General features: G+C 60.8%; 36 protein-coding genes and 1 pseudogene. 25 read left to right on the top strand and 12 right to left on the bottom strand.

Features of this window, described 5'->3' with window-relative positions; translation table 11 throughout:
• Window positions 1-164: 164 nt before the first annotated feature.
• Both M9827_RS02125 and aptA read right to left on the bottom strand, forming a co-directional pair.
• Window positions 165-1,658, bottom strand: coding sequence for a CoA-acylating methylmalonate-semialdehyde dehydrogenase (locus M9827_RS02125; RefSeq protein WP_250603082.1), 1,494 nt, complete (start codon window positions 1,656-1,658; stop codon window positions 165-167).
• A gap of 76 nt (window positions 1,659-1,734) precedes the next feature.
• Window positions 1,735-3,084, bottom strand: coding sequence for an omega-aminotransferase AptA (gene aptA, locus M9827_RS02120; protein WP_250603080.1), 1,350 nt, complete (start codon window positions 3,082-3,084; stop codon window positions 1,735-1,737).
• 138 nt (window positions 3,085-3,222) lie between these two features.
• On the opposite strand from aptA, the gene M9827_RS02115 reads away from it, so the two are divergent.
• The 7 genes from M9827_RS02115 (at window position 3,223) to M9827_RS02085 (ending at window position 11,182) form a co-directional block, all read left to right on the top strand.
• Complete coding sequence (locus M9827_RS02115; protein WP_250603078.1) at window positions 3,223-4,143, top strand: LysR family transcriptional regulator; 921 nt, start codon at window positions 3,223-3,225, stop codon at window positions 4,141-4,143.
• Window positions 4,144-4,263: 120 nt separating this feature from the next.
• Window positions 4,264-5,652 carry a uracil-xanthine permease family protein gene (locus M9827_RS02110; RefSeq protein WP_250603076.1) on the top strand — a complete coding sequence of 463 codons (1,389 nt, stop codon included), beginning with the start codon at window positions 4,264-4,266 and terminating at the stop codon, window positions 5,650-5,652.
• An 87-nt stretch (window positions 5,653-5,739) separates the two neighbouring features.
• A complete protein-coding gene (locus M9827_RS02105; RefSeq protein ID WP_038360732.1) occupies window positions 5,740-6,390 on the top strand; it encodes a TetR/AcrR family transcriptional regulator in 651 nt (216 codons plus the stop codon).
• Between the two features lie 7 nt (window positions 6,391-6,397).
• Window positions 6,398-6,979 carry an IMPACT family protein gene (locus tag M9827_RS02100; protein ID WP_250603074.1) on the top strand — a complete coding sequence of 194 codons (582 nt, stop codon included), beginning with the start codon at window positions 6,398-6,400 and terminating at the stop codon, window positions 6,977-6,979.
• 609 nt (window positions 6,980-7,588) lie between these two features.
• Window positions 7,589-9,136, top strand: coding sequence for an ABC transporter ATP-binding protein (locus M9827_RS02095; RefSeq protein WP_250603072.1), 1,548 nt, complete (start codon window positions 7,589-7,591; stop codon window positions 9,134-9,136).
• Between the two features lie 13 nt (window positions 9,137-9,149).
• Entirely contained in the window at window positions 9,150-10,256 is a 1,107-nt protein-coding gene (locus tag M9827_RS02090; protein WP_250603070.1) for an ABC transporter permease, read from the top strand.
• The gene (locus M9827_RS02085) at window positions 10,256-11,182 is read left to right on the top strand and encodes an ABC transporter permease (protein ID WP_064118442.1); all 927 of its coding nucleotides are present in this window, start codon (window positions 10,256-10,258) and stop codon (window positions 11,180-11,182) included. Before M9827_RS02090 ends, M9827_RS02085 begins: the two co-directional genes overlap by 1 nt.
• Before the next feature lie 58 nt (window positions 11,183-11,240).
• On the opposite strand, the gene M9827_RS02080 is transcribed toward M9827_RS02085, so the two are convergent.
• Window positions 11,241-11,675: a hypothetical protein gene (locus M9827_RS02080; RefSeq protein ID WP_250604200.1), complete on the bottom strand. Its 435-nt coding sequence runs from the start codon at window positions 11,673-11,675 to the stop codon at window positions 11,241-11,243.
• An 83-nt stretch (window positions 11,676-11,758) separates the two neighbouring features.
• Here M9827_RS02080 and M9827_RS02075 point away from each other — a divergent pair, with 83 nt between their 5' ends.
• From M9827_RS02075 to M9827_RS02065, 3 genes are all read left to right on the top strand, one after another.
• Window positions 11,759-12,109 (top strand): MerR family transcriptional regulator, encoded by a 351-nt coding sequence (locus tag M9827_RS02075; protein WP_250603068.1) that lies wholly within the window; start codon window positions 11,759-11,761, stop codon window positions 12,107-12,109.
• A 22-nt stretch (window positions 12,110-12,131) separates the two neighbouring features.
• Complete coding sequence (locus M9827_RS02070) at window positions 12,132-12,818, top strand: SDR family oxidoreductase (RefSeq protein WP_250604198.1); 687 nt, start codon at window positions 12,132-12,134, stop codon at window positions 12,816-12,818.
• A 252-nt stretch (window positions 12,819-13,070) separates the two neighbouring features.
• The gene (locus M9827_RS02065; protein WP_102901594.1) at window positions 13,071-14,429 is read left to right on the top strand and encodes an 8-oxoguanine deaminase; all 1,359 of its coding nucleotides are present in this window, start codon (window positions 13,071-13,073) and stop codon (window positions 14,427-14,429) included.
• A 117-nt stretch (window positions 14,430-14,546) separates the two neighbouring features.
• Here the strand turns inward: M9827_RS02065 and M9827_RS02060 are convergent, their stop codons facing one another.
• Window positions 14,547-15,638, bottom strand: a complete 1,092-nt coding sequence (locus tag M9827_RS02060) for a calcium:cation antiporter (RefSeq protein ID WP_250603066.1) — start codon at window positions 15,636-15,638, stop codon at window positions 14,547-14,549.
• Window positions 15,639-15,914: 276 nt separating this feature from the next.
• Here M9827_RS02060 and M9827_RS02055 point away from each other — a divergent pair, with 276 nt between their 5' ends.
• From M9827_RS02055 to M9827_RS02045, 3 genes are all read left to right on the top strand, one after another.
• Window positions 15,915-16,988: a BMP family ABC transporter substrate-binding protein gene (locus tag M9827_RS02055; protein ID WP_250603064.1), complete on the top strand. Its 1,074-nt coding sequence runs from the start codon at window positions 15,915-15,917 to the stop codon at window positions 16,986-16,988.
• A gap of 158 nt (window positions 16,989-17,146) precedes the next feature.
• Window positions 17,147-18,112, top strand: coding sequence for a 2-oxoglutarate and iron-dependent oxygenase domain-containing protein (locus tag M9827_RS02050; protein ID WP_250603062.1), 966 nt, complete (start codon window positions 17,147-17,149; stop codon window positions 18,110-18,112).
• 80 nt (window positions 18,113-18,192) lie between these two features.
• The gene (locus M9827_RS02045; RefSeq protein WP_250603060.1) at window positions 18,193-19,146 is read left to right on the top strand and encodes an adenosine deaminase; all 954 of its coding nucleotides are present in this window, start codon (window positions 18,193-18,195) and stop codon (window positions 19,144-19,146) included.
• Between the two features lie 116 nt (window positions 19,147-19,262).
• Here the strand turns inward: M9827_RS02045 and M9827_RS02040 are convergent, their stop codons facing one another.
• From M9827_RS02040 to vimR, 3 genes are all read right to left on the bottom strand, one after another.
• Entirely contained in the window at window positions 19,263-20,645 is a 1,383-nt protein-coding gene (locus M9827_RS02040; protein ID WP_250603059.1) for an MFS transporter, read from the bottom strand.
• Window positions 20,646-20,786: 141 nt separating this feature from the next.
• Complete coding sequence (locus M9827_RS02035) at window positions 20,787-21,521, bottom strand: ArsR/SmtB family transcription factor (RefSeq protein WP_250603058.1); 735 nt, start codon at window positions 21,519-21,521, stop codon at window positions 20,787-20,789.
• A 317-nt stretch (window positions 21,522-21,838) separates the two neighbouring features.
• Window positions 21,839-22,768 carry a transcription regulator VimR gene (vimR, locus tag M9827_RS02030; protein WP_250603057.1) on the bottom strand — a complete coding sequence of 310 codons (930 nt, stop codon included), beginning with the start codon at window positions 22,766-22,768 and terminating at the stop codon, window positions 21,839-21,841.
• Between the two features lie 119 nt (window positions 22,769-22,887).
• Between vimR and M9827_RS02025 the strand changes: the two genes are divergently transcribed.
• From M9827_RS02025 to M9827_RS02015, 3 genes are all read left to right on the top strand, one after another.
• A complete protein-coding gene (locus M9827_RS02025; protein ID WP_095122020.1) occupies window positions 22,888-23,181 on the top strand; it encodes a putative quinol monooxygenase in 294 nt (97 codons plus the stop codon).
• A gap of 32 nt (window positions 23,182-23,213) precedes the next feature.
• Entirely contained in the window at window positions 23,214-24,227 is a 1,014-nt protein-coding gene (locus M9827_RS02020) for a zinc-binding alcohol dehydrogenase family protein (protein WP_250603056.1), read from the top strand.
• A 153-nt stretch (window positions 24,228-24,380) separates the two neighbouring features.
• Window positions 24,381-24,554, top strand: coding sequence for a hypothetical protein (locus M9827_RS02015; protein WP_007914687.1), 174 nt, complete (start codon window positions 24,381-24,383; stop codon window positions 24,552-24,554).
• A gap of 6 nt (window positions 24,555-24,560) precedes the next feature.
• Here M9827_RS02015 and M9827_RS02010 read toward each other — a convergent pair whose 3' ends face one another.
• Both M9827_RS02010 and M9827_RS02005 read right to left on the bottom strand, forming a co-directional pair.
• On the bottom strand, window positions 24,561-25,763 hold the full coding sequence (locus M9827_RS02010) for a multidrug effflux MFS transporter (RefSeq protein ID WP_250603055.1): 1,203 nt from the start codon (window positions 25,761-25,763) through the stop codon (window positions 24,561-24,563).
• Between the two features lie 184 nt (window positions 25,764-25,947).
• On the bottom strand, window positions 25,948-26,148 hold the full coding sequence (locus tag M9827_RS02005; RefSeq protein WP_250603054.1) for a cation transporter: 201 nt from the start codon (window positions 26,146-26,148) through the stop codon (window positions 25,948-25,950).
• 147 nt (window positions 26,149-26,295) lie between these two features.
• On the opposite strand from M9827_RS02005, the gene M9827_RS02000 reads away from it, so the two are divergent.
• The 3 genes from M9827_RS02000 to cueR all read left to right on the top strand — a co-directional run bounded on the left by M9827_RS02000 (window position 26,296) and on the right by cueR (window position 29,645).
• Window positions 26,296-26,679 carry a hypothetical protein gene (locus tag M9827_RS02000; RefSeq protein WP_250603053.1) on the top strand — a complete coding sequence of 128 codons (384 nt, stop codon included), beginning with the start codon at window positions 26,296-26,298 and terminating at the stop codon, window positions 26,677-26,679.
• Between the two features lie 162 nt (window positions 26,680-26,841).
• The gene (locus M9827_RS01995; RefSeq protein ID WP_250603052.1) at window positions 26,842-29,235 is read left to right on the top strand and encodes a heavy metal translocating P-type ATPase; all 2,394 of its coding nucleotides are present in this window, start codon (window positions 26,842-26,844) and stop codon (window positions 29,233-29,235) included.
• Complete coding sequence (cueR, locus tag M9827_RS01990) at window positions 29,232-29,645, top strand: Cu(I)-responsive transcriptional regulator (RefSeq protein ID WP_123448499.1); 414 nt, start codon at window positions 29,232-29,234, stop codon at window positions 29,643-29,645. The genes M9827_RS01995 and cueR overlap by 4 nt, the downstream gene beginning before the upstream one ends.
• On the opposite strand, the gene M9827_RS01985 is transcribed toward cueR, so the two are convergent.
• Window positions 29,599-30,807 carry an MFS transporter gene (locus tag M9827_RS01985; protein ID WP_250603051.1) on the bottom strand — a complete coding sequence of 403 codons (1,209 nt, stop codon included), beginning with the start codon at window positions 30,805-30,807 and terminating at the stop codon, window positions 29,599-29,601. The genes cueR and M9827_RS01985 overlap by 47 nt on opposite strands.
• A 327-nt stretch (window positions 30,808-31,134) precedes the next feature.
• Entirely contained in the window at window positions 31,135-32,031 is an 897-nt protein-coding gene (locus M9827_RS01980; RefSeq protein ID WP_090281144.1) for a PA4780 family RIO1-like protein kinase, read from the bottom strand.
• 447 nt (window positions 32,032-32,478) lie between these two features.
• Here M9827_RS01980 and M9827_RS27925 point away from each other — a divergent pair.
• Both M9827_RS27925 and M9827_RS27920 read left to right on the top strand, forming a co-directional pair.
• Window positions 32,479-33,567, top strand: a pseudogene (locus M9827_RS27925) (cache domain-containing protein); the annotation flags it as partial.
• Between the two features lie 90 nt (window positions 33,568-33,657).
• Window positions 33,658-34,425 (top strand): methyl-accepting chemotaxis protein, encoded by a 768-nt coding sequence (locus M9827_RS27920; RefSeq protein WP_414871699.1) that lies wholly within the window; start codon window positions 33,658-33,660, stop codon window positions 34,423-34,425.
• A 199-nt stretch (window positions 34,426-34,624) separates the two neighbouring features.
• Here M9827_RS27920 and M9827_RS01970 read toward each other — a convergent pair whose 3' ends face one another.
• Complete coding sequence (locus tag M9827_RS01970; protein ID WP_250603049.1) at window positions 34,625-35,902, bottom strand: acetyl-CoA C-acetyltransferase; 1,278 nt, start codon at window positions 35,900-35,902, stop codon at window positions 34,625-34,627.
• Window positions 35,903-36,141: 239 nt separating this feature from the next.
• Here M9827_RS01970 and M9827_RS01965 point away from each other — a divergent pair, with 239 nt between their 5' ends.
• The 4 genes from M9827_RS01965 (at window position 36,142) to M9827_RS01950 (ending at window position 42,030) form a co-directional block, all read left to right on the top strand.
• Window positions 36,142-37,494 (top strand): 3-oxoacyl-ACP reductase, encoded by a 1,353-nt coding sequence (locus M9827_RS01965; protein WP_250603048.1) that lies wholly within the window; start codon window positions 36,142-36,144, stop codon window positions 37,492-37,494.
• Window positions 37,495-37,496: 2 nt separating this feature from the next.
• Window positions 37,497-38,351, top strand: a complete 855-nt coding sequence (locus M9827_RS01960) for a MaoC family dehydratase (protein WP_250603047.1) — start codon at window positions 37,497-37,499, stop codon at window positions 38,349-38,351.
• A gap of 299 nt (window positions 38,352-38,650) precedes the next feature.
• Window positions 38,651-40,225 (top strand): collagen-like triple helix repeat-containing protein, encoded by a 1,575-nt coding sequence (locus M9827_RS01955; protein ID WP_250603046.1) that lies wholly within the window; start codon window positions 38,651-38,653, stop codon window positions 40,223-40,225.
• Window positions 40,226-40,359: 134 nt separating this feature from the next.
• A complete protein-coding gene (locus tag M9827_RS01950; protein ID WP_250603045.1) occupies window positions 40,360-42,030 on the top strand; it encodes a ShlB/FhaC/HecB family hemolysin secretion/activation protein in 1,671 nt (556 codons plus the stop codon).
• Window positions 42,031-42,337 lie beyond the last annotated feature (307 nt).

The following is a 42,337-nucleotide window of genomic DNA, read 5'->3' as shown; positions in this document are numbered from 1 at the left end:
TCAAGGAGTTTTCCGTTTCGACTGCGCCGGAAGTGGGGCGAATTATAGACATCTGAAATCTGCCGTCAACACCTATTTTCATAAATCTGTCACATCGGTCAAAAAAGCCCGAAAACGCGAAGGCCGACCCCAAGGGGTCGGCCTTCGCTGCACTGCCCTTCTACTTACAAGCTAGGGAAGGCGAACTGCGAAGCCTCATGGCTTGCACGTTGCGGCCAGCGCTGAGTGATCGCCTTGCGCCGGGTATAGAAGCGCACACCATCCGGACCATAAGCATGCAGATCGCCAAACAGCGAACGCTTCCAGCCGCCGAAGCTGTGGTAAGCCACCGGTACCGGCAGCGGCACGTTGACGCCAACCATGCCGACTTCGATCTCGTCGCAGAACAGACGCGCCGCTTCACCGTCACGGGTGAAGATGCAGGTGCCGTTGCCGTATTCGTGATCGTTGATCAGTTGCATCGCCTCTTCCAGGCTGTTCACTCGGACGACGCACAACACCGGCCCGAAGATCTCTTCTTTATAGATGCGCATCTCTGGGGTGACGTTGTCGAACAGGCAGCCACCGAGGAAGAAACCTTCTTCATGCCCTGCCACGCTCAAACCACGACCGTCGACCACCAGGGTCGCGCCCGCTGCCACGCCGTCATCAACGTATCCACTGACTTTGTCGCGCGCCTGACCTGTCACCAGTGGGCCCATGTCCAGACCACACGAAGTGCCGGCACCGATTTTCAGCGCCTTGATCTGTGGAACCAGTTTGGCCACCAGTGCATCCGCCACTTGGTCCCCCACACACACGGCCACCGAAATCGCCATGCAGCGCTCGCCGCAAGAACCGTAAGCCGCGCCCATCAGTGCACTGACCGCGTTGTCCAGATCGGCATCCGGCATCAACACTGCGTGGTTCTTCGCGCCGCCCAGTGCCTGCACGCGTTTGCCGCGCTTGGTGCCTTCGGCGTAGATGTATTCCGCAATCGGCGTCGAACCAACGAAGCTCAGCGCTTTGACTTCCGGCGCTTCGATCAGCGCATCCACCGCAGTCTTGTCACCGTGCACCACGCTCATCACACCTTTCGGCAGACCGGCTTCCAGCAGCAGTTGAGCGATAAGCAGCGTCGAACTTGGATCACGCTCGGACGGCTTGAGGATGAAGCAGTTGCCGCAGACGATCGCCAACGGGTACATCCACAGCGGCACCATGGCCGGGAAGTTGAAAGGTGTGATACCCGCCACAATGCCCAGCGGCTGGAAGTCCGACCATGCATCGATGTTCGGGCCGACGTTGCGGCTGTATTCGCCCTTGAGGATTTCCGGCGCAGAACAAGCAAACTCGACGTTCTCGATACCGCGCTTCAATTCACCGGCAGCGTCTTCAAGTGTCTTGCCGTGTTCTTCGCTGATCAATTGCGAGATACGTGCTTCGTTCTGCTCCAGCAATTGCTTGAAGCGGAACATCACCTGCGCACGTTTGGCCGGCGGCGTGTTGCGCCAGGCAGGAAACGCAGCCTTGGCGGCATCGATGGCTTTCTGGATGGTTGCCTGGCTGGCCAGTGGCAGCTTGTGGATAGCCTGACCGGTCGACGGATTGAACACATCAACCGCGCGACCGTTCTCGGTCACCAGTTCGCCATTGATCAAATGCGGGATAACGCTCATCGAAAACTCCTGAATTCTTGTCCACAGGCAGCCGTTAAGGCATGCCCGTTTTTGTAGGTATATATAGAGGGAAAAATCAGTCGAGCTTGTTCAGCACTTCGCCGACCGCGTCGAACAGACGATCGAGGTCTTGCGGTTTGCTGTTGAAAGTCGGGCCGAACTGCAGGGTGTCGCCGCCGAAGCGTACGTAGAACCCGGCTTTCCACAGGGCCATGCCGGCTTCGAACGGACGCACGATGGCGTCGCCGTCACGATGGGCAATCTGGATCGCACCGGCCAGGCCGAAGTTACGGATGTCGATAACGTTTTTCGAACCTTTCAGACCGTGCAGCGCGTTCTCAAAATGCGGGGCGACTTCTGCAACGCTCTGTACCAGGTTTTCCTTTTGCAGCAGGTCGAGTGCTGCAAGGCCAGCGGCGCAAGCCACCGGGTGTGCCGAGTAGGTGTAGCCGTGTGGAAATTCCACAGCGTATTCCGGGGTCGGCTGATTCATGAACGTCTGATAGATCTCGGAGCTGGCAATCACCGCGCCCATCGGGATCGCACCATTGGTGACTTGCTTGGCGATGCACATCAGGTCCGGGGTGACGCCAAAGGTGTCGGCGCCGAACATGTTGCCGGTACGGCCAAAACCGGTGATCACTTCGTCGAACACCAACAGAATGCTGTGTTGATCGCAGATTTCACGCAGACGCTTCAGGTAACCCTGCGGTGGCACCAGTACGCCGGCGGAACCGGCCATAGGTTCTACGAATACGGCGGCGATGTTCGAGGCATCGTGCAACTCGATCAGCTTCAGCAGTTCGTCCGCCAAGGCGATACCGCCCTGCTCCGGCATGCCACGGGAGAAGGCGTTGCTGGCCAGCAAAGTGTGGGGCAGGTGATCGACGTCCATCATCGCTTGGCCGAACAGCTTGCGATTGCCGTTGACACCGCCGAGGCTGGTGCCGGCGATGTTCACGCCATGATAACCACGAGCACGGCCGATCATTTTGGTTTTGGTCGACTGGCCTTTCAGGCGCCAGTAGGCACGGACCATTTTCACCGCGGTGTCAGCGCACTCGGAACCCGAGTCAGTGAAGAACACGTGGTTGAGGTTGCCCGGGGTCAGCTCGGTGATCTTCTCGGCCAGCTGGAACGACAGTGGGTGGCCGTACTGGAAGCCCGGCGAGTAATCGAGGGTGCCCAACTGTTTGGAGACCGCTTCCTGAATTTCCTTGCGAGTGTGGCCGGCGCCGCAGGTCCACAGGCCGGACAGCGAGTCGTATACCCGACGGCCCTTGTCGTCAATCAGCCAACTGCCTTCAGCACCAACGATCAGACGCGGGTCGCGCTGGAAGTTACGGTTGGCGGTGTACGGCATCCAGTGCGCGTCCAGCTTCAGTTGGCTGGCCAGTGGCGACGGCGCGTTTTCAGGCATGTTCATCGGGCAAAACCTCGCAGGGCATAAGCGTCAGGGAGATAAAAAGCGTTGTTGCAGCTAAATTGCCACGAGGATAAAGTCGGTGAAATTCAACTCTTCTAACCTTCAGTTAGAACTTCGCTAAACAATGAGAGCAACAAGATGAGCAGCCGTCGCTCCGATCCGCTGGCCCAGGTCAGTGACTTTGATATTCGCTTGCTGCGGATTTTCCGCAGCGTGGTGGAGTGCGGCGGCTTCTCGGCAGCGGAAACCGTGCTCGGCATCGGCCGTTCGGCGATCAGCCAACAGATGAGCGATCTGGAGCAGCGCCTCGGTTTGCGTCTGTGCCAGCGCGGTCGCGCCGGGTTTTCGCTGACCGAAGAAGGTCGCGAGGTATATCAGTCGGCGTTGCAGCTATTAAGTGCGCTGGAAAGCTTTCGCACTGAGGTCAACGGTCTGCACCAGCATTTGCGCGGCGAACTGATCATCGGTCTGACCGACAACCTCGTCACCCTCCCCCACATGCGCATCACCCACGCCCTCGCTCAGTTGAAGGAACGCGGGCCGGATGTGCAGATCCAGATTCGCATGATTGCGCCCAATGAAGTCGAGCAAGGTGTGCTCGATGGGCGTTTGCATGTCGGCGTGGTACCGCAGGCCAGTGCCTTGTCGGGGCTGGAGTATCAGCCGTTGTACAGCGAGCGTTCGCTGCTTTATTGCGCGGTTGGCCATCCGTTGTTTTATGTCGATGACAAACAACTCGATGACGAACGCCTTAACAGTCAGGACGCGATTGCCCCGACCTTTCGTTTGCCGGCGGATATTCAAGCGCATTACCAAGCGCTCAATTGCACAGCCAGTGCTTCTGACCGTGAGGGTATGGCGTTTCTGATTTTGACCGGGCGCTACATTGGCTATCTGCCGGATCACTACGCCAGCCTCTGGGTGCAGCAAGGTCGCTTGCGCGCGTTGAAGGCGCAAACGCGTTTTTATGACCTGAGCCTCGCATCGGTCACGCGCAAGGGCCGGCGCCCTCATTTGGTGCTAGAAAGCTTTTTGGAGAGTCTGGCGGCAACGCGTTGAAAATCCGCCGAGGCCTGCCAGCGTTGGGCCCTGGCGACAAATACGGCAAATAACCTGAGCAAGTGGACAGCTTTTTGCAGAGCAGGATCAACCCGATCCTTCAACAAGAAGCCTTAAGCCATGCAGCCTGATTCCGCACCGTCCAGCGACCTGATCTACGGCCTCAACGACCGCCCCAAACCCGCCGCCGCAGTCCTTGCCGCGCTGCAACACGTGCTCGCCAGTTTCGTCGGCATCATTACCCCGCCACTAGTGATTGGCTCGGCGCTCGGGCTGACCGCGCATTTGCCGTACCTGATCAGCATGGCGTTGATGGTTTCGGGCGTCGGCACCTTTATTCAGGCGCGGCGGCCGTTCGGCATCGGCGCGGGGATGATTTGTCTGCAGGGCACCAGTTTCGCCTTTCTCGGTGCGGTGCTGTCGGCCGGATTTCTGGTCAAGCAACGCGGTGGTAGTCCGGAAGACATTCTGGCAATGATTTTCGGTGTGTGCTTTTTCGGCGCAATCGTGCAGATCGTCCTCAGCCGCTTTATCGGTCAATTGCGTCGCGTGGTCACGCCGCTGGTAACCGGCATCGTTATCACCCTGATCGGCATCAGCCTGATCAAGGTCGGCATCACTGATCTCGGCGGTGGCTTCAATGCGCCGGACTTCGGTGCGCCGGGCAATCTGGCGCTGGGCGTGTTTGTGTTGCTGACGATCATTCTGCTTAACCGCTCGAATACTCCGTGGGTGCGGTTGTCGGCAATCATCATCGGACTGCTGCTCGGCAGTCTGGCTGCCTGGTTCAGTGGGAAACTGCTACCGCAGCCCTTGCCTGACGTGCCGCTGATGAGTTTTCCTACGCCGTTCAAGTTTGGCTTCAGCTTCGACTGGACAGCTTTCCTGCCGGTCGCGCTGATTTATCTGATCAGCACCATCGAAACCGTCGGCGACCTCACCGCCAACTGCATGCTCGCCCGCCAGCCGATCAGCGGCCCTTCCTATATAAGTCGCCTGCGCGGTGGCGTACTTGGCGATGGCGTCAGTTGCATGATCGCCGCGACCTTCAGCGCCTTCCCTAACACCACGTTCGCGCAGAACAACGGCGTGATCCAGTTGACCGGCGTCGCCAGCCGCTACGTCGGCCTGTACATCGGCGCGATCCTGTTTTGCCTCGGCCTGTTCCCGATGATCGGCGCAGTCCTGCAACAGATTCCGAAACCGGTACTGGGTGGCGCAACCCTGGTGATGTTCGGTGCGGTGGCCGCTGCGGGTGTGCGCATCCTCGCGCAGTCACCGCTGGATCGGCGCAGCATGTTGATCATCGCCACCTCGTTCGGCGTCGGCCTGGGCATTGCCGCGCAACCGAACCTGCTGCACCTGCTGCCGAAACTGGTGCAGAACCTGTTCGACTCGGCCATCACCAGCGGTGGCCTGACGGCGATCATCCTGTGCCTGCTGCTTCCGGAGTCGAAAACCGAGGCCACTGAAGTGCCCGCGCCGCTGAACAAGATCGAACAGGCGTAACGGTTTTATCGCGCAAGGACTTGTCGGATGCCTGTGGGTGCGCTATCAACGCAACTGGTTGCACCCACAACAAACCCGGAAGTGCCTATGACCTTTGAAGTCCCAGCCCATGGCGGCAAACCCGCCAGCCGCATTCGTCAGAAGAACGAAGAGACCATCCTCAAAGCCGCCGAAGACGAGTTCGCCCGTCACGGGTACAAAGGCACCAGCATGAACACCATCGCCCAGAATGCCGGGTTGCCCAAGGCGAACCTGCATTACTACTTCACCAACAAACTTGGTTTGTACGTGGCGGTGCTGAGCAACATCATCGAGTTGTGGGACAGCACCTTCAACACCCTCACCGCCGAAGACGATCCGGCCGAAGCGCTGACCCGCTACATCCGCGCCAAGATGGAATTCTCCCGTCGTCAGCCACAGGCCTCGCGGATCTTTGCGATGGAAGTGATCAGCGGCGGCGAATGCCTCAGCGAATATTTCAATCAGGATTACCGCGCCTGGTTCACCGGCCGCGCGGCGGTGTTTCAAGCGTGGATTGATGCGGGCAAAATGGACCCGGTCGATCCGGTGCACCTGATCTTCCTGTTGTGGGGCAGCACCCAGCATTACGCTGACTTCGCCACGCAGATCTGCCGCGTCAGCGGTCGCAGCAAGTTGACCAAGCAGGACATGGAAGACGCCGGCAACAACCTGATCCGCATCATTCTCAAAGGCTGCGGCCTCACTCCTCCTCTATAAGACGTTTATGCCTTTCACCCTCAGCGGTTTTTGCGAGTACCGCGAAGAGATTCGCAAAAGCCGCTTTATCACTTTCGCCACGCCGATCGGCAGTCCTGCCGAGGCGCAGGCGTTTTTCGAGCAGTACAGCGATCTGAACGCCTCGCACAACTGCTGGGCATGGAAACTCGGCGATCAATACCGCAGCAATGACGACGGCGAACCCGGCGGCACGGCGGGGCGACCGATTCTGGCGGCGATTGAAGCGCAGGACTGCGATCAGGTCGCGGTGCTGGTGATCCGTTGGTACGGCGGCATTCAACTCGGCACGGGTGGTTTGGCCCGGGCGTATGGCGGTGGGGCGAACAAGTGCCTGCAGACGGCGGCCAAGATTGAGCTGATTAGCCGGGTGCCGCTGAGTTGCGCCTGCGGGTTTGCCGAGTTGGCGTTGGTGAAGTTGCGCGTGGCGGATTTGGGCGGGCTGGTGGTGGAAGAGAATTTTACCGCCAATGGCGTTGAGTTGAAGTTGGCGGTGGGTGAGGCGCAGATCGAGTTGTTGCAAAGCCAATTGGCGGATTTGAGTCGTGGGCGGATTTTGTTGCAGCGGTGAAGCCCAGATCAAAAGATCGCAGCGTTCCGCAGCTCCTACAGGGGAACGCATTTCAAATGCAGGATCTGCCGAAGGCTGCGATCTTTTAGGGCATCCCCCGTTTTCCTTATTCCACAGAGTTGCCCACATCGGCTGTGCACCCGACTGTGGATAACCTGAGTACATTCCGCTGTAACCCTTCTGTCACGTGGCTTTGCGCGGTTTGTTCACTTTTCGTTCAATTCACCCGACGAAACGAAATTTTCAAACAGAAACAGTCAGTTAGCGCGGTTTATCACCATTAGAAGAAAGCACCGCCGTGCTTATGCCCGGGTGTGCAGCTTGCGCACAATAACTGTGGAACAAGCTGTGGATAACCCGTTCATGGCTGGCGCAGTCGCTGGATCCATCTAGCCCCCAAGGGATTGCTCGTTTTTTGATCAGATCGCGACGGGCAAAACTGGCGCCCGATCAACGGCTTTGCTCTGAATTGGTGCCGGACAACAGTACGATTTCCCTTTAAATGCTCTGCACCAGGTGCTCGCACACGCGGCCCGCTCGCGTTCCTGACTCAATGGCCAGGAAATTGCTTTATCCACAGGCACAACTCCAAAGCAAGTCGAGCCTGTCATGCCAATCGCCACTTCCATCCCGCGCCTGCAATTGCGCCATATCAGCAAACGCTACCCCGGTTGTCTGGCCAATGACGCCATTGACCTGAGCATTGCGCCAGGGGAAATCCATGCCCTGCTCGGTGAAAACGGTGCCGGCAAAAGCACCTTGATGAAGATTATCTACGGCGTCACCCAAGCCGATTCCGGCGAGATGCTCTGGCAAGGTCAGCCGGTGAATATCCGCAACCCGGCCCAGGCGCGGCAGTTGGGGATCGGCATGGTGTTCCAGCATTTCTCGCTGTTCGAGACCCTCAGCGTGGCGCAGAACATTGCCTTGGCGATGGGCGCCGCAGCCGGCACGCCGAAACAACTGGAGCCGAAGATTCGTGAAGTCTCACGCCGTTACGGCATGGCGCTGGAGCCGGAGCGACTTGTCCACAGCCTGTCGATCGGCGAACGGCAACGGGTGGAGATCGTTCGCTGCCTGATGCAGGACATTCGCTTACTGATTCTCGATGAACCGACTTCGGTGCTGACGCCGCAAGAGGCCGATGAATTGTTCATCACCCTGCGCCGCCTCGCCGCCGAGGGCTGCAGCATTCTGTTTATCAGCCACAAACTCGCTGAAGTACGCGCGTTGTGTCACAGCGCCACGGTATTACGCGGCGGGCGCGTGGCCGGGCATTGCGTGCCGGCCGAATGCTCGGATCAACAATTGGCGCAGTTGATGGTTGGCGAAGCGGCAGCGTTGATTGGTGATTATCCGAAGGTCAGCGGCGGCGCGGCGTTTTTGCAGGTGAAGGGCTTGAGTTGGCACAACCCGGATCCGTTCGGCTGCTCGCTGACTGACATTGATGTGCAAGTGCGCAGCGGTGAAATCGTCGGCATCGCCGGGGTCGCGGGCAATGGTCAGGATGAGTTGCTCGCTCTGCTCAGTGGCGAACACACCTTGCCGCGCGCTGAGGCCGCGACCATTCGCTTCGCGGCGCAGAACGTTGCCGACTTGCGCCCGGATGCCCGGCGCAAACTGGGCTTGGCGTTCGTCCCCGCCGAACGCCTCGGTCACGGCGCGGTGCCGGAGTTGAGTCTGGCTGACAACGCCCTCCTCACCGCGTTCCAGCAAGGCCTGATCAGCAACGGTTTGATCGTTCGCGGCAAAGTCGAAGCCCTCGCCCAACAGATCATTCAACGCTTCGGCGTGAAAACTCCGGACACGCAAACCGCCGCGCGCAGTCTGTCCGGCGGCAATTTGCAGAAATTCATCCTCGGCCGGGAAATCCTTCAGCAACCGAAACTGCTGATCGCCGCGCACCCGACCTGGGGCGTCGACGTCGGCGCCGCCGCAACCATTCACCGTGCGTTGATCGCGTTGCGCGATGCCGGCGCGGCGATTCTGGTGATTTCCGAAGACCTCGATGAGCTGTTCCAGATTAGCGACCGCCTCGGCGCGCTGTGCGGTGGACGTATGTCGGCGCTGCACAACACCACCGATACCCAACTCAGCGACGTTGGCGGCTGGATGGCCGGCCAGTTCGACCACGCCCCTTCAGCCGCCACGGTTTAACGGAGTTATACACATGCTGCTTTCCCTCGAACCCCGTGGCCAGCAATCGCGCCTGATGCTCTGGTGCTCGCCGTTGTTGGCAGCGGCGCTGACGCTTGGCTGCGGCTCGCTGCTGTTCATCGCCCTCGGGCATGACCCGCTGCAAACTTTGCACACGCTGCTGATCGCACCGGTCAGCGATGTGTATGGCGTCTCAGAATTGTTGGTCAAGGCGCTGCCGATTCTGCTCTGCGCACTCGGTCTGGCGGTGGCGTATCAGGCGCGAATCTGGAACATCGGCGCCGAAGGCCAACTGCTCCTCGGCGCCCTCGCCGGCAGTGCCTTGGCGGTAAACATTATCGATATGCAAAGCCGTTGGGCGCTGGTGCTGATCCTGCTCACCGGCACTGTCGCTGGCGCCGCGTGGGCCGGGCTGACGGCGTGGTTGCGCACGCGCTTCAATGCCAACGAAATCCTCACCAGCATCATGCTCAATTACATCGCCCTGAACCTGTTGCTGTTCTGCGTGCACGGCCCGCTGAAGGATCCCGCCGGGTTCAACTTTCCCGAGTCGGCGATGTTCGGCGACGCCAGCCGCTTGCCGTTGTTGATGGAGGATGGCCGCGTGCATGCCGGGGTGTATTTCGCCCTGCTCGCACTGGTCGCGGTGTGGGTGTTGTTGCAGAAAAGCTTTGTCGGGTTCCAGATCAAAGTGCTTGGGCTGGACAAGCGTGCGGCGGGGTTTGTCGGCTTTCGCGAGAAGCGTTTAATCTGGCTGGCGCTGTTGATCAGCGGCGGGCTCGCGGGGCTGGCCGGCGTCTGCGAAGTCACCGGGCCGATTGGCCAGTTGGTGCCGCAGGTGTCACCGGGTTACGGCTATGCGGCAATCACCGTGGCGTTTCTTGGGCGACTGAATCCGCTCGGGATTCTGTTCTCCAGCCTGCTGATGGCGTTGCTGTACATCGGTGGCGAGAGCGCGCAAATGAGCCTGAATCTGCCGCAAGCGATCACCCAGTTGTTTCAGGGAATGATGCTGTTTTTCCTGCTCGCCTGTGACGTGCTGATCCTCTATCGGCCTCGCCTGAACCTGCGTTGGGTGAAGCGCACTTCGACCACTGCCGTAACCGCCGGAGCGCTGTGATGGATATCGATCTGTTGAGCAATATTTTCTACGCCATGGTGCGTTGCGGCACGCCGTTGCTGCTGGTGGCGCTGGGGGAGTTGATCTGCGAGAAGAGCGGCGTGCTCAATCTCGGGCAGGAAGGGATGATGCTGTTTGGTGCGGTGATCGGTTTTATCGTCGCGCTCAACAGCGGCAACCTGTGGCTTGGCGTGTTGCTGGCGATGCTGGCCGGGATGTTGTTGTCGTCGCTGTTTGCGCTGGTGGCGTTGGTGTTCAACGCCAATCAGGTGGCGACCGGGTTGGCGCTGACGATTTTTGGTGTCGGGCTGTCGACCTTTGTCGGCGCGGCTTGGGTCGGAAAACCACTGGCCGGGTTTGAGCCGTTGGCGATTCCTTATCTGAGTGAAATTCCGCTGATCGGGCGGATGCTGTTTGCCCAGGATCTGCTGGTGTACCTGTCGTTCGCGCTGTTTGCGCTGGTGGCGTGGGTGATCATCAAAAGTCGTGTCGGGCTGATCATTCAAGCGGTCGGCGAGAACCCGGACGCGGCCAGTGCGATGGGTTTGCCGGTGTTGACCGTGCGCACGCTGGCAGTGCTGTTTGGCGGGGCGATGGCCGGGTTGGCCGGGGCTTATCTGTCGCTGGCGTACACACCGATGTGGGCGGAAAACATGACCGCCGGGCGCGGCTGGATCGCGCTGGCGCTGGTGGTGTTCGCCAGTTGGCGAGTGTGGCGCTTGTTGCTTGGGGCTTACTTGTTTGGCCTCGCCAGCATCCTGCACCTGGTGGCGCAGGGGTTGGGGCTGGCGATTCCGTCGAGCCTGCTGGCGATGCTGCCGTACGTGGCGACGATTGTCGTGCTGGTGTTGTTATCGCGGGATGCGTTGCGCACAAGATTGTATGCGCCGGTTTCGCTGGGGCAGCCTTGGCAGGCGGGGCATTAGTGCGTTGATTTCAATGGCCCCATCGCTGGCAAGCCAGCTCCCACAGGTTCAGTGATGATCACAAATTTTGTGCACGACACGAACACTGTGGGAGCTGGCTTGCCAGCGATGAGGCCCTGACAGGCAACACCTGAGCAATGCCCCACGCCAGTTCGAAGACCAGGAAAACAATCAGAATCGAACTGCCGCCATGCAACAAGGCATACGCTTGCCAAGCCGCAAACAGAAACCGCCCCACCGCGTCATACCGTCCATAAAGCGCCTGCGGATCGCGAATCCGCAGCACCGCCCAAACGCACACCACCGAACCCAGCAGATTCGCCATCAACATATGCATAGGCTGAAACGCCGGCAGCTCGCCGGGCAAATTCAGTGCGCTCAAAAATCCATGCAAAGCGGCAAAACTCCACGGCGTTGCAAACGCCACCGTGACGATCAGGTCATACCAGGCACTGCCAAGCACCACATTGCGATATTGCGTTGAAGTCCACATCATCCATGCTCCAGAAATTTGAGGAGCAACCACGGTAAAGCCTGGAGTATGCTCCAGGGTCAATAGACCTTTTGAGAAACATTATGCGCATCGGTGAATTAGCCCAGGCCTGCGCCGTCAGCCGTGACACTCTGCGCTTCTACGAGCAGCGCGGGTTGATTGCGGCGCAACGCAGTGCCAACGGTTATCGCGACTATCCGCCGGAGATGGTGCAACTGGTGCTCTACATCAAAACGGCGCAACGCCTGGGATTTACCCTCGGCGAAATCAGTGACAGCGTTGCCGCGCTGTGGAACGCCCCCAAACCGGACAACGCCGTGGCGCAGTTGCTGCGCGACAAGCTGCAACTGATCGAAACCCGTATGCGCGAACTCGACACGCTGCGGCAGGAGTTGCAACTTCGCCTCGGTCAGGCCTGTCCATTGAATCCGTGATCCTCATTCATCAAGGAAGCCCATCATGTCTGCAAAAAACGCACTGATCATCGGCGCCTCCCGGGGCCTGGGCCTCGGTCTGGTGAAAACCCTGCTGGCCGACGGCTGGCAAGTCACCGCCACCGTGCGCAATCCGCAAAACGCCGAGGCGCTGCAAGCGCTGGGCAAGGTGCGGATCGAGAAGCTCGACATGGACGACCAGCAAGCGGTGATCGCCCTGAGTCAGCAGCTCAAGGGCGAAATGTTTGACCTGCTGTTCGTCAACGCCGGGGTCAAAGGCCCGGCAGATCAGACCCCGGGCGGCGCGACGCTCGCCGAAGTCGGTCAGCTGTTTTTCACTAACGCGGTGGCGCCGATCAATCTGGCTCAGCGTTTTGCCGGACAGATTCGTGACGGCAGCGGTGTGCTGGCGTTCATGAGTTCCGGGCTGGGCAGCGTGACCGTGCCGGACGCGCCGGAACTGGCGCTGTACAAGGCGAGCAAGGCTGCGCTGAATTCGATGACCAACAGTTTTGTCACGCAATTGGGCGAGCAGAAGATGACGGTGTTGTCGCTGCATCCGGGTTGGGTGAAGACCGATATGGGCGGTGAAGGTGCTGATCTAGACGTGGACACCAGCACCCGTGGGCTGGTTGATCAGGTGAATGCGTACACCGGCAAGGGTGGGCATCACTTCATCAACTACAAGGGTGAAACCATTCCCTGGTAACCCCGCCTCCCCCTGTAGGAGCTGCCGAAGGCTGCGATCTTTTGCTCTTAAAAACAAAATCAAAAGATCGCAGCCTTCGGCAGCTCCTACAGGGGTTGTGTATTTGGGCGTTGTTGTCCGGTCGGGTTGGGCTTGCCCGATGCAGCGTTTTGTTTGAAACTGCGCACCTCGTCCCCGCGGCGACCCTGGATCAGCAGACAGGGCATCACTGAGCTGGCAACCCTGAACCCTATTTTCAGAGGAGCCGGCAACATGCCCGCGACCCGTACCTGGTTAAAAAATCCCCTCGCCATTTTCACCTCCAACGAGCTCGACGCCCGTGGCGGTCTTGTTGTGCAAGACGGTGTCATCGTCGAAGTCCTCGCGGCCGGCCAACAGCCGTCGGCACCGTGCAATGCAGTGTTCGATGCCCGCGAGCATGTGATCCTGCCGGGCCTGATCAACACTCACCATCACTTCTATCAAACCCTGACCCGCGCCTGGGCGCCGGTGGTCAATCAGCCGTTGTTCCCGTGGCTGAAAACCCTGTACCCGGTGTGGGCGCGCCTGACGCCGGAAAAACTCGCGCTCGCCAGCAAAGTCGCTTTGGCCGAGCTGCTGTTGTCGGGTTGCACCACTGCGGCCGACCACCACTACCTGTTCCCGGATGGCCTGGAAAACGCTATCGACGTGCAAGTCGAAAGCGTGCGGGAGCTGGGCATGCGCGCCATGCTGACCCGTGGTTCGATGAGCCTCGGCGAGAAGGACGGCGGCCTGCCACCGCAGCAAACCGTACAGGAAGGCCAGGTGATTCTCGACGACAGTCAGCGCCTGATTCACGAGTACCACGAGCGTGGCGATGGCGCGCAGATCCAGATCGCCCTGGCGCCGTGCTCGCCGTTCTCGGTAACCCCGGAAATCATGTCGGCCAGTGCTGAGCTGGCGAACAAGCTCGACGTGCGTCTGCACACGCACTTGGCTGAGACCCTCGATGAAGAAGATTTCTGCCTGCAGCGTTTCGGCCTGCGCACCGTCGATTATCTCGACAGCGTCGGCTGGCTCGGCCCGCGCACCTGGCTGGCCCACGGCATCCACTTCAACCCGGACGAAATCGCCCGTCTCGGTCAGGCGGGTACCGGTATCTGCCATTGCCCGAGTTCCAACATGCGCCTGGCCTCGGGCATCTGCCCGAGTATCGATCTGACTGACGCGGGTGCGCTGTTTGGTCTGGGCGTGGACGGTTCGGCGTCCAACGATGCCTCGAACATGATTCTCGAAGCGCGTCAGGCGCTGTATATCCAGCGCCTGCGTTACGGCGCCGAGAAGATCACCCCGGAACGCGTACTGGGCTGGGCGACCAAGGGTTCGGCGAGTTTGTTGGGGCGTACCGATATTGGTGAGATTGCGGTGGGCAAGCAGGCGGATCTGGCGTTGTTCAAGCTGGATGAGCTGCGTTTTTCGGGTAGCCATGATCCGATTTCGGCGCTGCTGTTGTGCGGTGCTGATCGGGCGGATCGGGTGATGATTGGTGGCAAGTGGCGCGTGGTGGACGGCCAGGTTGAAGGCCTTGACCTGAAAGGCCTGATCGCCGATCACAGTCAAGCGGCGCGCCAGCTGATCGCCGGTACCTGATACAACGACAGACCTCTGTAGGAGCTGCCGAAGGCTGCGATCTTTTGATCTGTTTTTCTAGAAGCAAGATCAACAGATCGCAGCCTTCGGCAGCTCCTACAGGGGGTTCGGCTGAGCTTAAAGGCCGAGCAGGGACAACATGATGAACGTCGCAAACAGCACAAAGTGCGTCATGCCTTCGATGGCATTGGTCTCGCCGTCATTCAAGTTGATCGCGCTAACGATCAGCGTGATGAAGATCATCACCGTCTGCACCGGTGTCATCGCCATCTGAAACGGCTGGCCGGTGTACAGCGCCATCGCCTCCATCACCGGCACCGTCAGAATCACCGTCGACAATGACGCGCCCATCGCAATGTTGACCACCGACTGCATGCGGTTGGCCAGTGCCGCGCGTAATGCGGTAAGAATCTCCGGCGCTGCAGAAATTGCCGCCACCAGAATCGCCGTAATCACCGGCGGCGCGCCCGTACCTTCCAGGCCCAGATCGAGGGTCTTCGACATCACTTCGGCCAGTGCGCCGATCACCACAATGCCAAACACCAGAATGCCGATCGACAGACCGATGCTCGGTGCTTTTGCCTGAGCGTCCTGCGGTTCTTTCTTGCGGCGTTTGTCCGGGTAGCTGTAGCTGAAAAAGTAACTGTGCGGGCCGACCTGCATGCGCAGGAACAGCGCATACAGCAACACCATCGCGCCGATGGTGAACGCCGAATAAATCTTCCAGTTGGCCTCGGGAATAAACTCCGGCACCACCATCGACACGCCCATGGCGGTGAGGATCATCACGCTGTAACTGCGCGCCGAATCGTCGTTGTACGACTGTTCGCCGTGCTTGATCCCGCCCATCAGCGCGGCGAGGCCGAGGATGCCGTTGATGTCGAGCATCACGGCGGAATAGATCGTGTCGCGCACCAGCGTGGGCGACGCTTCGTTGCTCATCATGATCGCCAGAATCACCACCTCCACCAGCACGGCGGCCAGTGTGAGGATCATCGTGCCGTAAGGGTCGCCGACCTTTTCGGCGAGCAATTCGGCGTGATGAGCGACGCGCATCGACGCGGCGACGATGAAGGCGATCAGCACCAGACCGGCAGTCAGCGCGACGATCTGGCCGCTGTGCAGCATCCAGTGTTCCAGCGGATAGGCGACGCACGCGGCGATGACTGCCAGCAGCAGAAAGCTTTCTTGCTTGAGGATTGTGAACATGGCGGGCCTTTTACCGAAGAGTGCGAATGAGCTACTGACTGCGGTGCGGCGCTAACGTTTCGTTACACCTTAGCGCACCAGCCGATGGCGTGAATTCGCCGAGTTGCACTGCGTTGGTTCCGGCGCCGAAAAGATCGCAGCCTTCGGCAGCTCCTACAGTGAGTACGCCGATCCAATGTAGGAGCTGCCGAAGGCTGCGATCTTTTGCTTTTTTGTCCTGTTGGTCAGCAATTTGCATTGCCCCTGACCACACACAACAAAATGGAGTTCGAGTTCATGCAAATACGTCCGCTGCACAAACTGCTGTGCGCCGCCCTCGGTCTGGGGATCAGTCTCAGCGCCAGCGCTGCCGATCCGCTGAAGGTCGGTTTCGTCTACATCGGCCCGATCGGTGACCACGGCTGGACGTATCAGCATGAGCAGGGGCGCAAGGCACTCGCGGAGAAATTCGGCAACCAGATCACCACCAACTACGTGGAGAACGTCGCCGAGGGCGCCGACGCCGAGCGGGTGATCCGCAACATGGCCAAGGACAAATACGACCTGATCTTCACCACCTCCTTCGGCTATATGAACCCCACCGTCAAAGTCGCCAAGCAGTTTCCCAAGGTGACCTTCGAGCACGCCACCGGCTACAAACAGGACAAGAACCTCGGCACCTATCTGGCGCGCACGTACGAGGGGCGTTACGTCGGCGGTTTCCTCGCGGCGAAGATGACCAAGACCAAGAAGATCGGCTATGTCGCTTCGTTCCCGATTCCGGAAGTGATCCGCGACATCAACGCCATCCAACTGGCCCTGAACAAGTACAACCCCGGCACCGAGATCAAAGTGGTGTGGGTCAACTCCTGGTTCGATCCGGGCAAGGAAGCCGACGCGGCCAACGCGCTGATCGATCAGGGCGTCGACGTGGTGTTCCAGCACACCGACAGCCCGGCGCCGATTCAAGCCGCCGAACGTCGTGGCGTGTACGCGGTGGGTTACGCCTCGGACATGGCCCATTTCGGGCCGAAAGCGGTGCTGACCTCGATCGTCAACGACTGGGCGCCGCACTACATTCAGGCGACGCAGAGCGTGATCGATCACAGCTGGAAACCTCAGGATTACTGGGGCGGCTTGAAGGAAGGCACGGTTGAACTGCCGATCAGCGATCTGGTGCCGGCGCCGGTGAAAGCCGAGGCCGAGCAGATCATTGCCGACATCAAGAGCGGTACGTTCCAGCCGTTTACCGGGCCGATCAAGGATCAGGCCGGCGTCGAAAAAATCCCGGCGGGCGTGAGTGCGACGAATGCTGAACTGGCGTCGATGAACTATTACGTTGAAGGCATGAAGGCCGAGATGCCGAAGTAATCCTCCGCAAAACACACCGACCCTGTGGGAGCTGGCTTGCCAGCGATAGCGGTCTGACAGGCAACATTGATGTTGAATTTGATGGCCTCATCGCTGGCAAGCCAGCTCCCACAGAGTTCTTCAGTGTTCTCCAGTCTGCGTTTCTTCAGGACCCGTGCATGAACAGTCTTCCGATCATTGATATCAGCCCGCTCTATAGCGACGACGAAAACGCCTGGCCTGCGGTGGCCGAACAAATCGACCACGCCTGCCGCGAATGGGGCTTTTTCTACATCAAGGGTCACCCGATTTCGGCGCAACGCATCGACGCGGTGCTTGATCAGACTCAGCGTTTTTTTGCGCAACCCGCAGCAGAAAAACTCAAGATCGACATCACTCAAACCCGTCACCATCGTGGCTACGGTGCCATCGCCACCGAACAACTCGACCCGAGCAAACCCAGCGATCTGAAAGAGACCTTCGACATGGGCCTGCACCTGCCGGCCAACCATCCCGACGTGGTCGCGGAAAAACCGTTGCGCGGGCCGAACCGGCATCCCGCGCAAACCGGCTGGGCCGAATTGATGGAGCAGCATTACCTCGACATGCAGGCCCTCGCACAAACCCTGCTGCGGGCGATGACCCTCGCGCTGAACATCGAACGCGACTTTTTCGACAGCCGCTTCGTTGATCCGGTCAGCGTCCTGCGCATGATCCATTACCCTCCGCGCCACACCGCCAGCTCTGCCGAGCAGCAAGGCGCCGGCGCGCACACCGATTACGGCTGCATCACCCTGCTCTATCAGGACAGCGCCGGGGGCTTGCAGGTCAGGAACGTGCGCGGCGAATGGATCGACGCGCCGCCCATCGACGGCACCTTCGTGGTCAATCTCGGCGACATGATGGCGCGCTGGAGCAACGACCGTTATCGCTCGACCCCGCACCGGGTGATCAGCCCGCTCGGCGTGGATCGCTACTCGATGCCGTTCTTTGCCGAACCGCACCCGGACACGCGCATCGAATGCCTGCCGGGATGTCAGGACGCACAGCATCCCGCGAAATATCCGACCACCACCTGCGCCGAATTCCTGCTTTCACGCTTCGCCGATACCTACGCCTATCGCCGCGAGCAAGAAGCCGTGTGATGGATCGCTTGGTCAGGTTTTGCCAATTGTTTCGGCGAGCATCTGTAGAATGCCGTCATTGCACCTGATGAGAAAAGAATATGTACGACTGGCTCAACGCCTTGCCCAAGGCTGAACTGCACCTGCACCTGGAGGGCTCGCTGGAGCCTGAGCTGCTGTTCGCCCTGGCCGAGCGCAACAAGATCGCCCTGCCATGGAGCGATGTGGAAACCCTGCGCAAGGCTTACGCCTTCAACAACCTGCAGGAATTCCTCGACCTGTATTACCAGGGCGCCGACGTGCTGCGCACCTCGCAGGACTTCTACGACCTGACCTGGGCCTACCTGTTGCGCTGCAAAGCGCAGAACGTGATTCACACCGAACCGTTCTTCGACCCGCAGACCCACACCGACCGCGGTATTCCGTTCGAAGTGGTGCTCAACGGCATCGCCGCGGCACTCAAGGATGGCGAGCAGCAACTGGGCATCACCAGCGGTTTGATCCTCAGCTTCCTGCGCCACCTCAGCGAAGAAGAAGCCGAGAAAACCCTTGATCAAGCGCTGCCGTTCCGTGACGCATTTGTCGCAGTCGGCCTCGACAGCTCCGAGATGGGCCACCCGCCGAGCAAGTTCCAGCGTGTGTTTGACCGTGCCCGTCACGAAGGCTTCCTGACCGTGGCCCACGCCGGCGAAGAAGGCCCGCCGGAGTACATCTGGGAAGCCATCGACCTGCTGAAAATCCAGCGCATCGACCATGGCGTGCGCGCCATCGAAGACGAGCGCCTGATGCAGCGGATCATCGACGAGCAGATTCCGCTGACCGTGTGCCCGTTGTCGAACACCAAGCTTTGCGTGTTCGATCACATGTCCCAGCACAACATTCTCGACATGCTCGAGCGTGGCGTGAAGGTCACGGTGAACTCCGATGACCCGGCGTACTTCGGTGGTTACGTGACCGAGAACTTCTACGCGCTGTACGAGCACTTGGGTATGACCCAGGATCAGGCCAAACGCCTGGCGCAGAACAGCCTGGATGCGCGCCTGGTAAAACCCTAAGCAACACCGAAGTACCCATGTGTGCGAGCCTGCTCGCGAAGAGGGCGTGTCAGTTAACATTTTCGGTTAATGACACTCCGCTTTCGCGAGGCTCGCTCCCACAGTGGGTTCTTTGTTTAGCCTGGGATTCGGGCTTCAGTCAGCTCTTCCAGGGTTTTCCCCCGCGTCTCCATCCCGAACAGCCACACCACCCCCGCCGCGATCGCAAAACATGCCGCGCCCAGCGCAAACACCCCGCCCTGCCCGGTAATCGGGAACACCAGTCCGGTCACCAACGGTCCGAGCAGCGAACCCACACGGCCAATCGCCGAGGCGAAGCCCGAGCCAGTCGCGCGCGCCGACGTCGGATACAGCTCCGGCGTGTAGGTGTAGAGCACCGCCCACATGCCGAACAGGAAAAACTGCATCAGCAACCCGGTGCCGATCAGCAGCGCCACGTTGCCGCCAAACACAGCGCTCTGCCCATACAGAAACGCCATCACGCCGCCGCCGAGCAACGTCACGATGCACACCGGTTTGCGCCCCCAGCGCTCGACCAGCCACGCGGCCATGAGAAACCCGGGAATCCCGCCCAGGGAAATCAGCACCGTGTAATACACCGATTGCGTCACCGCGAAACCCGACTGTTGCAACAGCGCACTGAGCCACGACGTCAGTCCGTAAAAGCCGAGCAGCGCGAAGAACCACAGACTCCAGAGCATCGTCGTGCGCTGGCGATACTGCGGCGACCAGATCTGTTTGAGCGCCGCAAAGAAATTGCCCGGCGGCGTGACGGTGCGCGGCAAGCGCAGCGGCTCCGGCAACGCCGCACCGCCGAGCGACGAACGCACCCGCGCCTCGATGCCGTTCAACACCTTGTCTGCCGCCTCATGCTTTCCGGCCTGTTCCAGCCAGCGCGGTGACTCGGGAATGAAAAACCTGATCGCCAGCACAAACACCGCTGGCACCGCCAACACCAGAAAGATGTCGCGCCAGCCAATCAGCGGCAACAGAAAGTAAGACAGCACACCGGCCGCCACGAAACCCAGCGGCCAGAAGCCGTCCATCAGCGCGATGTAACGTCCGCGGCGTTGCGCCGGAATCAGCTCGGAGAGCATCGATTGGGCAATCGGAAACTCCATGCCCATGCCAATCCCCAGCAGGATTCGAAACAGCGTCAGCGTCTCGACCGTTTGCGCTGTCGAGCACAGATAACTGGCCACCCCCCACAACACGATGCTCCACTGAAACACCGGTTTGCGCCCGAAGCGATCGGCGAGCATGCCGGACAGCGACGCCCCCAGCACCATGCCGAAAAAGCTCGAACTGGCGAGCAACCCCGCTTGCGCGCTGCTCAGGCCGAACTCGGCTTTGATCGAGCCGAGCAGGAAGGTCATCATCGCCAGATCCATGGAGTCGAAGAAAAACGCCAGAGCGATGATGATGAAAATGATCCGGTGATAACCGCTGATCGGCAGTCGTTCCAGACGTTCTGCTGCGCTGTAGCCGTGAGTGTCCATGCCGCCTCCCCCATCCGAAAAATATCCCCGGATCGAGTGTGCTTGATAGCGACACCGGGCTCGTGCTGGATGCGACCTGTTCGCAGTCGTAGGCGACGCCAGAAGCGCTGACGCAGTTCCAGACGTCGATTGCGAAATGCTCTACAACGCCATTTCCAGCTCGGTCTCCTTGGCGAAGCGGTGCAGTTCCCGTTGACCGGTGGCCGTCAATTGCAAGGCTCTTGAGTCGTTGGGCAGCGTCAACCAGCCGGATTGCATGAACAACTGCAACAACGCCGCACCGAGTGAGCCGCCCATGTGCGGCCGACGCTCGCTCCAGTCCGGGCAAGCGCACGCCACCTGAACATTGCGATGGGCCAGCGCCTGAATGAACACACCACGCCCGGCCAGCAATTTTGCGCCCTTGTGGGTCACCACGACGCGTTGCTCAAGCTGTTCGATCCAGCCGGCATCGAGCAGGCGCTGATACAGGTCCGCCGCCAGCGTACCGCCGAGGTGGTCATCGCAAAAACGCGCGCGCAACAACGAGGACGGCGCGTTTTGCGGTTTGGCCATGGGGGTGCTGCGTTTGAAGACCTCGGGGATTTCCCGTGGAGCACTGGCGATGGTGGCGCTGGCCAACGCGTCTATCGCAGCGCCGACCTCCGGTGCCGCAAGACGGAAAAAGCGTTTGCGACCACGGACTTCGACCTTCAACAGACCACCCGTGGATAGCCGCGCCAGATGCGCACTGGCCGACGACGGCGACAGCCCTGCCAGTAGCGCAAGCTCCTCGGTTTGCCGGGCCGAGCCATCCATCAACGCCCACATCATCGCGCTGCGCTTGGGGTCGGCCAGCAACGTGGCGATCTGGCTGATGCAAGGTGCATGTTCCATGTGTTCACTCCCTGTTGAATCGTATCGTCTACTGCTCGGAGACATCTTGGCCGCTAATGAGGCATCGGCCAAGACGCGAAAATCGCCATGAACCGGGGCGAGGCAAGCCACTGACGCAGCCTGCTCCGGCACAGAACCCGCAGCAGTTGCGCGACCGTCACTCGAAGACTGGCGACGCGGTGCAAGGGTCTCCGGTCCGGGGTGTCGGTGCTGGCGTGAGGCGGGCGCTAGTATAAGCGGGTTAGCCCGCGCGTCCTGCGCCGGGGCCTGCGCAGGTGGTGATTGTTCCTGACAGAAATTTCTCTATTTACCTGCGACTAATGATCAACTTCCGAAAAAACGGGAAATTGACTACTCAATTCAGCGCATCGGCTGGCGAGCATTTCCCTCAGAAGGTTCACCGGCTTACTCAATTGGGCGCGATGGGCGCACAACAAATTCAGCGGTGCGCGCTCACAAAGCAACTCCGGCAGCAGCACTTTGAGACGCCCGGCGAGCACATCGGCGCCCACGTCCAGCCACGACTTGTAGGCAATCCCGGCGCCGGCCACCGCCCACAGACGCACGACATCGGCGTCATCACTGAATCGATCGCCACTGACGGTCAGGCCGACTTCGCGTTTGCCGTCGTGAAAACTCCAATGGTCATGCACCCGGCTGCCGAGCATGTACAGCAGGCAGTTGTGCTGGGCCAGTTGTTCGAGCTGACGCGGTTCGCCGTGTCGAGCCAGGTATGCCGGGGACGCGCACAGCACGCGACGGTTGTGCGGTGCGATGGGCAAGGCGATCAGACTGGAGTCTTCCGGCTCGCCGTAACGCAAGGCGATGTCCACGGGTTGGCGGAACAGGTCAGCGATGCGGTCGCCGAGCAGCAAGCGCACGGTCAGTTTCGGGTGCTCGCGCTGGAACTCGTCGAGCCAAGGCAACAGAAGATTGCGACCAAAGTCCGAAGGCGCCGACAACTGCAGCACACCACTGACCTGATCCTGGCCGCTGGCCAACAAGCGCCGGCCTTCATCGAGGTTGCTCAGCGCCGCCCGTGCGTATTCAAGAAAGCCTTCGCCTTCGGCCGTCAGGCGCAAACTGCGGGTCGAACGCGCGAGCAAACGTGCGCCGAGTTGCTGTTCGATGCGTTTCAACGCCGCACTGGCCACGGCCGCCGACATGTCCATTACCCGCGCTGCCGCCGACAGACTGCCCAGATCCGCCGCCCGGACAAACAACTGCAAGTCATCGAAACGCAGCATGCTCAGCCTCGATTATCAAAAAAATATTGAAAGAGACTGCTCTTTTAGCCGGTTTTATCTCGCAGAGAAATAGCTAATCATCGCTCCATCGCATTCATCCCGCTTCTCTGGAGCCGAGCATGTCCCAGCCCTTCACCGCAATCGCCACCCTGATCGCCAAACCCGGCCAACAGGATCTTCTCGAGCAGGGCCTGCGCGCCCTGGTTGAACCGAGCCGCGCCGAAGACGGTTGCAGCCAATACGACTTGCACCGCGACCTCGCCGACCCGCAGGTGTTTTATGTGATCGAACACTGGGCCAGCGAAGCGATTCTTGAGGCGCACAACGCCAGCGCGCACTTCCAGCATTTCCAGGCAACGGCTGGCCACGCCATCGAACACTTCCAGCTCAAGCGCCTCGGCGCGATTGCCTGATTCCTTCTTCTATTATCTGTACGGAGCCATTCATGAAAGCCATCGCCTATTACGCTTCCCTGCCGATCAGCGACGCCAAATCCCTGCAAGACATCGAACTGCCAGAACCGGTCGCCGGCCCGCGCGATGTGCTGGTGGAAGTCAAAGCCATCTCGGTCAACCCGGTCGACACCAAAGTGCGGCAGAACGTGGCACCGGAAAACGGCGCGGCGAAAGTGCTGGGCTGGGACGTTGCCGGTGTGGTCAAGGCTGTTGGCAGCGACGTGACATTGTTCAAGGCCGGCGACAAGGTTTTCTACGCCGGTTCCATCGCCCGTGCCGGCGGCAACAGTGAGCTGCACGTAGTGGATGAGCGCATCGTCGGTCATATGCCGAAATCCCTCGGTTTTGCCGAAGCCGCGGCACTGCCGCTGACCGCGATCACCGCGTGGGAATTGCTGTTCGAACGTTTGCAGATTCGCGAAGGCAAAGCCCAAGAAGACCAGAGCTTGCTGATCGTCGGTGCGGCCGGCGGGGTTGGCTCGATCCTCACGCAACTGGCCAAGCAACTGACCGGTCTTAAAGTCGTCGGCACTGCATCCCGCGAGCAGACCCGCGACTGGGTCAAAGCGCTGGGCGCTGATCTGGTCATCGATCACAGCCAGCCGCTGAGCGAAGAACTCAAGCGCGCCGGGATCGACAGCGTGACTCACGTCGCCAGCCTGACCCAGACCGACCAGCACCTGGATCAACTGGTCGAAGCGCTGGCGCCGCAAGGCAAACTGGCGTTGATCGACGATCCGAAGTTGCTGGACGTGAGCAAGCTCAAGCGCAAGAGCCTTTCGCTGCACTGGGAGTTCATGTACACCCGCTCGCTGTTCGAGACGCCAGACATGATCGAGCAGCACAAACTGCTTAACCGCGTGGCGCAGCTGATTGATGCCGGGACGTTGAAGACCACGGTGGGCGAGCACTTCGGCACGATCAATGCGGCGAACCTGCGCCGCGCCCATGAGTTGCTGGAAAGTGGCAAAGCCAAGGGGAAAATTGTTTTAGAAGGTTTCTAAGATCAAAAGATCGCAGCCTTCGGCAGCTCCTACAGGGGCTGCCGGAGGTTTTTTGCCGTCAGTCAGATGCTTGACCGTTGTCACAATTGCGATCGTATTCAGGTCTACAATCGAAGCCTCTGCGATACATCTTTTACGCAAGGGAGGTCAGCAATGAAGATCCTGATAAAAGAAGTGGCAAAGTCTCAATGGCAGGTTCGTCTGGACCAACACGCCGTGACATTCCGCAGTGAAGCCGAAGCCTTGGCCTTCACCCGCACCCTCGAAGCGCGACTTTGCGCGCCCCATCAGATTCCCGACCGCAGCCAGCAGCGCGCCGCCGGCTGAGGGTTTTTACGCCTCGGCCTGAGCTTGTGCCAGTGCACGGGCATTCTGCAGACGGCGGGTGAGCAGCGCCACGCACACCACCAGCAAACCGCACAGGCTGATGACCGTGGCCATCGGCACGGCGGTGCCGTCATGCAACACGCCCACCAGCGCCGATGCCCCGGCAGCGACGCTGAATTGCATGCAGCCGAGCAGCGCCGAAGCACTGCCGGCCCGTGCGCCCTGCCCGTTCATTGCGCAAGCGGCGGCGTTGGGGCTGATGCAACCCAGGCTCGACACGCAAATGAACAGCGGAATCAGCAGCGGCCACAAGGATTCGGTATGCATCGCGCTGACCGTGAGCAACGTCAGCCCGGCGGCGAAATACACCCAAACCGCCCGCGACAGCAGAAACGCCGGTCCACGCTTGGCCAACAAGCGCGCATTGACCTGCGCGACCAGAATGAAGCCCGCCGCGTTGGTGCCGAACAGCCAGCCGAAGTGCTCGGCCGGCACGCCATACATTTTGATGAAGATAAACGGCGAGCCAGCGATGTAAGCGAACATCCCGGCGATGGCGATGCCACCGGTCAGGGCATGGCCGAGGTAAACCCGGTCCTTGAGCAAGCGCCCGTACTGACGCAGTGCGCCGGACAACGGCTGACGCGGCATGTGCGCCGGCATACTTTCCGGCAGGCCCAGCGCCACGGCCAATCCAGCCAGGGCACTGAACCCGGTCAACACCAGGAAGATCGACTGCCAGCCTGTGGTGTTGACCAGCAGACCGCCGAGCATCGGCGCCAGAATCGGCGCCAGACCCATCACCAGCATCAATTGTGAAAAGACTTTCGCCGAGCCTACCGCGTCGCACTTGTCGCTGACCACCGCCCGGGAAATCACCATCCCCGCACAGCCGCCCAAGGCCTGGACGAAACGCGCACCGATCAGCCATTCGAGGTTTGGCGCATAAGCGCAGGCCAGAGAGGCCAGGGTGAACAGCGTAAGCCCGACGAGCAACGGGATACGTCGGCCAAAGCGATCCGCCACCGGCCCATAAGCCAGTTGGCCGATGGACAGGCCAGCAAAATACGCCGCCAGCGTCATCTGCACGTGTTTCTCGTCGGTGCCGAACGCCAGCGCCATCGAGGGGAAGGCAGGTAAATAGAAGTCGATCGCCAAGGGCCCGAAAGCGGTCAAGGCACCGAGAATCAGAATGGTACGGAAGTTCATCAGGCATCCAGGTTGGCAAGTCAGCAGCCCGACAGTCTAGCCGCGCCCGAACGCCTTGAACATTCCGATAGCTCGCTAACTATAAAAACAGCAAAAGATCGCAGCCTTCGGCAGCTCCTGCGTTGGAATACGTCTGCTGTGGGAACTGACGAAGGTTCGGGCCGCGTCGGACGATCTTTTGCTTCTATGAGGCCAGTTTGACGGCATAGCCTTCTTCGCTGATGGCTGCGATCACTTGCTCGGCGCTCAGCGCACTTTCGACACCAACCTCTTTCGCCGCCAGATCGACGCGCACGCTGGCTGCCGGATCCCTGGCCTGCACGGCGTTGGTGATGGCTTTGACGCAGTGACCGCAGGACATGCCTTGAACGTTGAACACTTGCATGGAATGACTCCTTTGAGTGAGGTTGCCGGCAGTGTCGAGCTTGCCACGATGGCAAGGTCAAGTTCTTGAATAAACTGCCGGGCTGGCAATCGGCGCCGCGCTCGGCCAAGCTGCGTACATCAATGACTCGATTCAGGAGATTCAGCCATGCGCTGGTCAGCTTTCAGCCTGTTTGGCTTTCTCAGCCTCTTTGCCACCGTTCCTCAAGTACAAGCTGTCGGCGAGGATTACGGCGTTCTGATCATTTCCCGCGAGCGCCTGGAAGTGGCAACCTCCTGCGAAATCGGTGTGTATATCCAGGATCAGCTGTCGGCACGCCTGTTTCAGGAACAGAGCACGTCTTTCAACCTGCCACCGGGCACTGTATCGCTGCGTCTGAAACTGCTGCCGGGGCAAGTACCGGGTTGCAATCCAGGCTTGCTCGCACCGGGCTCGCAGGAAATAAAACTGCAAGCGGGCGATGTGCAGAAGTACCGGATCGCGATGACACAGGAAGGCATGTACCTGAAGCGCGCCGATCTCGGCTATTGAGCGCTAGCCAAAAGATCGCAGCCTTCGGCAGCTCCTACAGGGATTGCATTCCAATGTAGGAGCTGCCGAAGGCTGCGATCTTTTGCTTTTGAGATTGGCGCTTGACCTTGCCCGCATGGCAAGGTTGATCCTTGTAGGCATCTACTACAGGGAGTACGACCGATGTCCGATTCCATCACGTTCGATCTGCCGATTGCCGGCATGACCTGCGCCAGTTGCGCCGGCCGTGTCGAGCGGGCGTTGAGCAAAGTCAGCGGCGCCAGTTCGGTCAGCGTCAACCTCGCCACCGAGCAGGCCCGCGTACAGGCGCCGGGCGACAGCCTGCCGGCCTTGATGGAGGCGGTTGAACGCGCCGGGTACAGCGTGCCGCAGCAGACCCTCGAACTGAACATTGACGGCATGACCTGCGCCTCCTGCGTCGGTCGCGTCGAACGTGCCCTGAACAAAGTCCACGGGGTGAAAAGCGTCAGCGTCAACCTGGCCAACGAGCGCGCGCACCTCGAATTGCTCGGTCAGGTCGACCCGCAAGCCCTGCTCGACGCCGTGAGCAAGGCCGGCTATTCGGCCAGCGTCTGGCAAGCCGAACAACCCCAAACCGATAACCAGCAACAGAAGCTCAAGCATGAGCGCTGGGCGCTGATCTGCGCCATCGCCCTGGCGCTGCCGTTGGTGGCGCCTATGTTGCTGCAACCGTTCGGCATCCACTGGATGCTCCCGGCCTGGGCGCAATTCGCCCTTGCCACTCCCGTGCAGTTCATTTTCGGTGCACGCTTTTATGTGGCGGCGTGGAAGGCCGTGCGCGCTGGCGCCGGCAACATGGACTTGCTGGTCGCCCTCGGCACCAGCGCCGGTTACGGCCTGAGTCTTTACGAATGGGCCACCGCTGCCGGGCGCATGCCGCATCTGTATTTCGAGGCGTCGGCGGTGGTCATTGCCTTGGTGCTGCTCGGCAAATATCTGGAGAGCCGCGCCAAACGTCAGACCGCCAGCGCCATCCGCGCGCTGGAAGCCTTGCGTCCGGAGCGGGCGATTCAAGTGATCGACGGCCGCGAGCAGGATGTCGCCATCAGCGCCTTGCGCCTCAACGATCTGGTGCTGGTCAAACCCGGCGAACGCTTTCCGGTCGACGGTGAAGTCATCGACGGCCAGAGCCACGCCGATGAAGCACTGATCAGCGGCGAAAGCCTGCCGGTGCCGAAGCAACCGGGGGACAAGGTCACCGGCGGCGCGATCAACGGTGAAGGGCGCTTGCTGGTGCGTACTCAGGCGCTCGGCGCCGAGACCGTGCTGGCGCGGATCATTCGTCTGGTTGAGGACGCTCAAGCCGCGAAAGCACCGATCCAGAAACTCGTGGATAAAGTCAGCCAGATCTTTGTACCGACCGTGTTGTTGATTGCTTTGGCGACGCTGGTTGGCTGGTGGCTCTACGGCGCACCAATGGAAACGGCGCTGATCAATGCCGTCGCGGTGCTGGTCATCGCCTGCCCGTGTGCACTGGGGCTTGCCACGCCGACGGCGATCATGGCCGGCACCGGCGTAGCGGCGCGTCACGGGATTCTGATCAAGGATGCCGAAGCCCTGGAACGCGCCCATGAAGTCAGCAGCGTGGTGTTCGACAAGACCGGCACGCTGACCTCCGGCACGCCGCGCATTGCCCATTTCCGTGCAGTGAATGGCGATGAAGACGCGCTGCTGAAACTGGCCGGCGCGCTGCAACGCGGCAGTGAACATCCGTTGGCCAAAGCGGTACTCGATGCCGCAGCGGAACGAGGCCTGAACGTGCCGGATGTCAGCGACAGTCAATCGCTGACCGGTCGCGGCATTGCCGGCAGTCTTGAAGGCCGGCGTCTGGCGCTGGGCAATCGGCGGATGCTCGAAGAAAGTGGTTTGAGCGCGGGCAACCTGAGCGAATCTGCCCAGACGTGGGAGGCCGAGGGCCGCACCCTGTCGTGGTTAATCGAACAAAGTCCGGAGCCGAGAGTGCTCGGTTTGTTCGCCTTCGGCGACACCTTGAAACCCGGTGCGCTGGAAGCGGTGCAACAGCTCTGCGCCCGGAATATCCACAGCCATCTGCTGACCGGCGACAACCGTGGCAGCGCGCGCGTCGTCGCCGAGGCTTTGGGCATCAGCAATGTCCACGCCGAAGTGCTGCCGGCGGACAAAGCCGCGACCGTCACCGAGCTGAAAAAAACCGGCGTGGTCGCCATGGTCGGTGACGGCATCAACGACGCCCCGGCCCTCGCCGCTGCCGACATCGGTATCGCCATGGGCGGCGGCACCGACGTGGCCATGCACGCGGCGGGCATCACCCTGATGCGCGGCGATCCACGGCTGGTACCGGCGGCGCTGGAGATCAGCCGCAAGACCTACGCGAAGATCCGTCAGAACCTGTTCTGGGCCTTCGTCTACAACCTGATCGGCATTCCACTGGCAGCCTTCGGCTTCCTCAATCCGGTGCTGGCCGGTGCAGCCATGGCGTTGTCGAGCGTCAGCGTGGTGAGCAATGCGCTACTGTTGAAAACCTGGAAACCCAAGGACCTGGAGGAACACCGATGAACATCGGCCAAGCGGCCAGACACAGTGGCCTGAGCGCGAAAATGATCCGCTATTACGAGTCGATCGGCCTGCTCAAAGCAGCGCATCGCACCGACAGCGGTTACCGGGTCTACGGTGACGACGACCTGCACACCCTGGCTTTCATCAAGCGCTCGCGGGACCTGGGCTTTTCGCTGGAAGAGGTCGGCAAACTGCTGACCCTCTGGCAGGATCGCCAACGGGCCAGCGCCGATGTCAAAGCCTTGGCCCGCCAGCACATCGACGAGTTGAACCAGAAGATCCGCGAACTCGGTGAACTGCGCGACACCCTGCAAGACCTGGTCGAGCACTGCAACGGCGACCATCGCCCGGACTGCCCGATCCTCAAGGAACTGGCGTCGGGCTGCTGCGTGCAACCCGCCCGCGCTTGAGCGCAAGCACTTTGATCAGCAACAACGTACTGAGCGGAATGCCGTGGAACAGCAGGACCACGGCACCCGGCGCCCACCACGCGTAGAACGGCGCAGCAATCAGCATGCCGATGCCGAATCCGGTCATTTGCAGCAAAGTCAGCACGCTGAAAATCGGCAGACGCAATTGCTCGGGCTCACGCTGCAGACGCGACATCAGCCCCACTTCGGAAAAGCCGTCGCCCAGCCCCGCCGGCAAGGAAAACAGCAACAGACCATAGAGGCTGTGTTGCTGGAACATCAGGATAAAGCCGCAAGACATCAGCGCCACGCCGAAGAAAAATCGTCGCTCCAGATGGATGTTGTCCGAGCCGTTGAGACGGCTGGCGATTCGCGCGCCCAGCAGTTTGCCGCTGGCCCATACTGCGAGCATCAGCCCCAGCGTGGTACTCGCCGACTCCGGCGTAAGCAGTTTGGAGATGATCGGAAAGCCGACATTGTGCGCGGCGCTGCCCAAGGTGTCGGCCATGGTGACCGCAAGCATCGCGGCAATCACCGGCGCAGCACGCAGGCCTTGCTTGAGTGCTATCCATTCGCCGCGTTCGGGTTCGTTGTTGACGGTCGCGGGGGCGAACCGCAGCGGCACAATCAACAACGCCGCGAGCAGGTAGGTCAGCGCATTCAGGGCGAACACCGTTTCAAAGCCAAACCCCGCCACCAGCAAACCTGAAACCAGACTGCCGCCGACCATCGCGGCGGATGAGGCGGAGGTGATCCAGGCGTTGGCCTTGAGCAATTGATCGGCGGGGATCAAACGAGGCAACTGGCTGTTGAGGCCGATGGCGAACATTGAATTGCCCAGGCCCAGACCGAAGGCGATCACCGGCAACAGCAAGGCCTGCTGGCTGACAGGCACAATCAGCAACAACCCCAGCACGCTGGCGCGCAGCAGATCGAACGCGATCAGCGGTGCGCGGCCACTGCAGCGGCGGTAAAACGCGGTGCCGATCAGACTGGCAAAAATCCCCCCGCCGACACGGCTGGCGAGAAAAATCCCGACGCTCATGGCGCTGTTGCTCAGCAGGTAGACGTAGGTGGCCAGCGCAACCATGTTGAGGAAGGCGCCGAAATCGGAGATCAGTCGGGCGGTGACGATCAGGTGGGTGTTGCGCGGGGTGGTCACATTCAGTCCTTGAGTGTGGTTGGAGCGGTGGACAGTAGACGTGAATTTGCAGGGATCCGAAAGAGCCCTCACCCTAACCCTCTCCCAGGGGGAGAGGGGACTGATTGGGGGATGCTGCGGAGATACGCCGACCTGAAATTTCTTTACCGAATCCAAACAGGTCCAAATGCTGACCTCATCCAATCCATAATCGACCCGGTGTTTCAGGTCGATGTAAGACGCAAGACAGCGCGGTCGGCCCCCTCTCCCTCTGGGAGAGGGTTGGGGTGAGGGGCTTTTCTGAGTATCAAAAAAAACCCGGCCGAAGCCGGGTTTCTCGTCAAGCGATCACTGCATCCACGGGGGTGGCGGGGGCTCTTCGGACTTGCCTTTCGGCTCGTCATCCGCCGCACGGATGGCCTGCTTGCGTTCCTCGTCGAGGCGCGCCGCTTCGATCTCGCGCAATACCCCGCCAACGTCGGCCAGGTCTTCCGGATCATCGAACTCACCGGTCAGCACACTGTTCGGGTGCAAGGTGCCGGCTTCGTACAACGCCCACATTTCCTTGGCGTACTTGGTCTTCTTCAACTCCGGGGCAAAGCGCCCGAAGTACGAAGCCATGTTGCCGACATCGCGCTCCAGCATGCTGAACGCGTGGTTGTTGCCGGCAGCGTCGACGGCTTGCGGCAGGTCGATGATGACCGGGCCGGTCGGCGTCAGCAGCACGTTGAACTCCGAGAGGTCACCGTGCACCAGACCGGTACACAACATCAGCACGATCTGCGAAATCAGGAACGCGTGATACTCGCGCGCCTGATCCGGCTCCAGCACCACGTCATTCAGACGCGGCGCCGCATCGCCGAACTCGTCGGCCACCAGCTCCATCAACAGCACGCCGTCGAGGAAATCGTAGGGTTTGGGCACCCGCACACCGGCACCGGCCAGACGGAACAGCGCCGCCACTTCGGCATTCTGCCAGGCATCTTCGGTCTCCTTGCGACCGAACTTGGAGCCTTTCGCCATCGCGCGAGCCTGTCGGCTGTTGCGCACCTTGCGGCCTTCCTGATACTCGGCCGCCTGGCGGAAACTGCGTTTGTTCGCCTCCTTGTAGACCTTTGCGCAACGTAACTGATTGCCGCAGCGCACCACATAAACAGCTGCTTCTTTGCCACTCATCAGTGGGCGCAGCACTTCGTCGACCAGACCGTCCTCGATCAGGGGTTCAATGCGTTTTGGAGTCTTCATCAGCTTTTATTGTGGGTCCTTTATTACCAAACACGCGAATGTCACTCGTTATACGGCAATCCTCGCATCACGGGGAGGGGTTGCCGACCTGTGAACGTTGAGAATGCACACACTGTGCCGGATTAAACAGGGCCAACTCTGCGCTCGCGCATCGACCGTGGGGAATCATAGCTGAGGCCGTTGGACTTGTTGGTACATGTCTTCAAGGGCATTTGCGACAGAATCTGACATCCGGGTGATGCCCCTTCGGCAGATTTTTTCCAAGTTGCCTCAATTTCCCTGTTTTGCAGCCGAAGCCCTCAATGACAGAGGGATTTGTCCGGCAATCGTTCCACAACAATCAGCGATGCCGCGCTCGGGGACACGGGTGATCCACAACGTTTTCGGCTGCCAATAAACCACAAGTCATCTGCACTGCGTGGGCCTACAAGAAAATCTGGAGCGCGGATGAACATAAAACAGAAATTGACGTGGGCGTTTGCAATCATCGCCTGCTTGCCGGTGGTGCTGGTCGCAACGCTGGTGGTGATGAACCTGCGCAGCGATGCCCGGGACAGTTTTGTCGACAGCAGCGGTCGCGAGATTCGTCAGGTCAGCAATGCCATGCAGCTGTTTTTTGACGGTATCAGCCAGAACGTCGATTACCTGGCATCGCAACCGCTGATCAAAAACACCGACGACAGCCTCAAGACCTACATGAGCGCCAACGCCGAAACCATCCCGCAGGGCGAGATGGACAAAAAGGTCTTTGCGTTCCTGCAGGATCTGGGCAACGCCCACCCGGCTTACGCCTATGCCATCGTCGGCACCGCGGCTGGCGGTTATGTGTCGTGGCCGGACGACCCCAAACTCAATAACTACGACCCGCGCCAGCGGCCGTGGTACAAGGCCGCCCAGGCCAAACCGGGCAAGCCGTTGCGGACCGCCGCTTACTACTGGGCGCAGGACGATGCGACCTACGTCAGCACCGTGCGCACCATCGACAACAAACTCGGCAGCAACGGCGGCGTGGTCAGCATCGACGTGACGCTCAAGCAACTCACCGAGATCGTCAAACAGATCAAACTGGGCGAAACCGGCTACCTGATGCTGCTGGAAAACAGCGGCACGGTGCTGGTCGATCCGAAACAGCCGGAACATAATTTCAAGCCGCTGGACAGCCTCGGCGAAGGCTATGCACAACTGGCCAAGGCCGGCAAAGGTCTGGTCGAAGTCGAGCTTGACGGCGAACGCTACATGGCCAACGTCTGGCCGTCGGAGCAATTGGGCTGGACCTTCGTCGGCCTGATCAAGCAAAGCGATGTGATGAGTTCGGCCACGCAACTGACCTGGCTGATCGCGATCATCGCCGCCGTACTGGCCGTGCTGTTCGCCGTGGTCGGGGCCAGTTTTGCCAGCCTGATCGTGCGTCCGATCCGCAGCGTCGCCAGTGGTCTGGAGGGCATCGCGCAGGGCGAAGGCGACCTGACCAAAAACCTCGACATTCGAGGCAACGACGAAACCGCGCAACTGGCCAACTGGTTCAATCAGTTCCTCACCGCGATCCGCAGCCTGATTCAGCATATCGGCGGCGCCGCCGGGAAAATCCTCGCGACCTCGCAGAGTTCGACCCGCGTCTCAAGCGACATGGCCGAAGCCGCCGGGCGTCAGCGTGAAGCCGTCGACATGGTCTCGACCGCGTTCCACGAAATGGTCGCCACCGCCAACGAAGTCGCACGCTCGTGCAGTCAGGCGGCGGACTCCGCCGACAGCGGTCAGCGTCAGGCTCGCCAAGGCCAGCAGCAGATTGATGCGGCGGTTCACAGCGTCGATCAACTGAGCCAGGAGCTGGAACAATCGGCGCAGTCGATGCAGCAACTGGAGCGCGACAGCAACGATATCCAGTCGATCCTCGGCACCATCCGCTCCATCGCCGAGCAGACCAACCTGCTGGCGCTCAACGCCGCCATCGAAGCGGCGCGCGCCGGTGAGCAGGGCCGCGGTTTTGCCGTGGTCGCCGATGAGGTGCGTGCGCTGGCCAAGCGCACGGCGGATTCAACCGCGGAAATCGACGGCTTGCTTGGCAATCTGGCCAAGCGCACCAGCCAGGTCACGCAACAGATGCACGCCAGCCTGGAGGTGTCGCAGCAGTCGGTGACGCGCATCGGCGAGGCGCGGGAAAGCTTCGGGCAGATCCGCGAGTCGGTGGACGTGATCCGCGACATGAACACGCAAATCGCTACCGCCGCTGAAGAACAGCATCAGGTGGCTGAGGACATCAACCGGCACATCAGCCAGATCCACGGTGATGCGCAGTTGGTGGCGGAACTGGCCAACTCGGCGCGTCTGGATTCGCAGAGTCTGGCGGGGTTGTCGAATGAGCTGGATGGGTTGGTCAGACGGTTTCGTACCTGAACCTCAAAAGCCCCTCACCCCAGCCCTCTCCCTGAGGGAGAGGGGGCTGACCGAGGAGTCTGGCGTTATGCATCGACCTGAAATACCGCGTCGATTATGGATTCTGTAAAGCAAGATCAGGTCGGCGTAACTCTGCAGCATCCCCCAATCGGTCCCCTCTCCCTTTGGGAGAGGGTTAGGGTGAGGGGCTCTTTCAGCGTCAGCGTTCGATGATGGCGGTGACGCCCTGCCCGCCCGCCGCGCAGATCGAAATCAGGCCCCGGCCCTTGCCGGCAGCGTCCAGCAACTTCGCCAGGTTCGCGATGATGCGCCCACCAGTGGCGGCAAACGGATGCCCGGCCGCCAGCGAACTGCCCTTCACATTGAGTCGGCTGCGATCGATCGAACCCAGCGGCGCGTCGAGGCCCAAGCGCGTTTTGCAGTATTCGGGATCTTCCCAGGCCTTCAGCGTGCACAGCACCTGAGCGGCAAAAGCCTCGTGAATTTCGTAGTAGTCGAAGTCCTGCAAGGTCAGCCCGTTGCGTGCGAGCAATCGCGGCACGGCGTACACCGGCGCCATCAACAGCCCTTCAGCGCCGTTGACGAAATCCACCGCCGCGGCTTCGCCGTCACGCAGGTAAGCGAGGATCGGCAAACCGCGTTCCTTGGCCCACTCCTCACTGCCGAGCAGCACCACAGACGCGCCATCGGTCAGCGGCGTGGAGTTGCCCGCCGTCAGCGTGCCTTTCGCGCTTTTTTCAAAGGCCGGTTTCAGCGTCGCGAGTTTTTCCAGGGTCAGTTCCGGGCGCAGGTTGTTGTCGCGGGTCAGGCCAAGGAACGGTGTCATCAAGTCGTTGTGCCAGCCCTCGCTGTAGGACGCGGCGAGTTTGTGGTGGCTGTCGAGGGCCAGTTGATCCTGATCTTCACGCGGGATCTGCCAGGTCTGCGCCATCAGCTCGCAGTGCTGGCCCATCGACAGGCCGGTGCGTGGTTCGCCATTGCGTGGAAATTCCGGGATCAAGTGTTGCGGCCGTAACTGCAGAAAGGTTTTCAACTTGTCTCCAGTGGTCTTGGCGCGGTTGGCTTGCAGGAGAATTTTGCGCAGGCCTTCGCTGACACCGATCGGCGCGTCTGACGTGGTGTCGACGCCACCAGCAATGCCGCTCTCGATCTGGCCGAGGGCAATCTTGTTCGCCACCAGGATCGCCGCTTCCAGTCCGGTGCCGCAGGCTTGCTGAATGTCATAGGCGGGCGTGGCCGGCGACAGACGCGAGCCGAGCACGCATTCGCGGGTCAGGCTCATATCTCGTGACAATTTCAGCACCGCGCCCGCCACCACTTCGCCAATGCGCTGGCCGTGCAGGTTGTAGCGTTCGATCAGGCCTTCGAGGGCGGCGGTGAGCATCGCCTGATTGCTGGCCGTGGCGTACGGCCCGTTGGAACGGGCGAAAGGGATACGGTTACCGCCAATGATCGCGACGCGGCGCAGCTGACTCATGAATAACTCCTTGTTGAATATCTGGATTCACAGAGAATCCTGTGGGAGCTGGCTTGCCAGCGATGGGGCCGGCACATCCAACCTCTTCAGTGGCTGACACTCCGCTATCGCCGGCAAGCCACCTCCCACAGGGTCAGTGGTCTACTCTGCTGTTCTAGCGTAGGCCTTATTGCGTGGATCGAACGATTGATTGCCATCGGTAGTCCACACTTTGAACCCCAACTTCTGGAGAGCGTTCCATGTCTGACCGCTATATCGACTTCGCCAACTCGTCCCTCGGCCATCGGCTGGTCGGGGCGCTGGGCCTGCCGTCGCCGGTGCGACTGGAACGCTGGCAGGCCGGGCGCCTGCGGCCGGTGGAAGGGGCACTGCTGATCGGCGGCGGGCCGCTGGCCGAACGCATTAGTGCATTCGCCAACCGTTTGACCGACGGCATCTACCGCTACGGCGAGCAACCGGCGAGCGCCACCGAATGGATTCCCGGCCACGGCCCGAAACTCAAAGCCGTGGTGTTCGACGCCAGCGAATTGCTGCACACCGACCAGCTCAAACAGCTGCGCGAATTCTTCCAGCCATTGATGAAGAACCTTGAGCACAGCGCCCATCTGGTGATTCTTGGCCGTGCCCCGGAAACCCTCGGTGATCCGTTTGCCGCCAGTGCGCAACGAGCGCTGGAGGGGTTTTCCCGTTCGCTGGCCAAAGAGCTGCGCAGCGGCGGCACGCTGCAACTGATCTACGTCGGTGAAGGCGCCGAAGATCAACTGGAAGGCCCGCTGCGGTTTTTCCTCTCGCCGAAAAGCGCGTTCGTGTCCGGCCAGGTGATTCGCCTGACGGCTTGTGCCACGCCAGTCACTGACTGGACACGGCCGCTGGCCGGGCGCAAGGCGCTGGTCACCGGCGCTGCTCGCGGTATCGGCGCATCCATTGCCGAAACCCTCGCTCGCGATGGCGCCGAGGTGATCCTGCTCGACGTGCCGCCGGCGAAGACCGATCTGGAAGCCCTCGCCGCCCGCCTCGGTGGGCGCGCGATCACTCTGGATATCTGTGCCGCCGACGCCACCACGCAACTGATCGAACAACTGCCCGACGGCCTCGATATCCTGGTGCACAACGCCGGCATCACCCGCGACAAAACCCTGGCCAACATGACCCCGGAATTCTGGGACGCGGTGCTGGCGGTCAACCTCAACGCGCCGCAAGTGCTGACCCAGGCACTGCTCGACAGCGGCACGTTGCACGACAACGCGCGGGTGATTCTGCTGGCCTCGATCAGCGGCATTGCCGGTAATCGCGGGCAAACCAACTACGCCGCGAGCAAGGCAGGGCTGATTGGTCTGGCGCAAGCCTGGGCGCCGACGTTGCTGGAACGCGGCATCAGCATCAACGCCGTCGCGCCCGGCTTTATCGAGACGCAAATGACGGCACACATTCCGTTCGGCCTGCGCGAGGCCGGGCGACGCATGAGTTCGCTCGGTCAGGGCGGTTTACCGCAAGACGTCGCCGAAGCGGTCGCGTGGCTGGCGCAACCGGGCACCGGCGCGTTCACCGGGCAGGCGCTGCGGGTCTGTGGACAAAGTGTTCTGGGGGCTTAGGCATGAGCATCGAATGGCATACGCTGGATCGCGAACCGAGCCTGCCCGGGCTGTACGCACGGGCGGCGACGCGACGCAAAATCACCGGCACCCGGTTGCCCGACAGCGGCTTGCGCTGTTGGGTCGATGTCGATGGCAAACAATTGGCGGACTACCGCAAGGTCTGTGGGTTCGCCGATGACGGTCTGCTGCCACCGACGTATCCGCATATCCTCGCCTTCGCTCTGCAGATGCAGCTACTCACCGCCAGAGAATTTCCGTTCCCGCTGTTGGGATTGATTCATTTGAGCAACCGCATTCGCGTGTTGCGCCCGATGGGCGGGATCGCTCGGGCGCAGGTGAGCGTACGCGTGACCAATCTGCAAGCGCATCCCAAAGGCGCAACATTCGATCTGCTGACCACGCTGGATGATCAGCTCGGGCCGTTGTGGGAAGCCGAAAGCCAGATGCTCTGTCGCGGCGTGAAGCTTGAGGGCGAGCCGGTCGAGCAGACCTGGGAGCCTTCGCAATCGCTGGTGGAGGTGGCGCGCTGGAAAGCCTCGGCCGATATCGGCCGGCAGTACGCCAAAGTGTCCGGAGACTACAACCCGATTCACCTGAGTGCGGCCAGCGCCAGGTTGTTCGGTTTTCCAACCGCCATTGCCCATGGCTTGTGGAACAAGGCGCGGACCCTCGCAGCCCTCAGCGATCACTTGCCCAAGGCCAACCTCGAGATCGCCGTGCACTTTCGCAAACCGGTGCGTTTGCCCAGTGAGGTGACCTTACTGGCGAGCGCCGCAGGGTCCAGTGGTGAGTTGCGGCTGATCGGTGCGCAAGATCTGGAACACATGGTCGGGCAGTGGCAACCGATTGCCTGAGCACTCGGGACACCATTAATTGTGTGTATATAACTTAAGTGTTCGCCGTCCTTCCCCCCTCCACTGAAAAAACCAGGGCCTTGATTATCAAGGCCTTTTTTTGTCCGGCTATATCCTGGGTATTAGTCCTTAGGCGCTGAACTTCACCTTATATATAAAGGCGTTAATACCAACTTGAGAATGGTCTGAAACCGGCCCCTGGACTGAGATTGAGCACAACGGGCGAAGGCATCACCGACGACAGATCGGCGAGCCATCGAAGACAACGAACGTTGTGACAGGTGCAAGGAATCTCAATCATGAAAACTCAAGGCATGTGGTGCAAATCGGCAATCGCTCTGGCATTGATTCTCTCCCTTGGCCTCACCGGCTGCAGCAGCGGTGGTGGCGGTCATAAAAGCAGTTCCGGCAGTTCTTCGGCGGACGGTACTGCAGGCACTGGCGGCACCTCGGGTACTGGCGGTACGGGTGGCAGCGGTGATACAGCGGGCACTGGCGGCACCGGTAACACAGGTGGTACTGGCGGAACCGGTGGTACAGGTGGCACCGATCCGACCAATCCAACCAACCCGACAGACCCAACGGATCCTACCAATCCGACCAATCCAACCCCTACTCCCCTGGTGACCACCACGCTGGTGCAGGATGTCGGTAATACCGTCGCGGGTGTCGGCGATGGCGTGGGCCAGATCGGCGACTCTCTGAGCACCGTACCTGTCGTCGGTGGCGTAGTGCAGAGCGCGGCCAACACCGCTGGCAATGTCGTCAGCACCTTGGGTGACGGCGTCGCCAATGGCGTTGGCAAACTGGCCACCGATCCTAACGGCCTGACCACCACCGTGGCTTCAGTTGGCGGTGTAGTGACGGATGTCGGCAACGGCGTCTCCGACCTCAGCGCCAAGCTGTCCACTGCGACTGGCAGCGTTCCGGTGGTGGGCGGTGTGGTGACCAAAGTCGCGCCGCTGCTCGATGGCGTCGGTGAAAAAGTCACCATGCTCGGCAATACCCTCGACACCACATTGACCAGCGGCCCAACCAGCCAACTGACGAACAAACTCGGCGGTAGCCTGGTGCCGGTGATCGCGATGGTCGAAAGCACCACCGACAAACTCGGCGCGACCACAGGTCTTGGCGATCCACTCAAAGGCGTGGTTGCGCAAGTCGGCGGCGCAGTGAACACCCTGGGTGGCAAGGTCACCGATGCGGGTAACGGCAACGCCTTGACCAATACACTCGGCGGCGCGTTGAGCAATACCGGTACCGCGGTCGGCAAGGCTGGTGGTCTGGTGTCCAACGGCACTGGTTCGGGTACTGGTGGAGTGGGTGGTGGTTTGGGCGGCGGCCTCGGTGGTACTGGCCTGCTGCAAACGGTCGGCGGCGCGGTGGTCAACGTCGGCGCTGGCCTGAATGCCGGTAATACCAATGGCGTGGTCAGCGCAGGTGGCGTTACCGCTGTCGGCCTGGGTAATACCGTCGCTTCGCTCAACACTGTACTTGGCGGATCGGGCACCCCGATCACCGCAACCACCTCACCTCTGGCCACGGTTGGCGGAGCGTTGGGGGCAGGCCTGAACCCGGTCACCAGTGCTGTTACCAACGTGACCCAACAAGTCGGCGCAGCTACCGGTATCGGCTCCCCCGTCGCAGGTCTCACCGGCCAGGTGGGCGGTGCGGTCAGCAGTATCGGCAACACCATTGCTGCGACCAACAACCCGGTCACCACCGCAGTCGGGGGCCTGGTCAACAACGTCGGCGGCACGGTCACTGCCGTCGGGGGCCTGGTCAACGGAGGTACCAGCGGGGGTACCACAGGTGGCGGTCTGGGCGGAGTACTCGGTGGCCTGACTGGCACCCTGGGAGGCAACAAACGCTAAATTGCACCTGGCCGATTCGACGGCCTCACCTACAGCGCCTACGCTTGGTTGAGGGCGGAAGATTCCCACGAGTCTTCCGCCTTTTTTCTTAGGAAAATTCAGCCCAGTGCCGTGATCTGACCATGGAGTGTCCTATGCGCGTAATGGCATCCCTGCTATTCCTCAGTCTCAGTTCCACCGCCCTCGCCGACACCCTGCCCAGCTTTCTCAACAGCAACGAAACCATCCGCAATCTGCCGGTGCCGAACCTGCCGGCCGACGCCTATCGCCCGAGCGCCACACCGGTGCAAGTGCCGGACGCCGGTGCCGCCGCTGCGCAACCGCTGTTGATGGACACTAAAATCAATCTGCAAACCGTGCAGATCGAAGGCGGCACCCTCTACCCGCTCAACGAACTTGCCGAAATCTATAAGCCCCTGATCGGCCGGCAAGCCACGCTCGCCGAGCTGATCGAAGCCACGCGCAACATCACCCGGCGCTATCAGCAGGACGGCTATTTGCTGTCCTACGCGTTCTTGCCGCAGCAAAATTTCAATGACGGCGTCGCGCGCGTGGTGCTGGTGGAAGGTTACGTGCGCGATATCCAGATCCAGGGCGATGTCGGTCGGGTCAGAGCCTTGCTCGACAAACTGGCGGCGAAGATCCAGGCCGAACGGCCGCTGACCCGCAAAACCTTCGAGCGCTACACCACACTGATGACGCGCATCCCCGGCGTGACGATCCAGGCCCAGGTGCCACCGCCCGGCACCACCGACGGCGCCACCACCCTGGTCGCCCAGGCCAGTCGCAAACCCTTCACCAGTACGCTGAGCACCACCGAAGACAACCGCAACGGCACCCAGGCCCTACTCGGCGTCAGCAGCAATTCGCAAACCGCGATGGGTGAGCAACTGACCCTCAGCGGCCTCTTTCCGCCGGGTGACGATCACGAGCATTACTACCGCCTCGACTACAACCAGTTCATCAATGACGAAGGCGCACAACTGGCGCTGTCGGCTTCACGCTACCGCGCAGACCCCGGCACCAATGTCCTGCTCGACAATGGCCTGCAACTCAAACCGCACCGCGAAAACGACCGCTACTCGATCGGTTTCACCTTGCCGCTGATTGCCGCCTCCAACGAACTGCTGACGGCCGGTTCAAGGCTTTACGCGGTCAACGACAAGACCCGCTACAAGGTGGTCGGCTTCCCGCTGAGTGTCGAAGAACGCACCGACATCCGCGCCCTCGCCTTCGAAAGTGACTGGCGCAAGGCCGATGCGCGCCAACTGCGGATCCTCAGCGGCGGCGTGTACCAGGGCCTCGACAGCATGGGCGCGAAAAGCAATAACAACGCCATCGACCTCGACTTCTTCCGCCTGCGCGTGTCCGGCGTGCAGAGCGACAAGTTCTTCGATAATTGGCAAGGGGTTCTGTCGGCCGCGTTGTACTGGAGCGACGACAGCCTGCCCGACAGCGAGCGCGCGGTGTTCGGCGGGCAGAACTTCGGTCGTGGTTATCCCGACGATCAAGCATCCGGCGACAAAGGCTGGGGCGTGGCCTACGAGGTCAACTACAGCTTCAACCGCGACGGCAATTGGGTACGCATCCTGCAACCCTATGTCGTGCTCGATCGCTCGCGCAGCTGGTTCAATGAACTGCCGGTAAAGGCCAACAATCTGTCATCGGCGGCGGTCGGGTTGCGGTTTGGTGATGCCAAGTACTACAACATTTCGCTGGAAGCGGCGAAGGCGATGTCGGACGAAGCGCTGGACACGTTTAATCGCCGGACGCGTTACAGCATCAGTTTCAGTTATCAGTTGTAAGCCGAAACACCCAGGAGGCTTCTGCAGCGGCGGGTGGAGTGTACAACCGGCAGAACTGAGTCGGATTGCAGGCAACCTTCGCTGGAAGGCTCGCTCCCACAGTTGAACCGGGTGCACCCAGAGAGAAATTGGCCGGCTGTCAGGCCGCCATCGCGAGCAAGCTCGCTCCCACAGTTGAACCGGGTGCACCCAGAGAGAAATTGGCCGGCTGTCAGGCCGCCTTCGCGAGCAAGCTCGCTCCCACAGAAAAGCAAAAGCGACCCACGCCGCTCCTGCGCTTTTCACCACTCAACAGGATGAGCGTTAG

It is taken from the genome of Pseudomonas sp. AKS31 (assembly GCF_023634765.1).
In the GTDB taxonomy this organism is placed as follows: domain Bacteria; phylum Pseudomonadota; class Gammaproteobacteria; order Pseudomonadales; family Pseudomonadaceae; genus Aquipseudomonas.
The sequence above is the reverse complement of the archived record's forward strand: the minus strand, read 5'-3'. Positions and strand labels throughout refer to the sequence as shown.

Bases quoted from the DNA above. Each gene is read 5' to 3' on its own strand.
- M9827_RS02125 (WP_250603082.1), bottom strand. From the start codon at position 1,658: ATGAGCGTTATCCCGCATTTGATCAATGGCGAACTGGTGACCGAGAAC.
- aptA (WP_250603080.1), bottom strand. From the start codon at position 3,084: ATGAACATGCCTGAAAACGCGCCGTCGCCACTGGCCAGCCAACTGAAG.
- M9827_RS02115 (WP_250603078.1), top strand. From the start codon at position 3,223: ATGAGCAGCCGTCGCTCCGATCCGCTGGCCCAGGTCAGTGACTTTGAT.
- M9827_RS02110 (WP_250603076.1), top strand. From the start codon at position 4,264: ATGCAGCCTGATTCCGCACCGTCCAGCGACCTGATCTACGGCCTCAAC.
- M9827_RS02105 (WP_038360732.1), top strand. From the start codon at position 5,740: ATGACCTTTGAAGTCCCAGCCCATGGCGGCAAACCCGCCAGCCGCATT.
- M9827_RS02100 (WP_250603074.1), top strand. From the start codon at position 6,398: ATGCCTTTCACCCTCAGCGGTTTTTGCGAGTACCGCGAAGAGATTCGC.
- M9827_RS02095 (WP_250603072.1), top strand. From the start codon at position 7,589: ATGCCAATCGCCACTTCCATCCCGCGCCTGCAATTGCGCCATATCAGC.
- M9827_RS02090 (WP_250603070.1), top strand. From the start codon at position 9,150: ATGCTGCTTTCCCTCGAACCCCGTGGCCAGCAATCGCGCCTGATGCTC.
- M9827_RS02085 (WP_064118442.1), top strand. From the start codon at position 10,256: ATGGATATCGATCTGTTGAGCAATATTTTCTACGCCATGGTGCGTTGC.
- M9827_RS02080 (WP_250604200.1), bottom strand. From the start codon at position 11,675: ATGTGGACTTCAACGCAATATCGCAATGTGGTGCTTGGCAGTGCCTGG.
- M9827_RS02075 (WP_250603068.1), top strand. From the start codon at position 11,759: ATGCGCATCGGTGAATTAGCCCAGGCCTGCGCCGTCAGCCGTGACACT.
- M9827_RS02065 (WP_102901594.1), top strand. From the start codon at position 13,071: ATGCCCGCGACCCGTACCTGGTTAAAAAATCCCCTCGCCATTTTCACC.
- M9827_RS02060 (WP_250603066.1), bottom strand. From the start codon at position 15,638: ATGTTCACAATCCTCAAGCAAGAAAGCTTTCTGCTGCTGGCAGTCATC.
- M9827_RS02055 (WP_250603064.1), top strand. From the start codon at position 15,915: ATGCAAATACGTCCGCTGCACAAACTGCTGTGCGCCGCCCTCGGTCTG.
- M9827_RS02050 (WP_250603062.1), top strand. From the start codon at position 17,147: ATGAACAGTCTTCCGATCATTGATATCAGCCCGCTCTATAGCGACGAC.
- M9827_RS02045 (WP_250603060.1), top strand. From the start codon at position 18,193: ATGTACGACTGGCTCAACGCCTTGCCCAAGGCTGAACTGCACCTGCAC.
- M9827_RS02040 (WP_250603059.1), bottom strand. From the start codon at position 20,645: ATGGACACTCACGGCTACAGCGCAGCAGAACGTCTGGAACGACTGCCG.
- M9827_RS02035 (WP_250603058.1), bottom strand. From the start codon at position 21,521: ATGGAACATGCACCTTGCATCAGCCAGATCGCCACGTTGCTGGCCGAC.
- vimR (WP_250603057.1), bottom strand. From the start codon at position 22,768: ATGCTGCGTTTCGATGACTTGCAGTTGTTTGTCCGGGCGGCGGATCTG.
- M9827_RS02025 (WP_095122020.1), top strand. From the start codon at position 22,888: ATGTCCCAGCCCTTCACCGCAATCGCCACCCTGATCGCCAAACCCGGC.
- M9827_RS02020 (WP_250603056.1), top strand. From the start codon at position 23,214: ATGAAAGCCATCGCCTATTACGCTTCCCTGCCGATCAGCGACGCCAAA.
- M9827_RS02015 (WP_007914687.1), top strand. From the start codon at position 24,381: ATGAAGATCCTGATAAAAGAAGTGGCAAAGTCTCAATGGCAGGTTCGT.
- M9827_RS02010 (WP_250603055.1), bottom strand. From the start codon at position 25,763: ATGAACTTCCGTACCATTCTGATTCTCGGTGCCTTGACCGCTTTCGGG.
- M9827_RS02005 (WP_250603054.1), bottom strand. From the start codon at position 26,148: ATGCAAGTGTTCAACGTTCAAGGCATGTCCTGCGGTCACTGCGTCAAA.
- M9827_RS02000 (WP_250603053.1), top strand. From the start codon at position 26,296: ATGCGCTGGTCAGCTTTCAGCCTGTTTGGCTTTCTCAGCCTCTTTGCC.
- M9827_RS01995 (WP_250603052.1), top strand. From the start codon at position 26,842: ATGTCCGATTCCATCACGTTCGATCTGCCGATTGCCGGCATGACCTGC.
- cueR (WP_123448499.1), top strand. From the start codon at position 29,232: ATGAACATCGGCCAAGCGGCCAGACACAGTGGCCTGAGCGCGAAAATG.
- M9827_RS01980 (WP_090281144.1), bottom strand. From the start codon at position 32,031: ATGAAGACTCCAAAACGCATTGAACCCCTGATCGAGGACGGTCTGGTC.
- M9827_RS27920 (WP_414871699.1), top strand. From the start codon at position 33,658: ATGGCCGAAGCCGCCGGGCGTCAGCGTGAAGCCGTCGACATGGTCTCG.
- M9827_RS01970 (WP_250603049.1), bottom strand. From the start codon at position 35,902: ATGAGTCAGCTGCGCCGCGTCGCGATCATTGGCGGTAACCGTATCCCT.
- M9827_RS01965 (WP_250603048.1), top strand. From the start codon at position 36,142: ATGTCTGACCGCTATATCGACTTCGCCAACTCGTCCCTCGGCCATCGG.
- M9827_RS01960 (WP_250603047.1), top strand. From the start codon at position 37,497: ATGAGCATCGAATGGCATACGCTGGATCGCGAACCGAGCCTGCCCGGG.
- M9827_RS01955 (WP_250603046.1), top strand. From the start codon at position 38,651: ATGAAAACTCAAGGCATGTGGTGCAAATCGGCAATCGCTCTGGCATTG.
- M9827_RS01950 (WP_250603045.1), top strand. From the start codon at position 40,360: ATGCGCGTAATGGCATCCCTGCTATTCCTCAGTCTCAGTTCCACCGCC.